Here is a 57,671-nt window from a genome sequence, read left to right as displayed (position 1 = left end):
TTTGCAAGTAAGTAAAAGCAAAAAATTAAAAAAATATAAATTTCCTCTTGCAAAATAAAAACAAGTATGGTATTATAATTTTCGCTGAGGTCAGTAAAAATGATTACAGCGAAAAATAAGGCTCCATGGTCAAGCGGTTAAGACACCGCCCTTTCACGGCGGTAACAGGGGTTCAAATCCCCTTGGAGTCATTTGAAAATAAAAAATGAGATTTTCTTTGACTTGATTCCGACATTTGGTGTATAATAATTTTTGTAAGTATTACGCGCCGATGTGGCTCAATTGGCAGAGCAGCTGATTTGTAATCAGCAGGTTATCGGTTCGAGTCCGATCATCGGCTTTTTGGACCTTTAGCTCAGTTGGTTAGAGCAACCGGCTCATAACCGGTCGGTCCTGGGTTCGAGTCCCCGAAGGTCCATTTTTGTTTTTTGGCCCAGTGGCTCAGTTGGTTAGAGCGCCGCCCTGTCACGGCGGAGGTCGAGAGTTCGAGTCTCTTCTGGGTCGTTATATGGGGTCTTAGCTCAGCTGGGAGAGCATCTGCCTTACAAGCAGAGGGTCATAGGTTCGAGCCCTATAGGCCCCATATCTTTTTTTATATAACATGCCGCAGTGGCGGAACAGGCAGACGCCCGGGACTTAAAATCCCGTGGGTAGTGATACCCGTACCGGTTCGATTCCGGTCTGCGGCATTGATGAAAAGTGGGAGAAACGTTGAATTTACAGCGTTTCTCTTTTTTTAGCTATTTTATATATAATTCTGTTAGTTGTAAAAAATTATAAATTGAGCTATACTGTTCACCAGTATATTGGGAGAAAACAGAGAAATAATGAACGAGAAAGGATGTTTCAAATGAACGATAACAAAAGTTTTCTGGGAACAGAGCCAATTGGAAAGCTTTTGATGAAGCTGGCGCTTCCTACAGTAGCGGCTCAGCTGATCAATATGCTTTATAATATTGTAGACCGTATTTACATAGGCCATATTCCCGGGGACGGAGCGCTGGCTCTGACCGGTGTGGGCGTCTGTATGCCCATTATCATGATCGTGTCTGCTTTTGCAGCGCTGGTAGGCAACGGAGGTGCGCCCAGAGCTACCATTTATATGGGGAAAAAGGATACTGACACTGCTGAAAAAATTTTAGGAAACTGTTTTACCGCACAGATTATAATTTCAGCTGTCCTTACGATGGTTCTTCTGATCTGGAACAGGGATCTCCTCCTTGCTTTTGGCGCAAGTGAAAATACCATTGATTATGCAGTGGCATATATGAATATCTATGCTTTTGGAACTATTTTTGTACAGATCACATTGGGAATGAATCTGTTTATCACTGCTCAGGGATTTGCAAAAACGGGAATGCTTTCCGTACTTCTTGGAGCAGTGACAAATATTATCCTGGATCCGGTATTTATTTTTGGGTTCCATATGGGAGTAAGAGGCGCTGCACTTGCAACGATCCTTTCTCAGGCTCTTTCCTGTATCTGGGTACTTTGCTTTCTGTTTGGAAAAAAGACGATCCTGCGACTGAAAAAAAGATATATGACAGTGAAAAAGGAGATTCTTCTTCCATGTCTGGCGCTTGGTTCTTCTGTGTTTATCATGCAGTCCAGCGAAAGCGTGATCTCTGTATGCTTCAATTCTTCACTTCTGAAATATGGAGGAGATATTGCCGTAGGAGCTATGACCATCCTTACCAGTGTTATGCAGTTTGCCATGCTTCCTCTTCAGGGACTTGGACAGGGCGCTCAGCCTATCATAAGTTACAATTACGGGGCAGGAAATAAAGAACGTGTGAAAGGAGCTTTCTGGCTGCTTTTAAAGTGCAGTATGTTTTATTCCGTACTGTTCTGGGCAGTGGTCATGCTGTTCCCGCAGATGTTTGTGGGAATGTTTACTTCAGATGCAACGCTTGCAGCTTTCACCCGGGATGCGCTTAAAATTTATATGGCAGTGGTGGGACTGTTTGGTATTCAGATGGCATGTCAGATTACATTTGGAGCGCTGGGAAATGCAAAAGCCTCTATTCTTGTGGCTGTTATGAGAAAATTTGTGCTGCTGATTCCGCTGATCTATATTATGCCTGCGATTTTTACGGCAGACAAAGCAAGGGCGGTTTATATGGCAGAGCCGGTTGCAGATACACTGGCAATTACCTTTACCGGATTTTTGTTCTTTTTCCAGTTCCGTAAAGTCCTGAGAGAGATGAACAAAAATACAGACCAATAAAATGTAAATTGGACAGAAATATATAAAACTCTCAGATTTTGGGAAATATTTTCCGAATTCTGAGAGTTTTTTGTCAGTCAGTTGTCTTGCGGCGGATCAGAACAGGAGTGATCTGCTTATGAACAGGAGTTTTTAAAGGAGAAGGCTTCCTTTTTTTCATTTCATCCATTTGGGAGACCAGCAGCTCCAAAGCAGTTTCAGCAATTTTGTCGATCTGCTGACCGATGGTGGTAATGGGCACGATAGCTTCATTTGCGATAGGAGAGTTATCAAAGCCCACAAGACGGTACTGCTCTGGCAGATGTCCATATTTCTGGATGATAAGATTCAGAAATATATTTGCATAAGTATCGTTGGCGAAAAAAATTCCTTTTTTTCTGTCAGGATATTTTTCTTCGATAGTTTCAAAAGTTTCTTTTATCCGGTCAAAGGTTGTTTCATAAGTGGAGCCAAGATCGCCCAGCATGAGTTCGTATGGCACATGATACTTCTGACAGGTATCTTCAAAAGCAGTGATACGGTTATGAGCCGGAACATTTTCGGGTACGGGAACATTGATGTGGATCAGGATATCGCAGTGGTTTCGTATCAGAAGACTGGTTGCCTGCAGTCCGCCCATATAGTTGTCAGTATCCACACTGCAGATATGTTCGGCTTCCCGCTCAATAGCCACAATGGGAATATTGCATTTTGCCAGTTCTGCCGAGGAAAAAGTGTGGCTCAGAATGATCAGACCCTCAATTTTATAAGCCAGAAGCTCATTGATATACTGCTGCTCCCGTTCTCTTCCGTCATTGCTGACAAAGACAAGAAATTTATAGCCGAATTTTGAGTAACTGGACAAAAGCTGATTTAAGATTTCTGAATAATAATGGAGATAGAGATTGGGGATGATGATCCCGACAAATTCGCTTTTTCCGTTGGCAAGGACTTTGGCCAGTTTGTTTTCCTGATATCCCAGTTCTTCCAGAGCTGCGGCTATTTTTTCCTGATTTTCAAGGGTCAGTGAATCCGGGTTATTAAAATATCTGGAGATCGTTGTTTTTGAAAAATTTGTGTAAGCTGCTATATCAGCAAATGTCACTTTTTTTTTCGCCATGATTCTGTACTCCCTGTATTTATATGGTAATTATGTTATGTCAGACACGTTTTTATATGGATATTTACAAGTATAACAAGGCAGATATAAAAAATCAATCTAAAAATAACTGGTTAAGTAACCGGTTATTTTTTAGTTCCAATCTATTGACAGACAGAAAAAAGTGATGTATTATCAAAATAAAGTAACCGGTTACTTAACCGGTTATAAGATCGAAAAAGAAAACGGAGGGAAATGGAGTGAACATTTTAGCGAAAAAGAAAACGTCACCTGTCAAGCGAACGGCAAAGGATAAGCTGATGTATGTAAAAAAGAACTGGCAGCTTTACCTGTTTTTTCTTATGCCGGCACTGCTTCTTACTATCATTTTCAAGTATCTTCCCATGGGCGGAGTGCTGATCGCTTTTGAAGATTATAACGTCATTGACGGCATTCTGGGAAGCGAATGGGTGGGACTGGAATACTTCAAAAGATTCCTGTCATCGCCGGATTTTATGGAATACCTGATGAATACTCTGAAGCTCAGTGCATTTGGTCTGCTTTGGGGATTTCCGATTCCCATTATCCTGGCTTTATTGTTAAATCGTATAAGACGTGAGGGAATACGAAAAAAGATTCAGCTGCTGATCTATGCGCCGAACTTTATATCTGTCATCGTTCTTTGCGGTATGGTTCGTATGTTTCTCTCGCCGGTAGGCCCTATTAATTCCCTCCTCGGGATTGATACAAACTGGATGACAATGCCTTCAGCTTTCCGTACGATTTATATTGCCAGCGGAATCTGGCAGACAGCCGGATGGTCATCGATTATGTATACGGCTGCTCTTGCAAATGCCAGCAAAGATCTGGAAGAGGCGGCAATCGTAGATGGAGCAAATATCTTCCAGCAGATACGATATGTAGAGCTTCCGGCGATTAAAAACATCATTGTGATCCAGTTCATCCTGCAGGCAGGAAACATTATGAGTATCGGATTTGAAAAAGCTTTTGCATTACAGACGGACATGAATCTTCCGGCATCTGAAATCCTTTCAACATATGTGTATCGAATGGGTCTTCTTAATGGAGATTACGGATATTCTACAGCAGTAGGTTTATTTAACGCTATTATCAATGTTATTTTACTGATCGCAGTCAACTGGGTTGTGAAAAAGTTAAATGATGGCGAAGGTTTATAAAGAGGAGGAAAGAAATGGAAACAAGAAGAAAAATGAAACTCGGAACATCTGATAAAGTGATTCTGGGAATCGGCTATACTGTTCTTGGCATTTTTGTTTTATCAATACTGATCCCTCTTGTATATATTCTAATGGCTTCCTTTATGGATCCAAATGTACTGAACAGTCGGGGAATCAGCCTGAATTTTAAAGACTGGACGCTGGATGCCTACAGACGAGTTCTGGAGAACGATATGATCTGGCGTGGATTTTTCAATTCATTTTTTTATTCAGCGGCATTTACTGTGATTTCTGTGTTTATCACGCTGCTGGCAGCTTATCCTATGTCAAAGAAAGAATTTGTAGGAAGAAAATTTTTTAATACAATCTTTCTTATTACAATGTTTTTTGGCGGAGGAATGATTCCTACTTTTATTTTAATTAATCAGTTACATATGGTAAATACCATCTGGGCGATTCTTCTTCCGGGAGCATTCAACGTATGGAATATGATACTGGCAAGAACCTATTATCAGTCTATTCCCAAGGAACTGCGGGAAGCATCTTCTATTGACGGTGCAAATGAGATCCAGCATTTCTTCAAGGTAATGCTTCCTGTCTGCAAGCCCATTATTGCAGTTCTGGCATTATGGTCATTTGTAGGAATGTGGAACAGCTATTTTGACGCAATGATCTATTTAAACGACGCAGAGCTCCAGCCTCTGCAGCTTGTATTAAGATCGATCCTGGTCCAGAACACGCCTCAGCCGGGAATGATAGCGGATATCCAGAGCACGGCGGAGATGGCAAAGGTTGCAGAACTTCTGAAATATGCTACTATCGTAGTATCCAGCCTGCCGCTTCTGATTATGTATCCGTTCTTCCAGAAGTATTTTGATAAAGGAATCATGGTTGGTTCTGTAAAAGGTTAAGGGGGATGTAAAGCATGAAAAAAAGAATAAAAATGCTGATAGCGGCAGGTCTTTCCGTTGTGATGCTTGCTTCTGCTGCAGGATGTGGAAAAAGAGAGCGTATGGAAGCAGAGATCAATCCGGATACTCCTGTATCAGAGGTTTCGTTTCCTTTGAAGGAGCAGGCGGAGTTGTCCTTTATTACAAATGCACCGGCAACATCAACACAGGATCCGAATGAAAGGGTTATTTTCCAGAGAATGGAAGAGCAGACAAATGTGCATATTGACTGGACCTGCTTTGTTGCAGATCAGTTTGCAGACAAAAAGAACCTGGCTCTGGCACAGTTTGGAAACCTTCCGGATGGTCTGTTCAATGCAGGAATGAATGATTATGATCTTCTGAGATATGCAAAACAGGGAATTATCATTCCCCTGGAAAATCTCATTGACAAATATATGCCTAATCTTCAGAGGGTATTCGAACAGTATCCGGAATACAGGACAATGTGTACAGCGCCGGACGGACATATTTACTCATTCCCATGGATTGAACAGCTGGGGGCAGGAAAAGAGGCTATTCAGGCAATTGGAAATATTCCCTATATCAACAAAAAATGGCTGGATTATCTGAAGCTGGAAGTACCGTCTACGGTGGATGAACTGAAGGAAACACTGATTGCCTTTCGCGATCACGCCGCAGAACTGGAAGAGGAATTTGAGATTGAGGGCGGAGTGATTCCTATGTCCTTTATTATAAACAACGGAGATCAGGATCCGTCCATCCTGATTAACGGATTTGGAGAGGGCTATGGTGATACGGGGGATCATTTTGCAGTGACAGACCAGGGCGAAGTGATCTACACCACTGTACAGGAAGGGTATAAGGAAGGAATCCAGTGGCTTCACCAGCTGGTAGAAGAAAAGCTGGTAGATCCGGAAGCCTTTACTCAGGAGTGGTCTACATATGTGGCAAAAGGTAAAAATCACCGTTATGGTCTTTGCTTTACCTGGGATATTTCGAATATTGATAATTATCAGGATTATGTGATGCTTCCGGCTCTTGCCGGTCCGGAGGGTCTTGTTAATGTCACAAGGCAGAACAACAGTGAGACCAGCGGTTTTGACAGAGGACGCTGTGTGCTTACCACCAGCTGCAGAAATACAGCTCTGGCAGCAGCCTGGATCGATCAGATGTATGCACCTCTCCAGTCTCCTCAGAATAACTGGGGAACTTATGGAGAAGAGGATTCCTTTAATATTTTTGAGATGGCAACAAATAAAGATGGAGAGCCTATGCTGAAGCATATGGATCTGGGAGATCAGTCCCCGGTAGAGGTAAGGGAGGCTCAGTCAGTAAACGGACCTCTTGCCATACTGAATGAATATTATGACGTATATGTGACACAGCCAGATGATGCCAAATGGCGTCTGGATAACATGCATGAGGTATATTTGAAGGATATGAACAGTAAATACGTTTATCCAAATGTATTTATGAGCATTGAGGACACTAACAAGATATCCCAGTATGATACAGATATTAAGAAATATGCAGAACAGAAAAAAGCGGACTGGATCCTGAATGGCGGGATTGAAAAAGAGTGGGACAGCTATCTTGAAAAAATGGAACAGTATGGATTATCAGATTATCTGGCCATCAAACAGAAGTATTTTGATCAATATCAGGAAAGTCTGATGGAAAATCAGGGAGATACAAAGTAAAAAATATATAGCGATACAGGAGTTTGAAATGAGCGAAAAATTAACAAAAGCAACTCGATTTCAATATGAACAGATGAATCAGATGCCGGAAGGAGAGAAACCTGTTTTTCATGTTTCTGCTCCTGCAGGCTGGATCAATGATCCCAACGGGTTCTCTGTATATAAAGGAAAGGTGCATCTGTTTTATCAGTATCATCCATATTCCATCTGCTGGGGTCCTATGCACTGGGGACACAGCGTAACGGATGATATGATAAAATGGAAGACAGAGCCGGTGGCTCTGGCGCCGGATCAGGAATATGACAAAAAAGGATGCTTTTCCGGAAGCGCTGTTCAGGCAGGAGACAGACATGTGCTTATCTATACCGGAGTTACAGATGAGGAAAAATCTGACGGAAGCCGGGAAGAAAGACAAAACCAGTGCATTGCCTTTGGCGACGGAGTAACCTATGAAAAATCACCGCAGAATCCGGTAATCACCGGGGACATGCTGCCGCAGGGATGCAGTCAGATTGATTTTCGTGATCCGAAGATCTGGGAAGAAGATGGGAAATATTATCTGATCGTGGGAAATAAAAGCGAAAAATATAAAGGGCAGGTGGTACTGTTTTCCAGCTCAGACCTGGAAAAATGGAAATTTGAAACCATTCTGGCTGAAAACACATCAGGAAAAATCGGATGCATGTGGGAATGTCCGGACTTTTTTGAACTGAATGGAACCCATATTCTGATATGTTCTCCACAGAATATGACAGCAGAGGGACTTGAGTTTCATAATGGACACAATTCTCTGTATTTTTCTGGAAAGTATGAGAAACAAAGCCACACCTTTATAAAAGATGAACCCAGATCACTGGATTACGGACTGGATTTCTATGCGCCTCAGACAACCTGTCTTCCGGATGGAAGAAGAGTCATGATCGCCTGGATGAAGTCATGGGATTCCTGTGTGATTCCTGACGGACAAAGCTGGCAGGGAATGATGACGCTGCCAAGAGAACTGGAATATGTAAACGGAATTCTTTTCCAGAAACCGGTAAGGGAGTTGGAGAAATATCACAAAAATCCTGTTTACTATAAAGAAGCGGAAATCAAGGATAAAACAGAACTTCCGGGAATCCGGGGCAGAATACTGGATATGACAGTGGAGATCCCCGAGGGAGACTATGAAGAGTTCCGGATCGATCTTGCACATAATGAGTCTTATACAACCAGTTATACATACTACAGGAAGCAGGGAATACTGGAAACAGACAGAACCTATTGTGGAATCAACAAAGATGTAGTGTGCCAGAGAAAAATGAAGATACGTGGTACGGAAAAAGCTCTGAAACTTCGCTTCATACTGGACCGTCAGTCCATAGAGTTGTTTGTAAACGAGGGACGGCAGGTAAGTACAACGGCAATCTGTACGCCGCAGGAAGCAGAACGGATTGTATTTTCATGCGACAGAAGTATAAAAGTAAATATCCAGATGTACGAAATAGCATAATAAATATAAAAATCTCAGATTTCAGGGAAAAGGCATCCTGGAATCTGAGATTTTTTATTATTATGGAACAAGGTGTGTTTTATGTGTTCAGGCATCCTCCGCCAGTATAGTTCCGCCGCCAAGTACCGTATCCCCGTCATAAAAGACTGCAGCCTGACCGGGAGTAACGGCTCTCTGAGGCTCCTGGAAGGTAACGCGGATCCGGTTTTCGCCGATCTGTTCGATGGTGGCTGGCTGTTCCGGCTGACGGTAACGGGTTTTTACCTTACACTGGACAGGGCCATCCAGATGATCCCAGGGAATCAGATTAATATCCCCCACCAGACAGGAGGAGGACATAAGATCATCCTTCCCGCCAAGGATCACCTGATTGTCTTTCAGGGATTTTGCGCAGACGTAAAGAGATTCCGGCGCAGAAATGCCCAGACCTCTTCTCTGACCAATTGTGTAATGGATGTGTCCTTTATGGGTTCCCAGAACTTTCCCTTCTTTGTTGACAAAATCTCCGGGTACGGAGGTCCGTCCGGTATATTCCTCGATAAAGGAAGCGTAATCGCCGTCAGGGACAAAACAGATATCCTGACTGTCCGGCTTATCTGCGTTGATAAAGCCCTGTTCCTGGGCTATCTGACGGATTTCTGCCTTGGTATAGGTTCCCAGGGGGAAAAGTGTATGGGCAAGCTGATCCTGAGTCATGGAATAAAGTACATAGCTCTGATCCTTGGTATGATCCAGTCCTTTTTTCAGAAGATAACGGCCGGTGTCCGGATCCTGTTGGATTTGTGCGTAATGACCGCTGACAATATAATCTGCACCCAGTTCCTGGGCTTTTTTGATCAGGGCATCGAATTTAAGGAAGCGATTGCAGTCGATGCAGGGATTTGGAGTACCTCCGTTTAAATAGGTGGATGCAAATTTATCAATGACGTGGTGGCGGAATTCCTCATGCATGGGAAATACATAATAAAGGATTCCAAGTCTTGCTGCTACATTTCTCGCATCCTCTGTATCAGAGGGAGTGCAGCAGGAACGGTCGCCTGGCTGGCTGCACTGAGGTTTATCATAAAGCTTCATGGTAGCTCCGGCGCAGTCATATCCTGCCTGGATCATCAGGTAAGCAGCTACACTGGAGTCAACACCGCCGCTCATGGCAATGATTGCTTTTTTCTGCATGGAATCTTCTCCTTTTTCTTTTGCTGTGGCTATGGTATCATTATCAACCTATGATGTCAATATGTAAATTGTCATGTATAAAATGGATATATAAATTTTTAGATGCGAAAGAAGAACTTCTGACAGAATGCGGAAGATATAGACGAAAATACAGGAAAATTATGGTTTCTTTATAGATTTTATAATTATATTAGAAATTATACAAACTCTTATCACAATTATGTTGTATGCTATAAGTGTCTTAAAGGTAATCCCCTTTAAGAACAGGCAGCACTTCAATGCCGGAAGAGCTGCCGAACTCTTTCCTTTCCCTAAAAAAATAAAAGAAAACAATGACAGCCGCCCACCCGGCAAGATCGTCGGGAGAGCGGCAGTTTTCTTGTTTATGCGGAATATGACTGCCCATGACAGTCTGCATCTGGCGCGCAAAGCGGAATTTGTCTGCTTTGTTCTTCTTTTTGTTATGGCCTTCGATAACGATTAAAACAGGAGTAGATTTCCTGGGCTCTTGGAGAAGCATAACCGCAGGAGATATAAGAATTATTACTGAAAAATCCCAATCCTTTCCGATCAAGTTCTTTGATCAGATATTCCACAATTTCCGGAAGCGTCCGTTTACCGTCAATGAGATGTTCCACAGCATATTTCAGCAGTATACTTAAAGAAGCTGTCTGCTCCGTATCCACAATCTGTTCAATATAGCGCAGATCCACATCCTGTCTGCCTATGGAAAATCCATCCTTTCCATGTGTTTTTGTTTTCAGTCTGTCCGGACGGTCAGAATCTCTGCGAGGGGATCTGGGAGCTGCGGAAGCAGCTTTTGTCATGATCCGGCAGCTTTTGGGAAAGTGGAATCCCGGCACAGAGATTTCAGGAAGCGGATACTGGCTGCAGAGAGTTTTTACCATGTGGGTAATGTCCAGCGGATAATAGCTGTCCATCTGGATCACTGTGTCTGCAATATGAAAAAAGGCACCGGAGCTTCCGGCAACCAGAATGGTGGAGATTCCAGCTTTGTGGTACAGATCTCCTGCCCGTTCCAGAAACGGAGTGATAGGCTCCTTTTCTCTGGCAATCACTTTCTGCATAAAAGAATCCCGTACCATAAAGTTGGTGGCAGAGGTATCTTCATCCAGAAGAAATACCTTACTGCCGGCTTCTATTCCTTCAATGATACCGGCAGCCTGTGAGGTACTTCCGCTGGCATCTTCTGTAGAGAAACAGGAGGTGTCTTTTTTATTTGGAAGATCATTGATAAAAAGAGAAATATCTACGTCTTTGATAAAACGACCGTCCTCAGAACGCAGCTTCAGAGCCGTATCATTTGTGACCACATACTCTCTTCCGTCACCCGGAACATGGTTATAAACGCCAAGTTCCAGCGCATTGAGCAGAGTGGATTTACCATGATATCCACCGCCTACAATCAGGGTGATTCCCTCCGGGATGCCCATTCCGGTTATCTTTCCTTTATGCGGAAGCGTCATGGTGACCCGAAGAGTATCCGGAGACTGGAAGGGGATGGAATCCTTCATGGGATGGGAGGATATCCCGCTTTCTCTGGGCAGAATGGCGCCGTCTGCCACAAATGCAGCCAGAGCTTCTTTTTTCAGCTGTTCCCGGATATAGGCCTGATCTTCTGCGAGAAAGATGGCTTCTTCCAGTTTTTTTGCATCCAGATTTTTATAAAGAAAGGCTTTTTGTACACAGATTGGCAGAAAATCAAACAGGATCTTTTCCAGCTCAACGGAATTAACAGTGCGTCCGTTGGCAGGAAAGCCGATAAAGAAACGGGCGGTGATTCCCTGGTCTGTGATCTCACAGGCAGTTCGTTTAAGTACCTCCTGACCGCAGTGGCTGACAGAGATCAGGCCGCTTTTTCCCGAACCCTTTGCCCGGAAGGAAAAACGGTTGATCTGCTGTTCAAACTGACGGGTCAGATAATCACAGAGAGTAATTTTTGTAACAGGATTTTGCAGATATTCTTCCGGAAAACCGGCAGTTTTATGAGAAACCCGGATGCTGATATGAGAGGGAGAGGCAAAAGGATCTCCCTGAACATGGTCAACAGATAAAATGTAATGACCGAACTGATACGCTCCTTTCAGAGATTTATATGCAGGATAGCTTTTTCTGTGAATGGAGTGAAGCATGTTCTGCAGGTCTGTAGATTGCTGCATAATAAAGTTGCCTCCTTGATAAACTAATAAATGGCAGGACTGCCTTTCTGTTCATTTTAGTAAATCAGAGGCAATAAGGCAATGATTTTTGGAAAAGAAAATACCCGGGAAAACATAAAAATTTCCGGAGGCTCTTTCTTAAATCTTCTTTAAGATTTGTCAAAATGTGTAGAATTTTAGACATAATTGGATTATAATGTACAGGAATTGTGTATTGATTCAGGCAGGAGCAGGGCTTTTGCAGAAACAATGAAACCCGACGTTATACTCCGGAAACGGGGTATTAAATACGAATTATATTAAGGAAAGGTGGAACTAATATGGAACGAAGAAACGCATGGCTCAGCTATGGAGAAAATGAAGAAAAAGAGATGGAGCAGATTGCAAAAAGCTACAAAAGCTTTCTGGATGCAGGAAAAACAGAAAGAGAATGTGTAACAGAGCTGATCAGACAGGCAGAGGCTGCCGGCTATGTTTCCATGGAGAAGAAGCTTGCATCAGGAGAAAAGATCCAGGCAGGAGACAGAGTTTACTCTGTGGCTATGAATAAGATCCTGGCATTTTTCCACATCGGACAGGAGCCTCTGGAAAAAGGAATGAATATCCTGGGAGCGCATATTGACTCTCCCCGTATTGATATTAAACAGAATCCTCTTTATGAAGAGGCTGATATGGCATATCTGGATACCCATTACTACGGCGGTGTAAAAAAATATCAGTGGGTTGCGCTTCCTCTTGCCATCCATGGTGTGATCGCCAAAAAAGACGGTACAGTTGTAAACGTGACAGTGGGAGAAGATGAAAATGATCCTGTTGTTTATATTACAGATCTTCTGATTCATCTGGCAGGAAAACAGCTTCAGAAAAAAGCAGCTGAGGTCATTGAGGGTGAAAATCTTGATATTCTCATTGGAAGCAGACCGCTGAAAGATCTTGATGACGACAAAAAGAAAGAGGCTGTAAAAGAAAATATCCTCAGAATCCTGAAAGAAAAATATGATGTAGAGGAAGAGGACTTCCTTTCTGCAGAGCTTGAGGTAGTTCCGGCAGGAAAAGCAAGAGACTGCGGACTGGACAGAAGCATGGTTACGGGCTATGGACAGGACGACCGCGTATGCGCATACACTTCCTTCCTGGCAATGCTGGAAATGAAGGATCCGAAGCGTACAGCCTGCTGTCTTCTTACAGATAAAGAAGAGATCGGCAGCGTAGGAGCAACAGGAATGCAGTCCAGATTTTTTGAAAACAGTGTGGCAGAACTTCTGGAAGGAATGGGATGCTATTCTGATCTGACACTGCGCAGAGTTCTCAGAAACTGCAGCATGCTGTCCTCAGATGTAAGCGCAGGCTTTGATCCTGCATATGCAGAAGCATTTGAAAGAAAAAATGCGGCATTTCTGGGAAGAGGAATTGTTCTGAACAAGTTTACAGGAGCCAGAGGAAAATCCGGTTCTAATGATGCAAATGCAGAATATGTTGCAAGAGTACGGAAGATTTTTGACGATCATGAGATCGCATTCCAGACTGCAGAGCTTGGAAAGGTAGATGTAGGCGGAGGCGGAACCATTGCCTATATTGCGGCTCTTTATGGAATGGAAGTCATTGACAGCGGTGTGGCTGTGCTGAGTATGCACGCTCCATGGGAAGTAACCAGCAAAGCCGATATTTATGAAGCAAAAAAAGCATACAAAGCATTTTTACTTGACGCATAAAAGCTGTTTTGGGCAAAAATAATAATTTAATGCCAGAATTTTGAAGTTTTGAAAAGTCTTTTTTCGTTTTATAAGTGAACGAATAAATTGTATCCGCTTATAAAGGCGTGGAAAAGAGAGTATAAAAGGAGAAATCATGGGGGATACATTAATCAAGGTAGAAGACCTGTGTAAAATTTACAATCCTGGAGAAAACGAGGTCCGCGCTCTGGATCATGTGAACCTTGAAATTAAAACCGGAGAGTTTGTGGCTATCATCGGCCAGTCCGGCTCTGGTAAATCTACGTTTATGAATATGCTGGGCTGTCTGGATGTGCCTACTTCCGGGAAATATTATCTGAATGGAACGGACGTATCCACCATGAAGGACAATGAACTGTCAGTGGTTCGAAACCGCGAGATCGGATTTATTTTTCAGGGCTTTAATCTGATTGCAAATCTGAATGCCATCGAGAATGTGGAGCTTCCTCTGATATATCGGGGCATTGACAGGAAAACAAGGCATAAGCTGGCTATTGAGTCGCTGAAAATGGTAGGGCTTGAGAAACGAATGCAGCATAAGCCAAGCGAGATGTCAGGAGGACAGCAGCAGAGAGTGGCAATCGCCAGAGCCATTGCGGCAAAACCGCCGGTTATCCTGGCAGATGAACCTACAGGAAATCTGGATTCTGCATCCAGCAGAGAAATTCTCGGAATCCTGAAGCAAATGCATCAGTCCGGAAAGACCGTGATTCTTATCACACATGACAACGGGATTGCCGATCAGGCAAGACGGGTGGTAAGGATCATGGATGGAAAGATAGAATCAGACACCATAAATCAGGATTTTGGTAAAGGAGAGGAAGTATTATGAAAAAGCCAAAGAAGAAGCTGGTGATCGGAGTTGGAGCAGTAGCAGTGGTGGCAGCCGGAGCAATTGCAGTTTTAGGAAATCCCGGAAAAGAAGGGGAAACACTTCCGAAGGTGGAGGTTGTGGAAGCTGTAACCGGAGATGTGCAGCAGACTGTAGAGGCCAGCGGAACTGTTGTAAGTGAGGAAGAAAAAACGTATTTTTCACCGGCAAATGCAAAGGTTGATGAAGTTTCCTTTAAAGAGGGAGAAACCGTAAAGGCTGGAACAAAGCTTGTAGAATTTAATATGAAGGATCTTGAGAGAGAAGAGAAAAAGGCTGAACTGAATGTGAAATCAGGAAAGCTTGACATGCAGAATACTCTCAATAAATCTGACAAAGCGGTAAAGAAACAAAAGGATGCCCAGGGAAATGTAGCTTCTCTGGAGCAGCAGGTGGCAGCGCAGAAAAATTATGTGGCAAGCCTGAAATCACAGCTGGCTCAGGTAACAGCAGACGCTCAGGCTCAGGCGGCAGCAGAGGCAGCCAGAAAGGCGGAAGAGGCAAGAAAAGCTCAGGAGAAAAAACAGCAGGAAATTCAGCGTCAGTATGAGGAGGCAGTGAGAATTTATGAAAGCGAGACGCTTCCCGCATACCAGAACAGACTGAATGAGCTGAACTCAGCAGCAAATCAGGCGCTTACCGTGTACAATCAGGCTGAAAATACATATCAGATGGCATTTACTGCCTGGTCAGCAGATCAGAGTCCGGAAAATACAGAAGCCCTTTCTCAGGCAGAGGCAGACAGAAGCAATGCTCAGGTAGAATACCAGAATGCTCAGGCTGTTTATGAGGATTACAAAACTCAGATGCCTCCGGCTCCTCTTTTATCTGATTTTACAGGCGCTTCTGATCTGGTGACAGACGGAACCGGCAGTGATTTCAGCGATACGCCTTCCGGGGATATTTCCGGAGGAACTGTGTCAGTGGATACTTCCGGAATTGAAATAGCGCTTGAACAGGCAAGCAGCGATCTGGCAGAGCTTCAGTCAGAGCTTGCGTCCCAGGAGGCAATTGCCGAGGCAGATCCCAATGCAGTAACAAAAGAAGAAAAGGAAAAGATGAAGATCACAAATAATCTTTCCGAACTTGAAAAAATGTCTGCCAAAGAGCTGGTAGAGTCTGCAAAAAAGGGAGTAACTGCAGATTTTAACGGGGTTATTTCAAAGGTAACGGTGGTAGAGGGCTCTACAGTAACCCAGGGAACGGAACTTTTTACTTTGCAGAATACAGACAAAGTAGATGTGGATGTCAATATTTCCAAATATGACTATGACAAGATCCAGGAAAATCAGAAGGCAGAGATCACTCTTGCAGGAAAAAAATATGAGGGAACTGTAACATCTGTCAGTCATATTGCAACACAGAATGAAAAGGGAGCTTCTCTGATTTCCGCAAGAGTAAGAATTGATGATCCGGATGAAAACGTATTTCTTGGGGTAGATGCAAAGGTTACCATTCAGGCAGATAAGGCAGAAGATGTTCTTGTTCTTCCGGCAGAGGTTGTGAATATCGGTAAACAGGGATCTTTCTGTTACGTTCTTGAGGACGGAGTGATCGCCAAAAAGAATATTGAAACCGGGCTGAGCTCCGATGACTACATAGAGGTCACCGAAGGCATTGAAGAGGGAGACACTGTGATCAGGGATATTGGAACACTTCAGGAAGGAATGCCTGCAGAGGCTATGGCGTCCGGTGATGCCGCAGTGACGGGAGAAGGTGCCTGATGAATGGATTTTATGAATATGTAAAAATGGCTGTTCAGAACATCCGCGCAAATAAAGGCCGGTCTTTTCTGACAATGCTTGGTATCATTATCGGAATTGCTTCTGTTATTGCAATTGTTTCCATTGGTGAGGGAACAAAGAACCAGATGAATTCAGAGATCAGTGATATCGGAGGCGGCCAGGTTTACATTTATGTCAGCAATGATGCAATCACAGAACAGGAATGGATCACACCTGAAGACATTAATGCAGTCCGTGAGCTGGAAAGTGTGGAAGGGGTAAGTGTTGCTGAAAGCTATGACGGTGAAACAGTTACCGGAAAGGGAAACTTTAATCTTATGGTAACTGCAGAAGGACCGGACCCCAAAATGGTAAATAATGCGGACATGAAATATGGAAATTATTTCGGTGAACGGGAAGTGGAAGAGGCCAAACCTGTATGTGTGATCTCTGATGCCGATGCCAGACGTCTGTTCGGCACAGATGATGTAGTGGGCATGAGTCTTGACATTACCTGCTATGATGTGACGAAAAGCTTTCGTATTGCAGGTGTAACCACACAGAAGGAAAATGGAACCTTTGTCAGCTATACATATGAAGGCATGCCTGTAACTGTAAACATTCCTTATTCTGCAATGAATGAGCTGGTAGGAGATGTGGACTATTTTTATTCCATGACTGTTCAGGTGGATACAAGTCTGGACTCTCAGAAGGTTGCCAATGAGATCGTTCATCTGCTGGAGAAGAACCACCAGAGTGCAGGAGATGATTATTTCCAGATCCAGAATTTCCAGGATGTTATGAAATCCATGAACCAGATGCTTGGCATGGTAACTGCATTCATTTCCTTTGTAGCAGGAATTTCCCTGCTGGTAGGAGGAATCGGCGTTATGAATATCATGCTTGTTTCTGTAACGGAAAGAACAAGGGAGATCGGTATCCGAAAATCTCTTGGAGCAAAAACCTCTTCCATTATGATGCAGTTTCTGGCAGAAGCAGCCATTCTTACTGTGATTGGAGGAGTGATCGGAATTATTCTGGGAATTATCGGAGCGTATGGAATCTGCAGCGTTATAAGCGCAAGTATGCAGATGGTGATCAGCCCCGGAATCAGTCTCAGTACAATTATGTTTGCAACTCTGTTTTCCTGTGCAGTTGGTGTATTCTTTGGAATTTACCCTGCGAGAAAGGCAGCGAAGCTCAGTCCTATTGAAGCGCTGAGAAGAAACTGAGATGATATAAGGGTTTTCCTGTGGGAGAGAACTGGCAGGGAGTCAGGACAAAGCCTCCCCGGGAAGCCCTTTTTTGTATACAGAACCGCAAATTAAGCTGCAAAAACGAAAGCAAAATTCTATACCGGAAAACTTCTGGAAAAAAATAATTATTTTTCAAAAAAGTGTTGACAAAAAACACGTTATCATGTAGAATACTCTTTGTTGCGAGGGAAGTCGCAAGGATGTGCGTTTAGCTCAGCTGGATAGAGCGTTTGGCTACGGACCAAAAGGTCGGGGGTTCGAATCCTCTAACGCACGCTAACAGTTATGAGAGCCTTGATTTTTCAAGGCTCTTTTGTTTTTGTTAGTATATTATTTTTTGACAAATACTTGACAAAATAAGTTTGATTTAATATAATGAACGATGTTCAAATTAAATTGATTACTTATGAGAAAGGAAATCTGGGAATGAAAAAAATATTAAATACTTCTATGATTTATTTTATTCTTGCTGCGGCAGCAGGAGTGTTTTACAGAGAGTTTACGAAATTTAACGGATATACAGGAGAAACGGCGCTGAGCTATGTCCATACTCATTTATTTGTGCTTGGAATGTTCGCGTTTCTTGTTATAGCGCTGTTTGGATGTCAGAAGCCGGAATTATTTAAACAGAGTACATTTAAGAAATTTTTTATCCTTTATAATATTTCCCTGCCGTTTATGGCAGTTATGCTTCTTGTAAGAGGCGTTGTTCAGGTTCAGGGGGCAGAGCTTACAAAGGCGGCAGACGCCATGATTTCAGGCTTTGCGGGAATTTCCCATATTTTAATTGGAATTGCTGTTCTGGTACTGTTCCGGTCCCTGAAGAAATGTTTTGAGTGACGAGAACAGAAGAATGGAACAGGCTATCAGCGTAAGAGGAAAAAACATAATCAGATGCTGAGGTAAAACATTAAAGATAATATGAACACTGTGTTCAACAGTGATTGACAACAGGCAGAATCTATGACGATTCTGTCTATTTTATTTTTGCATATTGATTTTAAAAAGTTACCTGTGATACAGTACAAATAACAGAAAATAGTGAGCGGATATTTGGAAAAATAAAAATATTTTAAAGAAACTTATGGGAAAGAAGCAAAAATTTAAAAGAGCCCGGGATTCGGAAGAGGAGTTTATGGACGAAATAGATTGAACAGTCCGTCTATAGTGGCTGAGAATCTAAAGGGCGGAAAGGGAGGATACTATGAAAGCTGCATTTAACGAGGATGAGCTGAGGGTAATTGGAAAGCATACCCAGTTCGGTATTTACGGGGGAGAGGATACAGAAGCAGTAAGCTATAATTATCCCATTACTCCGAAAGAGAATATGCTTCGTATGCTGCGGGGAGAAAAACCTTTATGGGTTCCAAATCAGACGCTGGAAAATAATGCTCTGCAGCCTCTTGTAATGGACGATGCCCGGGCCAGGAATTTTGGAGGAAAAGACTGGTTTGGCATTGAATGGGAGTATGAGCCTCTGACAAGAGCGGCTATGGTGAAGCCGGGAACCCGGAGGCTGGATGACATTACTAACTGGAGATCTCTGGAATTTCCGGATCTGCGCGCCATAGACTGGAAAAAGGATTACAAAGAAAGATATGAAGGAAAAATATCCCAGGACAGGCTGACTTATTTTATCATTGTAAATGGATTTTTTGAGAGAACGGCAGATCTTACAAGCTTTGAGGATGCGTTCTGTTATCTTCTGGAGGAACCGGAAGCCCTTACAGAGTTCTATGACCGTCTGGCAGAATGGCACATTGAACTGATCAAGATTGCAAAGGAATATTATCATACAGATATGATTCTCTTCCATGATGATATGGGAACTCAGATCAGTACCTTCTTTTCACCGCAGATTTATAAGGAACTGTTTTTGCCTCAGTACAAAAAGGTCACAAAGGCAGCTCATGACATGGGAATGTATATCTGTCTTCATTCCTGCGGATGTATCGGTTCTCTGATGCCTCTGATCATTGAAGCCGGTTTTGACGCATGGGAGGGACAGGATTCCTCCAATGACAAAAAGGCTATTATGGATCAATACGGAAAAGAACTGGCCCAGTGTACGTTATTTGTGATCCCGGCTGATATGAGTGATGAGGAAGCTGTTGCAGAGGTTCACAAAAGAGTGGATGAGCTGGGAGTCAGCGGACGTTTTGCCTGCCGCCTGAAGGATGAAAAGCCTGACCGGAAAGTAGATCTTGCTCAGGAGCTTTACAGATACAGCCGTATCAGACTTGCAGAAACGAAATAGAAAAGGAGAGGGGGATTTCTCTATGAAGGAGCAAAAACAGGAAAAAAAGGGACTCAGCGGCGCGCTGAAAAAGTTTTATGGTGTGGGGGACTGTGGATTTACTCTGATGTCAAATATTGAAAGCTATTATTTCAGCTTCTTTCTCACAAACCTTGCCAAGTTCAGCCTTCCAATGGTTACGTTTATCACCACAACGGCAAGCGCTGTGGATGCGCTGCTTTCCTGGATTTACGGGGCCATTCTGAACAGCATCAAACCTATGAAGTGGGGACGCTACCGTTCCTGGCTGATCGCTATTCCATGGCTGGTTCCATTTCTTTATGCATTTCAGTTTGTAAAGATCGGCGACGGAATGGTTTCGGCTGTGATCATCATTATAGCTGCCATTGCCAGCCATGTGGCGTGGAACTTTGCGTATGTTGCCAATGTTTCTATGATCTCAGTGGCAGGCAAAACGCCGGAGGAAAGATCGCAGCTTTCTGCTACAAGAGCAGCCTGGGCCAATTTTTCAAAGGTTATTTTTTCTTACGTAGGTCCCGGACTTGCAGCAGTAATGGCAGGGATCATCGGAGAAGTGAACCAGTACGGCGCAGCTGCGTTTGTGCTTGGATGTATTATGGCAGTGCTGTATTACGCGCACTTTAAAATGTTTGACGGTTATGAGAGTGTGCAGCCTGCAGAGAACGCAGGGAAAAAAGCGGCAAAGGATAAAACCGGCGGCATGGATCTGATCCGGGCGCTTTTGCAGAACCCTCCGCTGATCGCGCTTCTGATCGCTGACCTTGCCAAGTTTATGTTTAACTTTGTACTGATGGGAGTGGCAGCTTATTACTTTACATATATCGCAGGCGATGAGGGAATGCTTTCCACTTATATTCTGGTTACTAATATTTTCTGTGTGATCGGAGCTTATTTAAGTAAGACGTTAAGCATTAAATTTACCACAAGGACAACAACCATTGGAGTTATGGCAATCCAGGCTGTGCTTCTGATCATCTCATTCCTGATGTATGATAACGTAATGGTTGTCATTGTTCTGATGAGTATCGCAATGTTCGGATATGGCATTACTTATGCTTGCACACCTGCCCTGTATGGTGATACCATTGTATATAGTGAATGGAAAACGGGAAAAAATGCAGCAGGCTGGATCAGCGGACTTCAGAACGTACCTCTGAAGGTTTCTATTATGACAAGAGGAATTATCATTTCCGCATGTCTGGCAATGGGAAATTTCAGCCCGGATATTGATCCGGCGGCAGCCTCTGAGGAACTGAAGCGTGCCATAAGTCTTGGATTTATGATTATTCCGGCAGCGGCTCTTATTATTGCAGTTGTTGCTCTGGTATTTGGATTTAAGCTTACCAAGGATAAGGTTGATCAGTACGCACAGGAGATCGCATCCCGTTCATAAACAGATAAAGGACGGTCAGGCAGGATGGAGAACAGGGATATCAGATTTCTTTTAAATCTGCAGATGCTGGCAGATGGAATAAGGAAAAGCTTTCCGGAACTGGAATTTTATCAGGGAGAGGACGAAGCATGTCTGGAAGGAGTGCGTTTTTTCCAGAAAGGAAAGAAGCTGGATTCCCGTTATGTGTATATTGCAGATGTAGATCAGCTGAAGTCTGAGATCCCTCCGGATACCCGCTGCTCTCTGATACTGGCAGACAGAGAGAAGATTTCAGATAAAAGAAATATCTGTCTGAACCGGAATGATAAAGGCAGCCGTAATGCATGTGCTCCGGATCCTCTGAACAAAGAGTACTGTTATCAGAGCCAGAGTAACGAAAATTATCCGGACAATGGTAAATTATCTGTTCAGGATCCTCTGGCTGAACAGAATAAATGTGAGAAGTGGAACAACGGCAGAAACAGCATTATCCGGATATCAGGGGAAGCGGAGCTTACAGAGCTTTTTAATGGGTGCCAGGAGATTTTCCGGTATCACTGTTCCTGGGCAGACACTTTAAAAAATATAGTGATCTGCCAGGGAAGCGTGGATGATCTGTGTAAAGTAAGCTGTGAATACTTCCATAATCCTGTTTTTGTGCATGATTCCAGACTGAATGTGATTTCCTGTCCGGTATGGAGAGAGGGAATGATCAACTGGCAGAGGGATGAAAGTACAGGACTTCTGATCACTCCGCTGGAAGAGCTGAATGAGTTCAAAACAGACAGAGAGTATCTGAAAACACTTACCACTACAAAAGCAGATATTTTTTCTGCAGATCTGAGAGGCTACAGGGATATTTATGTGAATATCTGGGGCAGCTACGGAGGATATGAAGGAAGACTGGTCATCTGTGAAATTGACAGCTCTCTGGAACCGGGACAGCTTGTATCCGCAGAATATCTGGCGGAAATGGTACGTTTTGTTCTGGAAAAACGGGGCCATATGGAAAACACTTATAAGCGGGCCCTGGAAGTAATGCTGGTGGGAATGATACAGGGAAAGAAATTTTCTGATTCAGAGATTGCAAGCCGGATTGAACAGTGCGGTTGGAAAACAGAAGACTCCTATGTATGCATCCGCCTGGACGCAGAGGAGCAGGAGGGAAATCCGGGATCCTCAGCAGCCAGTCTCTGTAATTATGTGGAAGCCAGAGTTCAGGGAAGCAAGGCTGTAAGCATGCATAACCGGGTCTGTATTATTATTAACCGGAACCTGAACAGACATTATACTTCAGATATTGCAGGCATTTTAAGAGACGGGCTGTTTAAGGCAGGATTCAGCAATGTGTTTCATAATCTGACTAATCTGGAAAGCTGTTACAGGCAGGCATCTACAGCCCTGAAGTACTGCCGGAAGAAAAATGATATGATGTGGTCCTATACATTTGGAGATATTGTAATGGACTATATCGGAGACCTTTGCAGCAGTGAATTTGAGCCGGAAGAGCTTTGTGCATATGAATTAAAAAAGCTGAAGGAATATGATGCTGAGAACCGGACAGAGCTGTACAAAACACTGATGACTTATATTTTAAATGAAAGAAATACCGTAGCCACAGCTTCAGACCTTTATGTGGGACGAAGTACTTTGTTTTACAGGCTGCGAAAAATAAAGGAGATCACAGGGCTTGATAATGAACATCTTGCCAGGCCCATAAAAAATCTATATTTAAGACTCTCGATTTTTCTTATGGAGAGAGGATAACAGGAGAAGGGAGATGGCTTTTATGCTGACACCAAAACAGAATTTGCTGGAAACACTGAAAAAAGACGGAAAACCGGAATGTCTCTGTAATTCCTTTACCATGTTTCGGGGAATCCCCGGAGATCCCTGCTTTAAGCTGATACGCGGAAATCGCATCAGAGGAACAAATTCCTATGACCAGTGGGGAACTCTGATTCTGTTTCCGGAGGATGCTCCGGCGGCAATTCCCTATGTTACAGAAGAGAATCAGGTGATAAAGGATGTGGCGGAATGGCAGAAGTATGTGAAGGTTCCTGACCTGACAGGAAAATGCTCCGAAGGCTGGGAAGAAGCTCTGGAAGCAAAAAGTAAGATCGACCAGGAGAAATACCTTACCATGGTAGTAATGGGAACCGGGATTTTTGAGCAGCTTCACATGCTGATGACCTTTGAGGACACTCTGATGAATTTTTTGCTGGAGCCGGAGGCAATGCATGAGCTGATCGATGTGATCTGTGAATACCGTCTTACCTATATGAAGCTTGTTGTGGAGCATCTGCATCCGGACTGTATTGTTTCCCATGATGACTGGGGAGCAAAAGACAGCCTGTTTATGTCGCCGGAGGTATGGAGAGAGTTCTTTAAGGAGCCGTACAGAAGACTTTATGATTATCTTCATTCACAGGGAGTAATTGTAATGCATCATGCAGATTCCTATCTGGAGCCTATTGTTGAGGATATGGCAGAGATCGGCGTAGATATCTGGCAGGGAGTTCTGAACACCAACAATATTGCAGCGATTTCCCAGAAGGTAGGGGACAGAATGCTTCTGATGGGCGGAATTGATTCTGTCATAGACCGGGAGGATGCCACGGAGGAGGAAATCAGAAAAGAGACAAGGCGTGCCTGTCAAGAGTATGGAAACCTGAAAGGCTACTGGCCGGGGATCACTTACGGCGGACCGGGAACGATTTATCCTCATGTAGAAGAAATTGTGATCGATGAGATCAACCGATATAATGAAGAACGATTTGGAGTTTCTGTTTCATAAAAAATGTCCCGGAGATGTACTGCCGGGTACTGCAGATAAAAATATCAGCATCAGGAAATGGAGGAGAGAATATGACTGCAAAAGAAATTTTTCTGGAAACAATTAAAAAGGACGGAAAACCGGAACGGCTTTTAAAACAGTATGAGGGACTTGGATTTTATCCTCCCAATCCGGCATCCACTTATATCCGGGGAAATCGCCACCGTGGTATGGAGCCAATGAAAGACAGGTTTGGTACAGAGATCCTCTGGCCGGCAGATCAGCTTGCGGCAATGCCTCATGTAACAGAAAGCAATAAGGTGATCAGTGATATCTGTGAATGGAAGGAGCAGTTGAAAATGCCGGAGCTTCTGGAAAACTGTTCGGATCCGGCTCTCTGGGAGCCATTTAAGGAAAAAGCTCAGGAAATCCGGGAAAGCGGAAAGCTTTTTATGGCATTTATGCCAACAGGAGTGTTTGAACGGCTTCACTTTCTTATGGGATTTGAGGATATGCTGATGAATTTTCTTCTGGAGCCGGAAGATATGATGGATCTCTGTAATGCTATTGGAGAGTATCGCTATCAGTATATGAAACTGATCGTAGATAATCTTCATCCGGATGTGCTGCTTTCTCATGATGACTGGGGCTCCAAAAATCAGCTTTTTGTAAGCCCGGAAACATGGAGAGAGTTTATTAAGCCTCAGTATGCAAAAACCTATGGATATATGAAAGAAAAAGGAGTCATCATCATCCATCATGGGGATTCCTTTATGGAACCTGTCGTAGAGGATATGGTGGAGCTTGGCGTTGACGTGTGGCAGGGAGTTCTTCCTCAGAATGATATTCCGAAGCTTCAGAAACAGCTTGCAGGAAGGATGACACTGATGGGAGGAATCGACGCATCCATTGTGGACAGAGCAGATTCCACAGAGGAGGAGATACGCAGGGAAGTAAGAAGAGCCTGTGAGGAATATGCTCCGGGAGGACATTTTATCCCATGTATTACTTATGGCGGACCGGGATGTCTTTTCCCTCATGTTGACCCGATTATTGACGATGAAATTGACAGATATAACAGAACAGAAAAGTGAAGACAAGATGAAATATAAAATTACCTTTGAAGATGAACAGTTTACCTGCCTGGCAGAGGCAGGAACCACGGTTTTGGAGGCGCAGATTGCAGCAGGAATGACTCCGGATGCTTTTTGCGGAGGAAATGGAAAATGCGGAAAGTGCAAAGTGGTGATCGACGGAAAAGAAGTGCTGGCATGTAAGACGGCAGTAGACAGAGATATGACAGTGTATACAGGAAATAAAAAAGGGGAGCGGGCTCAGATCCTTGCACAGGGAAGCGGCAGACAGGCAGAATTTTCCCCCGGAAATCTTCCGGAAGGCACGGATACACCGCTTCTCAGCGCTGTGGATATTGGTTCTACCTCTGTAGTGGCGTATCTTCTGGACGGAACAAACGGAGAGCTGATTGGAACAAAAAGTATTCTGAATCCTCAGAGACAGTTTGGAGCAGATGTGGTCAGCAGATGCAGCTATGCGCTGAATAACGGCGGAGAGGCTTTAAGCGGCTGTATCCGAAACGCAGTAAACATACTGTTAAGAGAGCTGGCAAAAGGGGCGGGAAGGAACCCGGAGGATATTGTGAGAATTGTTATGGTGGGAAATTCCTGTATGCATCACCTGTTTCTGGGGATTCCAACTGATACGCTGGCTCTGGCGCCCTATACGCCTAAAGTTACCGAAGCGCAGGAGCTTATGGCTGCCCGGTATGACATTCATGTACATCCCCGGGCGCAGCTTTGGTGGCTTCCCAATATCGGCGGTTTTGTAGGCGCAGATACTGTGGGATGTCTGGTGGCATCTGATCTGGATACCTGTGAAGAAATGACGCTGCTGGTGGACATTGGAACAAACGGAGAGCTGGTTCTGGGAAACAGAGACGGGCTGATCGCCTGTTCTACAGCGGCAGGACCAGCCTTTGAAGGAGCGAAGATCACCTGTGGTATGCGGGGCAGCAAAGGCGCCATTGACCATGTAACTGTAAAAGATGGGGAAACAATCTGCCATGTGATCGGAGAAACCGAGGCAGTGGGAATCTGCGGCTCCGGTCTTCTGGATGGGGCTGCCTGTCTTTTGAAACTGGGAAAAATTGATGAGACAGGAAGACTGGAGAAGGAGTATCATTTTACTGACCGGGTATTTCTGAATCAAAAGGATATCCGGGAGCTTCAGCTGGCAAAGGCTGCCATTGCGGCAGGTATCCGAAGTCTTTGCGAGAAGAAGGGGATTAAGGTCAGTGATATCAGCCGTGTTCTGATAGCCGGAGCCTTTGGCAATTATCTTGATCCTGCCAGCGCCTGTGCCATTGGAATGATTCCTCCTGAACTTCAGACAAGGATCACCTCCATAGGAAATGCTGCCGGGGAGGGAGCCTGTATGGCTGCTGTGAATCGGGAACAGTTTGAGCGGAGCCGGATTCTGGCACAAAAGGCTGAGTTTGTGGAGCTTGCTCTTGATATGGGATTTCAGGAGATTTATGTAGAAGAAATGGAGTTTCCGGGGGAATCAGAACATGAATGAGCTTGACAGAATAATGGAAATCATAGAGGCAGCCGGTTTTTCCCATACAGGAAAAATCAGTATGGATACGGTAGAACTCAGGGATGAGGTACGGGATATGTGCCGCAATGGAAACTGTGGAAAATATGACAGGAACTGGTCCTGCCCTCCCGGCTGCGGAACTCTTGATCAGTGCAGGCAGCAGCTTCTCAGCTATAAGACCGGAATTCTTGTGCAGACTGTTGGAGAAATAGAGGACAGTATGGACTGGGAAGGCATGAAAGATACAGAAGAGCGCCACAAAAAAACTTTTCTTGAAACAGCGGAAAAGCTCCGTAAAATAGCTCCCGGATTTCTTCCTCTGGGAGCAGGAACCTGTACCTTGTGCAGAGAGTGTACATACCCGGACAGTCCTTGCAGGCAGCCGGAGCGGAGAATTTCTTCTATGGAGGCCTACGGGATCCTGGTCAGTGATATCTGTTCCGGAAACCAGGTAAAATATTATTACGGTCCAAAAACGATCGCCTATACCTCCTGCTATTTCTTTGATTTTTCTTCCTGATCCATCAGATAAAAGGACAGCATCAGGTAAAGCAGCTCATCCGGGTCCGTGAGATCGGATTTTAAGGCTGCCTCAATTTTTTCAATACGGTAAAGAAGCGTGCTGCGGTGAATATAAAGTGCCGCAGCCGTTTTTGTTGCACTCTGATGATTCTGCAGATAAACCCTCAGAGTCTCATAAAGCTGAGTGCCGGTGCTTTCATCCTGATATTTCAAATGGAGAAGCTTTTCATGGCAGATCATGTAGGCTGGAAGCTTTCCTGTGATCTGTTCCAGAATATAAGGCAGTGCAACATCATTAAAATGATGGATCCAGGAGGTTGGATTTTTGCGGGAGCCTGTCTGAATGGAAATAGAAGCCTGTACATACTGCCTCTGAAAATTAAAATGTCCCAGCATCACTCTGCTGTAACCGGCGATCAACAGACTGTCCCGGATAAAACCGGCAAGCTTCTGAGAAATTTCATCCAGTGTAAAGTCGCACAAATCCAGATTAATATATACAACTACATTTCCTCTGTGCTCCACTGCACAGGCAGCCGGAATAAAATTTTCCACATAACTGCAAATGGATTTTAGGGTCAGATTTTTCCAGTCCAGAATTCCTGTTTTAATCAGAATGCACTGATAGGAATGGGAGGACAGCCAGCCGTTTTCTGTAAGCTGGTGACTGACCTCCACATAGTCTGCTTTGGAATTGGTAAGGAGATTATGAAAAATCCGGTGGAGAGGGTACAGGGTATCGTGTTCTGCCACAGACTTTGTGGACAGCACATAAGAAATAAGAGATGCCAGATGTTCTGCCACAAAGCCAAAGGTGTCATCCAGTGGAAGCTCTCCGGGGCGAATCAGAAGGCGGTATCCGGTTTTTCCGGAACGTCTGATATTGACGCACAGAGCCGGAGGTGCAGTATGGTTTCCGGGATAATAAAAATAACCGGTACGGTACTGAGCCTCTTCGTAATTACTGTCCTGCTTCAGAGAGTTGACAACATTCTGAGTTTCTTCTGTGGAGCCAAAGATTCCGTCTTTCAGTTGAGAGTCAGGCTGATTTCCGGTTGCGATCACTGTGAAGTCAAGACCTATCACTGTCATGGGATTGGGAATGACAGAAGTACTGAGGTCAATCAGCTTCTGGACAGAGGGCTGGTTCAGGATCAGGTCAAACAGACCTTGATTCCACTCTTCGTATTTCCGGAAAATTTCCTGTAGAAATGAAAGCACGGAAACAGCAGAAACGGTTTCCTGCAAAATGCACAAATTTGGATAGTCATCCTCTTCCAGATACCGGGATTTGCCGGTGAGGATCACCAGGGTTTCAGACAGGTGATGGGAGGGAACCAAAAAGTCAGGGTCATCACTGATATATATTTTTCCTCCGGCCAGAGGCCCGGGAGACTGATAGATCACAGGATATTCCAAGTGAGGCTCTGAAGACAGCCAGGAAGAGGCTGCTGCAGAAAAATGCTGACGAAGATGATATATAATAAGCTGGGCGCTGAGTTTCATAAAAAATTCCTTTCTGACGGGACTGCCGTGTCATTTAAAGCAGTTTTTTTTATTATATCCTATATGGTTTCCAGGCTCAATAGCTGCATTCAGATACTTCATACAAATTGTAGGAAAATGAATAAGAAAATAGACGATTTTGAAAATAGAGATTATCTGTATCCTCTGTTATACTGAAAACAGTTAAAGTGTAGGAGGGATTTACGCATGATAATTATTGGGGAAAAAATCAATGGTTCCATTCCTGCTGTGGCAGATGCCATTGCCCGCCGTGACGGGGAATTTATTAAAGAAAGGGCCAGAATGCAGGACGAGGCAGGAGCTACGTATATTGACTGCTGCGCTTCTGTTCCAGAGGAACAAGAGGCAGAAACCCTGAAGTGGATGATTGACTGTATTCAGGAGGTCAGCGATCTTCCGATTTCTGTGGACAGTCCAAGCGCGGAGGTGCTTGCGCAGGTGTTTCCATACTGTAAAAGACCGGGGCTTATCAATTCTGTTTCTGGTGAGGGAAATAAGATGGACGTACTGTTTCCTCTGATCGCGGATACGAAATGGGAAGTGATCTGTCTGCTTTCTGATGATACAGGTATTCCGAAATGTGCTGCAGACCGTCTGAGAGTTTTTGACAATATTATGGCAAAGGCAAAGGAGTACGGAATCAGTCCGGACAGAATGCACATTGATCCGCTTGTGGAAATGCTCTGTACCTCAGAAGATGGAATTGCCATGAATGTGGAAGTGATCAGTACCATTCGGGAAAAATATCCGGACATTCACATTACAGCTGCAGTCAGCAATATTTCCTTTAATCTTCCGGTTCGTAAGATGGTGAATCTGGGCTTTACGGTTCTTGCAATGAACGCAGGGTTGGACAGCGCGATCCTTGATCCCACCAACAGAGATATGATGGGCGTGATTTATGCTACAGAAGCGCTTCTGGGACGGGATGATTACTGTATGGAATACATCAGCGCATACCGGGAAGGGATTTTCGGACCGAAAAAATAACAGTTATTAATTTTAATATAAAAATGAGGAGGTAGTTTCAAATGGCAGGTATTCAGGAAGTTTACGTTTTAGTAGAAAAAGGAAAAGCAAAGGTAATCGCAAATGCAGTTCAGGAAGCACTTGATGCAGGCTGTGATCCGACAGAAATTCTGAATGACGGAATGATCAAGGCAATGGATGCTGTAGGTGAAAAGTTTAAAAACGGTGAAATTTTTGTACCGGAAATGCTGGTAGCTGCAAGAGCCATGAAAAAAGGTGTTGAGGTTCTGAAACCTCATCTTGCAACAGGCGCAGCAGGGGCAGCGGGAAAGGTAATTATCGGAACCGTAGCAGGCGACCTTCATGATATTGGCAAAAATCTGGTAAGTATGATGCTGGAATCTGCAGGCTTTGAGGTGATCGATCTCGGTGTTGATGTTCCGAAAGAAAAATTTGTGGAGGCATATGAGGCAAATCCGGATACAAAGATCATCTGCTGTTCAGCGCTTCTTACCACAACCATGCCTGCACTGAAGGATGCGGTAGCGCTTATTAATGAGGCTTCTTTCCGCCCGAATGTAAAAGTAATGGTTGGCGGAGCGCCTATTACTCAGGCTTTTGCAGATGAGATCGGAGCAGACGCGTACACAGAGGATGCGGCTTCCTGCGCAAAGAAGGCAAGAGAGCTTGCTGCATAATAACTGCGGTTTAAAAGAAAATTTACATAAAATGGCTGTATGAGAATGAACGAGCGGAACAGGGAGTTGTGATATGCTTGAAGAATCCTTTGAGCAGCTGGATCAGGAGCAGTGCGCTGCTTATCTGAAAAGGCTGAAACTTCCACAGGAAGAGTGTACTTTGGAGTTTCTGGACAGGCTGATCAGGAGACATCTGGAAGAAATTCCTTTTGAAAATCTGGATCTGGTACGTACCCATGAGCTGATCTCAACTGATCTGGATACGGTTTATAAAAAAATTATTCAGGGCAAAAGAGGTGGCTACTGTTTTGAGCTGAATGCATTATTTCTGGGCTTGCTGAGGGGACTTGGATATCAGGCGTATCCTGTTGCCTGCCGGGTTCTCAGGCGTCCGGGACTTCGGATGCCTACACACAGGGCCAGCGTGGTCTGCGCTGACGGTAAAAAATATTTCTGCGATGTGGGTTATGGAGGCTTTGCCTGCGTCCGCGCCGCTCTTATGGAGCCGGGCGTTGTTACGCATACTGATTTTGGCAGCTTTTATTTTGAAAGAGAATGTGCAGGATGGCTGAATTTCTGGCATAAGGGAGAAAAAAACAGGGAAAAATCAGGCATAAAAATATTTATGGTGGCAGAATTTCCCAGCGCTCCTGTTGATTTTGCTCCGGCAAATCAGGCAATGTGCAGTCCTGGAGCCATGTTTTATGACAAGGTAGTGGTGCACAGAATGACAGAGTACGGCCCTCTTTCTGTAGAAGGAAATCAGGTTACACTTCGCGAAAAGGAAGGCAAGAAGATCGTTACCCTTTCTTCAGGAGAGGAACTGAGAGAAGTACTGAAAAAAGAATTTAAAATCGAAGTCATCTGACAGGTAAAACGGTTTCCGTAAATAAAGCGGAAGCCGTTTTTATCTGGCAGGAAAAAATATATTCTGTACGACCACTGGAAGGTAAAACGGTGAATGATAAAAGATAAAAACTCTCCCTAGGGCTGCGGTCATGTCTGGAAATTTTATATTCTATGTGCTAGACTGATTGGGACAGAAAGCTCAGAGATTCAGCCTTGTACTATGAAGTATTCTAACATTATACAACATGGAAGATCATACATAAATGCTGAGTATTCCGGCAAATCAAAACAGAAAAATTCGTATTTTAATTTGTACTGAAGTTACTGTGCAGGAGGCATTTGACCAGGTTACTGTGAATGGAGTGAGCAGTAATATACTGAATCTTGACGCAGGATTAAAAGCAGGGAGGATATCATGAAAACCAGAATGGCAGAGAATGCGAATATAAAAGAAAATGAAATTCAGAAAGGGATTAAAAAAGAGACAGGGGAGGAACAGAAGATGCTGAAAAACGAGTATCTTTCAGAAATAAACCTGGATGACAGATTTGAACTGAGAGAGATCAGACTAGGAGAAGCCGTAGAAGCAGCAGGGGTTGAAAAAGCTTGTTTTCCTCCAAGTGAGGCCTGCTCTGAAAAAATGATGGTAGAACGTGCTACAAAGGCGCCGGAGTATTTTCTTGTGGCAGTTGACAGACAAACAGGAAAAATCGCAGGGATTTTAAATGGTCTTGCTACAGATGAGACAACGTTCAGGGATGAATTTTTTACAAACGCAGAGCTTCATGTCCCGGAAGGAAAAACAGTCATGCTTCTTGGACTGGCAGTTCTTCCGGAATATCGGGGAGAGGGGCTTGCCAGAGCGCTTATGTATCGGTATCTTTGCAGAATGGTGCAAAAAGAAAAAGACATGGTACTTCTCACCTGTCTGGATTCCAGAGTACCTATGTATGAAAAAATGGGATTTCAGGATAAGGGAGCTGCCAATTCTACATGGGGAGGCGAAGAATGGCATGAAATGAATTACCCTGTGGGAATCGGCAAATTGCCTTGAAAACTGTCGGAGAAACCCGTATAATGTAAATCAGTGAAAGAAAGAATGAGGGCACAGGACTATTTTGCTCCACAGGTTTCACAGACATGGGGGAATGTTATGAACAAAACAAAAACCATTTGTTTTACAAATAATAAGGGCGGCAGCGGCAAGTCTACCACCTGTTCCAATATTGGCGCGGCAATGGCCCGGGCCGGAAAAAAGGTTCTGATGATTGACGGAGATATGCAGTTAAATCTGTCACTGGCTTTTTTTTCCGAGGACTGGGTGCTGGAACAGGCAGCAGGCGACAAGAATCTTTATCATGCAATAAGAGAGCAGAAGGATCTGGCAGATTATATTGTGCATACGGATTATGAGAACCTGGATCTGATTCCTTCTTCTACTCTGATGAGTTCTATTGAGTATGAGCTGTTTACAAAATGGCAGAGAGAATTTATCTTAAAAAAATGTATTCAGAACATAAAAGATTCGGGCGTTTATGATTATATTCTGATCGATGCGCCGCCTACGCTGGGAGGCTGGGTCATGAATATCCTGTGTGCATCGGATCAGGTGGTTGTTCCTGTGGAGGCAAGTCCCTGGGGAATGTTCGGTCTGGCAAATATGTTTGATTTCCTGAACGAGGTAAAGCAGATTGCGCCGGAACTGAAGGTTGCGGGAATTGCAGTTACAAAAGTGGATACCCGTAAAAACTATTTTAAACAGACAATGGAAACTTTACACGAGCTGGAAGAAATCTATGTGTTTGATTCCTTTATCAGGGTGGACAGTTCTGTAGAATGGGCGCAGGACAACAGCGCTCCGGTAGTGGAGTACAAAAAATCCAGCAGAAGTGCAAAAGAATATACAGCGTTGGCAGAGGAGGTAATGAGACGTGTCAGTAGGTAAGGAAAGCATTAAGCGCGCGGCAAGCGCAGGGGCAAAGAAAACTGCAGCAGCAAAGACAGCAGAAGCAGACGTTAAAAAGACGACGGAGGCAAAGGCGGCAACTGTAAAAGCAGCAGAGACAAAGGTTTCATCCGCAGAAAAAACAGCGGGAACTGCTAAAAAGACAACATCAGGAAAAACATCTGTAACCAAGGCGGCAGCAGCTAAAAAGACAGCAGCCAAAAAGACAACAGCGAGAAAAACTACAGCGGCAAAGACTGCAAAAAGTGTAAAGACTTCTGTACTTACTCCTGCCAATTCAGAAGAGATTCAGGCAAAATTTATCTCTGATAAGGCGAAACAGCCGGAAAGTGTCAATGGCCCGGTGCATGTAACAGAAGAACTTCCGATATATCTTCTTTAAAAAATAAGAAATAAAAAGCTGTCACGGGATCACAGGAAAGTATTTTTCACATAAAGATGAGAAAATACTTTCCGGGAAATTGATTTTGCGGCAGTTTTTATTTGGTAAAAATATGGATGGGAGATGGAAAGTGTGGAAAAAGTCAGGCATCAGACATCAGAAACATTTCGGCTCAGTGCGCTTCTGGCATTGTCAGGAGGCTTCCAGGACGCCTATACTTATAATGTAAGAGACAGAGTTTTTTCCAATGCGCAGACAGGAAATGTGGTGCTTATGAGCCAGCATCTTATGATGGGAAAGTGGGCGGAAGCCCTGCATTATCTTTTTCCTGTAATTGCTTTTGCCATGGGGGTATTTGTGGCGGAAAGAGTTCAGCAGAAATATAAATACAGGAGCTGTATCCACTGGCGTCAGATTATTGTTGCCCTGGAAATTGCGATTCTTTTTCTGGTGGGATTTATTCCTGCACAGTTTAATATGGCTGCCACTATGCTGGTATCTTTTTCCTGCGCCATGCAGGTTCAGACCTTCCGAAAAGTACACGGTTATGGTTATGCCAGTACCATGTGCATCGGAAATTTACGGGCGGGAACAGAGAGTTTGTCTGTTTATCTGAGGGACAAAAAGCCCGGAGCTTTGAAAAAAGCTGTACATTATTATGGGATTATTCTGATTTTTGCAGTGGGCGCAGGACTGGGCGGAGTGATGTCTCTTCATATTGGACTGAGAGCTATCTGGATATCTCCGGTTCTTCTTACAGCAGCCTGTCTGTTGATGAATTACGAAAAAATATAACCGCTGATATGTTAAAACACAGATGGATTTATGATAAAATAAATGCAGATATTTTGAAAAACGGCAGGTGAGAGTATGGAGTTTCAGCACGAACTGATCATTCCCAATGAAGGGCTGCCCTTCAAGATTTTTCTTTTTGAGGGGAGCAGGGGGAACTATATAAGAGAAAAGCACTGGCATACCTCTATAGAGATTTTTGCTGTTATGGAGGGAGAGCTGCTTTTCTATATTAATCATGAGAAATATCCCCTTCATGCAGGAGAACTTCTCATAGTGAATGCCAATGAAATTCATTCAGTTCATGCATTAAAGACGAATAAAACCGCAGTGATCCAGATTCCTCTCAGGCAGTTTGAAGGGTATTTTACAGCCCAGCAGTTTATCCGGTTTGAGGGCGGTGTGCGCGGTGGAAAGGACAGCGGCAATCCGTCAGATAAGCGGCTGATCTCTCTGGTGCAGAGACTTTATAATGTGTATGCAGAAAAGCGGAATGGATACGATTTTCGCACGATTTCTCTGTATTATGAGCTTCTTTATCTGTTGGTTACTCAGTATCGGGTAACAGAGGTTGAGGAGAAGGAGCTTCGGCATAACCGGCATTTGAATGCTCTTTCCAGAATTACCACTTATATGAGAGAACACTACAGAGAAGAGCTAAAGCTTTCAGATCTGGCAGAAATGTTCGGATATTCAGACGCTTATCTGTCAAGAATGTTCAGGGAGTATGCAAAAGTCAATTTTAAGACTTATCTTCAGGATATCCGTACCTCTTATGCCTATCGGGATATTCTGAATACAGATCATACAATCGGTCAGATTGCGCTGGATAACGGGTTTTGCAGCAGCCGTGGACTGTCCAAGGATTTCAGAAAGCGATACGGGGTGCTTCCAAGTGAGGTGAAGCGCGAAAAAAAGCATAAAGCAGCTGAACAGGAAACTGACAGCTTAAAATAAAAATGTCAAAAAAGCGCTATAAATCAGATAAAAAAAGCGGCGAAAAGTATACCGGACTGTGGTATGCTTTTTTCAATGAATGAGAGCACCGGAGAGCAATGGGACTTTCATGGAATTTGTAAGGAGGAATTACAATGAAAATTCAGAATGTAACAGATGATTCTTTCCGAAAATACGGAAAAGTTCTGGAGGGATATGACTTCACCGGTCTTTTAAAAGAAATGAAGCATATGCCAGTACCGGAAGATGTGATTTACGTTCCTTCTGTAGATGAGCTGGAGGCATTGGATGTGGCAAAAGAGCTTCAGAACAGAGCCTACGGCGGACTGCCGATTCAGATCGGATACTGCAACGGACACAACAAAAAACTGAATGCAGTAGAATATCACAGAAATTCTGAGATCAATGTTGCAGCCACAGATCTGGTTCTTCTGATCGGAGAACAGAAGGATATTGAGGATGATTTTACATACGATACATCAAAAATCGAAGCTTTTCTTGTACCGGCAGGCACAGCCATTGAGGTGTATGCCACAACACTGCATTATGCGCCCTGCAATGTAAAAGAAAGCGGATTCCAGTGCGTGGTTGTTCTGCCGAAGGGAACCAATACGGAGATTAATTTCCAGTTGGAAAAAACAGGAGAGGACGCACTTATTACTGCAAAAAATAAATGGCTGATCGCTCATGAGGAAGCTGGAATTGAGGGAGCTTTTAATGGGCTGAAAGGTGAAAATATCACAATTGAATAAGGATGCAGCATCAGAAAAATCAGAAGATTTATAAAAAGAAAATTATAAAGAGATATTTATAAAACTTATACGCAGTCGTATAAAAACAACTATAAACCAATAAATAACAGAAAAAATGGAGGAAAAAATCATGAATAACATGCCAGAAGTAAAAGTTGGAATCGTTGCAGTCAGCAGAGACTGTTTCCCGGAAAGCCTTTCTGTAAACAGAAGAAAAGCTCTTGTTGAGGCCTACACAAAGAAATATGACGCAAAGGATATTTATGAATGTCCAATCTGTATTGTAGAGAGCGAGATTCATATGGTTCAAGCTCTTGAAGACATCAAAAAAGCAGGCTGCAACGCTCTTTGTGTATACCTTGGAAACTTTGGTCCGGAGATCTCCGAGACACTTCTTGCAAAGCATTTCGACGGACCGAAAATGTTTATCGCAGCAGCAGAGGAGACACAGAATGATCTCTGTCAGGGACGTGGAGACGCATATTGCGGTATGCTGAACGCAAGCTATAACCTGCAGCTTCGCAACGTAAAAGCTTACATTCCGGAATATCCTGTTGGAGACGCAGAGGACTGCGCGGATATGATTCATGAGTTCCTGCCGATCGCAAGAGCAATCGAAGGACTGAATAATCTGAAGATCATCAGCTTTGGACCGCGTCCGCTGAACTTCCTTGCATGTAACGCACCGATCAAACAGCTTTATAACATTGGCGTTGAAATTGAAGAGAACTCTGAGCTTGACCTGTTTGAGGCATTTAACAAACACGCAGGTGACGAGCGTATTCCAGCAGTTGTAAAAGAGATGGAGGAAGAGCTTGGCGAAGGTAATAAGAAACCTGAAATCCTTGCAAAGCTTGCACAGTATGAGCTGACATTAAAGGACTGGGTTGAGGAGCACAGAGGATACCGCAAATATGTTGCCATTGCAGGAAAATGCTGGCCAGCATTCCAGACACAGTTTGGCTTTGTTCCATGTTATGTAAACAGCCGCCTTACCGCACAGGGAATTCCGGTTTCCTGCGAGGTTGATATTTATGGTACTTTAAGTGAGTTTATCGGAACTGTTGTAAGCCAGGATGCAGTTACACTTCTGGATATCAACAACACTGTTCCAAAGGATATGTATAAAGAGTCCATTGAGGGCAAATATAACTACACTCTGAAAGATACTTTCATGGGATTCCACTGCGGAAATACTGCTTCCGGCAAACTTGTTTCCTGTGAGATGAAATACCAGATGATCATGGCAAGAGCTCTTCCGGAAGAAGTAACACAGGGTACTCTGGAAGGCGATATCCAGCCTGGAGACATCACCTTCTATCGTCTGCAGAGCACTGCTGACAACAAGCTCCGCGCTTATATTGCACATGGTGAAGTGCTTCCGGTTGCTACAAGATCCTTTGGCTCTATCGGCGTATTTGCGATTCCGGAAATGGGACGTTTCTACCGTCACGTTCTTATTGAGGGAGGCTATCCGCATCACGGCGCAGTTGCTTTCGGACATTATGGAAAAGCTCTGTTTGAGGTATTCAAATACATTGGCGTTCCGGTAGAAGAGATCGGTTACAATCAGCCGGCAGGCGTAAGATATCCTACAGAAAATCCATGGGGATAAGATCATTCTCCAGATGATAAAATTCTGAAATATACAGGCTGAAAATCCATTGCCGCAGGCCGGAGGGAATAAAAATCAGCTTTGTGAACAATAAAAGATACACGTCCCGGGGAAACCCGGGATGTGTAGTTTAAAAATAAAAACCGTACTGAAAATCGGACTGAAATAAAAGAAAGGACGGAAAATATGTACTATATTGGAATTGATCTGGGAACCTCTGCTGTAAAGCTTCTGCTTATGGAGGAATCCGGAAAAATCTGTAATATTGTATCAAAGGAATATCCATTATTTTTCCCTCATCCGGGCTGGTCGGAACAGAATCCGCAGGACTGGTTTGCTCAGAGCATGGAGGGAATGAAGGAGCTGACAAAGGATATTGACCGCAAAGAAGTTGCCGGAATCGGCTTTGGAGGTCAGATGCACGGCCTTGTAACTCTGGATGAAAATGATCAGGTGATCCGCCCTGCTATCCTCTGGAATGACGGACGTACCCAGGAGGAAACAGAGTATCTGAATAACGAAATCGGCAAGAATAAGCTGTCTGAATACACCGCAAACATTGCCTTTGCAGGCTTTACTGCCCCGAAGATTCTGTGGATGAAAAAGAATGAGCCGGACAAATTTGCCCGCATCGCAAAGATCATGCTGCCAAAGGATTACCTTGCATATTGTCTGTCAGGTTCTTTCTGCACAGACGTTTCCGATGCTTCCGGAATGCTTCTTCTGGATGTTAAGAACCGCTGCTGGTCAAAGGAAATGATGGAGATCTGTGGTGTAAAAGAAGAACAGCTTCCAAAGCTTTATGAGAGCTGGCAGGTTGTGGGAACTCTCAAAAAATCCATTGCAGACGAGCTTGGATTCTCGGAAAATGTAAAGGTTGTTGCAGGCGCAGGAGACAATGCTGCCGCTGCTGTTGGAACAGGAACAGTGGGAGACGGACAGTGCAACATCTCTCTTGGAACCTCAGGAACAATCTTTATTTCCAGTAAAGATTTTGGCGTTGATGAAAACAATGCTCTTCATTCCTTCTGTCACGCAGACGGAAGCTATCATCTGATGGGATGCATGTTAAGCGCTGCCTCCTGCAATAAGTGGTGGGCAGAAGAAATCCTTCAGACAAAGGATTTTGCGGCAGAGCAGGCGCCTATCAATAAGCTTGGAGAGAACCGTGTATTCTTCCTTCCGTATCTGATGGGAGAGCGGTCTCCTCACAATAATCCGGATGCCAGAGGCGTGTTCTTTGGCATGTCCATGGACTCTACGAGAGCAGATATGACTCAGGCTGTTCTGGAGGGCGTTGCCTTTGGTCTTCGCGATTCCCTTGAGGTTGCCAGAAGCCTTGGAATTAAGATTGAACGTACCAAGATCTGCGGCGGGGGAGCAAAGAGCCCTCTGTGGAAAAAAATCATTGCCAACGTCATGAACCTGAAGGTTGATGTACTTGAGGTTGAGGAAGGACCGTCCATGGGAGGCGCCATGCTGGCGGCTGTTGGCTGCGACGCATACCCGGATGTGGAAACCATCGGAAAGAAAATGGCTCATGTAGTGGATACGGTTGAGCCGGAACCGGAGCTGGTGGCGAAATATGAGGAACGCTACCAGAAGTTCAGAAAGCTTTATCCTGCAATGAAAGACCTGTTTTAAATTCTGTAAAAGATAATAAGGGGGCTGTAAATCCGTGTATGCGGAGTGCAGCCTTCTTTTTTACAAAAATATTAAAAGCTATAGTAATAACCGAATGGATGTGCTACACTAAAATTAATTATACGGCTACTGTTGTTACACACAGCTTATAAAGAAGGGGAGAGAACGGAATGTCAGACGATCGTCATAAAAAAGCACTGGATCAGGCTGTACAGAAACTTCGTACACAATTTTCCAATTATGTAACAGCAATATACTGTTATGGAAGCTATGCCAGAGGAGAACAGAAATTCTGGTCAGATGTGGATGTTCTGGTTAAGGTATCGGATGATACTTCTCCCAGAATTATGAGACAAATGAGAGCCGAAGTAATACCTGAACAGTATGATCTTCCTGAAGTGGATCTGAAATTTTCCTCAGGAGAAGAATTCAGTACCAGCTACCGATTTAATGAAAATATAAAAAAGGAGGGGAAGCTGATATGGAAAAAGGACTGAGTTATTTTGACCTGGCAGAAAATGACTATCAGTTTCTTCTAAAAGATAAAAAAGAAGGCCGTGTAGGCAATATTATGTGTTCTGCCGCACAGAACATCTGCGAGAGATATCTGAAACATATGATAGATACCTATGTGCTGGATTGTGATACAACCCGAATCCTTCAGACATATTCACTGAGATTTCTGAGAAGGTTCATACAGGAGCAGATTCCGGAATTTGAAGGAAACTGGAAAGTGATACTGCAGGCAGATGGCTATTATTTTTCTACAAGATATCCCGGAGACGGTGCGTTTATTGTTGGAAAAGAAGATGTAGAAGAGTGTTGGGAGGCAGTAGAAGAAACCAGGGAAGCGGTAAGGAAATATCTGGAAAGTCAGAAATAGAAAAATGGATTTTAGATGACAGTTTATGGGAGAGCGAATAGGAAAACGCTCTCCCATACTTGTCAGTACCTGTATTTTTTTCTGTATTTCATAAGCATCCATGCAGCCAGAATTACTGCCAGCAGTTCAGCGGCAGGATTGGCAAGCCAGATTCCGGTAACACCTAAAAGGGCAGGAAGGGCCAGAAGGCAGACGATCATAAAAACAAAGGATCTGGTGAAAGCAAGTACTGCAGATACTATTCCGTTATTCAAAGCAGTAAACATCCCGCTGGAAAAAATATTAAATCCAATAAATAAAAGAGCAGTTGTGCAGATCCGGTTTCCGGTAACAGCAAGCTGATAAACCGGGGATGCCGGTTTGGTAAAAACAGACACCAGAGGTTCAGTAATCAGCAGGGAGATCAGGGCAGCGCTTATAGAGATTCCTGTAATGATCTTCAGGCTCAGGCGCACCAGCTTTTTCAGTTTAAGATGGTTCTGAGCGCCGTAATAATAGCTGATCATAGGTGCAGCTCCATAGGAATATCCGCTGAAAAGGGAGCTGACAAACATCAGTACATACATGATGATGGTAATGGCAGCAACACCGTCTTCGCCAACATATTTCAGCATGGTCCAGTTAAAAATCAGAGTCGTGATTCCTGTTACCAGAGCAGTTGCCATTTCAGAGCAGCCGTTGGTTACTGTTTTTTTCAGTACAGAGAAACGATATACAGGTTTTACAAAGTGAAGCATGTTTTTTCTTTGCGAGAATACAATAAATCCGACTGCTGTAGTAACAGAATAGCCTATTCCGGTTGCCACGGCAGCGCCGCCGATTCCCATTCCAAGTATCTGTATAAAGACATAATCAAGGATAATATTTGCAATTCCTCCTGCAACAGAACAGATAAAGGACAGGGAAGATTTGCCGGAGGCAATCAGGTAAAGAGAAAAATTATTCATTAAAAGGATCGGGATAGTAAAAATCAGGTAATGACCAAGATAATCCCGGCAATAGCCCATGACTTCCAGAGAAAGCTTCATATTGGAAAAAATCATGTTCATGGCAAAGTATCCAATCGTACCCATAATAAGACCGACCAGGACATTTACAAGTATCAGACTGGTAAAATTCCTGCCGGGCTTCTTTTTCTTTCTTTTCCCCCATTTTTTTCATGATAACAGCGCTGCCACCGGTAGCCAGCATGGTAGAAACAGCAGTAACCAGAGAAATAACAGGGGCAGTGAGATTAATAGCTGAAAGAGCATTCGTTCCGATGAGCCTTGATACAAAAAGCCCGTCTACCATGGTATAAAAGGACATAAACAGAGACATGGCTATGGTTGGCAGTGTAAAGAGTATGATATTTTTGAAAGTGACTGGTTTCTGATAGGCATTCAGAGATTTGTCTTTTGTCTGATTCATAAAATTCCTCCTTGTATTTTTGTTGTGCATGAGATATCATAAACTTTACAGTAAGTGTAAAGTCAAGAGGGAAATATGAAAAATCAGGAAATAAATTTAACAACAGCCCAGTTTGCAGCTATTCATGAGGTAAATCCCAGAACTCTGCATTATTATGATTCCGTAGGACTGTTTTCCCCGGAAAGAAAAGGGGAGAATCAGTACCGTTATTATACCAGCCGTCAGAGTATTGATTTTGAATATATCCGTATGCTGAAAGAGCTGAATATGAGCATTCGGGAAATCCGTTCTTATGTCCAGGAGCCCGGACCGGATAAATTTATGGAACTGGCAAATGAAAAAATAAATGAGATAAACAGAGAAATACAAAGGCTGGAAAAGACAAAAGAGATTCTGAAAGTCAGGAAAGAGCAGCTTGCAGTATGCAGTCGTGTGGATGATATGTTTATAGAGTTGAAGCTGCTTCCGGAGGAGCGTTTCCGGGTAATTCCCTTTGATATTAAAGAAGAAAATTTAAAGGATCTGTTTTCCTGTGCAAAGGATTGCTGGGGAATTGAACAGTGCAGAATGGGAATCGGTAGCTATATTTCTGTGGATAAGGTGAGAAAAAAGAGGTTTGAAAAGTATGACGGAGTTTTTTCTCCTGCGCTGAAAACAGAAAAAGGCGGAGAGATTCTGATAAGGAAAAAGGGACTTTGTCTTTGCGGATACCAGAGAGGAATATGGGAAAGGCTGCCTGAGCTTTATGAAAAAATGCTGGTATTTGCAGAGAGGAAGAATCTTAAGTTAAAAGGTTTTGCATTTGAATCAGGTATGAATGATTTTGCCATAACAGATGAAAATGATTACGTCACAAAAGTGGAGATTGCTGTAGAAGAGTCCCTGTGAAAGGGCAGATATCCGGGGATTGATAAAAAATTTTATTGAAATTTGTGACAGAAAATGTATTTCTATTAACTTTTATTGCATTAAATTTGCGGCAGATATTTAAAATAGAAAACCGTCCGGAGAGGTTCGCTTCCGGACGGTTTTCTGTATATTACTTATAGAGTATCTATGAGTGACCGTGATTAGAACAGACCTGTGATCTTACCTGTCTCGTCAACGTCAATCTTCTCAGCTGCCGGTACTTTTGGAAGTCCTGGCATTGTCATGATTTCGCCGGTAAGGGCTACGATAAAGCCTGCACCTGCAGAAATCTTCAGGTTACGTACAGTTACCTCAAAGTCTGTAGGAGCGCCCAGTTTTGTCTGGTCATCTGTCAGGCTGTACTGTGTTTTTGCAACACAGATCGGGCAGTTGCCAAAGCCAAGATCTTCAAGCTGTTTTGCCTGTTTCTGAGCGTTAGCTGTAAGGACAACTCTCTTGCCGCCGTAGATTTTCTGAACGATCTGGTTCAGTTTGTCCTCAATGGAGCCTTCCAGCTCATAGGAGTAGGAGAAGTCATCATTTGGCTCTTCGCAGAGACGGATTACTTCTTCTGCAAGCTTCAGACCGCCTTCGCCACCTTTTGCCCATACTTCAGAAAGAGCTACGTTTACGCCCATTTCTTTACATTTTGCCTCTACAAGATCAAGCTCTGCCTTGGTATCTGTTGGGAAAGCATTGATAGCAACTACACATGGAAGTTTGTATACATTTGTAATATTGCTTACATGTTTCAGAAGGTTCGGGAGACCTTTTTCAAGAGCCTCAAGGTTCTCGTTGTTCAGGTCAGCTTTTGCAACGCCGCCATTGTATTTCAGAGCACGAACAGTTGCAACAACAACAACAGCGTTTGGTTTCAGACCTGCCATACGGCATTTGATGTCAAGGAATTTCTCAGCACCAAGGTCAGCGCCGAAGCCAGCCTCTGTAATTGTGTAATCAGCCAGTTTCAGAGACATTTTTGTAGCTGTTACAGAGTTACAGCCATGAGCGATATTAGCGAATGGTCCGCCGTGTACGATTGCAGGAACATGCTCAAGAGTCTGAACAAGGTTTGGTTTCAGAGCGTCTTTCAGAAGTGCTGTCATAGCGCCCTCAGCGTGAAGATCGCCTGCTGTTACCGGTTTCTGCTCAGAAACTTTACCGTATGTATATCCGATGATGATTCTGGAAAGACGTTCTTTCAGGTCTTTGATATCGCTTGCAAGACACAGAACTGCCATGATCTCAGAAGCAACAGTAATGTCGTAGCCGTCTTCACGAGGCATACCGTTTGTCTTTCCGCCAAGGCCGTCTACTACATTACGAAGCTGACGGTCATTCATATCCACACATCTTCTCCATGTGATCTTTCTTGGGTCAATGTTAAGAGCGTTGCCCTGGAAAATATGGTTGTCGATCATTGCTGCAAGAAGGTTGTTTGCTGCGCCGATTGCATGGAAGTCACCTGTAAAATGAAGGTTGATATCTTCCATAGGAACAACCTGTGCATAGCCGCCGCCTGCTGCGCCGCCTTTTACACCGAATACCGGTCCGAGAGATGGCTCACGAAGAGCTACCATAACGTTTTTGCCAAGCTTCTGCATACCGTCAGCAAGACCTACAGTTGTAGTTGTTTTTCCCTCGCCTGCCGGTGTAGGGTTGATAGCTGTAACAAGGATCAGCTTGCCGTCCTGTTTGTCGGTTTCTTTCAGAAGATTGTAGTCGATTTTTGCTTTGTACTTTCCGTACTGCTCCAGATATTTGTCATCAATACCTGCTTTTGCAGCGATCTCAGTAATTGGTTTCATTTCGCATTCCTGTGCGATTTCGATGTCACTCTTGAATCCCATAAGTTTTGTCTCCTTTCATAAACGGAAGCCTGAACCCGGACAGAAAAAATATCCTGTCTGAGTAAAAAAGGGCAGTATCTGAAAGTGTCAAATACTGCCCAGACGGTCGGCTTCACAAATCTCTGACTCCCCTGTGGTTATCCACGTCTCCGCCAGTTGTCAGAGATGTTTTAAATTGATGATGAAATGGTAACATATTAATTATGGTTTGTCAATAGTTTGTCAAAAAAATATCAAAATATTATGTTGTATTTGTATATCTGATATAAAAATACTGGATGAACTTTATATACATTGCACAAGTAAAGTGTGATGCAACTGTGTTTGTAAATCGGAAACCGTCAGAGAATTACCTGGAAGTTCCGGTGAGCTTTTTCAGGATCCTGCAGCCGTGGCTGTACAGGGAAATGTGGCTCTTGTGAAGGTCAAAGAAATACCCTGTTCCTGTAAGGATGTCAACCACAACTGAAAGAAAGGTTGCGTTCAGATGAGGATCAATCACAGTTTCTGCAATAGCACTGTTGGTGGAGATATCCTTCAGGGCTGTTCTGGTATCTTCTGTTACCCCGTTCTGATACATAATAATGATCAGACAGGCATTTTGCCCGTTACAGTCAGAATTATTAAAATTATCAATTTCACGGTCAAGTGTTCCGGACAGATCGGTAGCATCTGTCAGTTTTATATAATAGCGAACTGAATCTTTCCAGAAAGAGAATTTTTTGCGGTAATAATAACCGTTTTCATACTGGAATTTGTTTTCGCTCAGAGCCTGCTGTAAAGTCGTTTTGCCCATGGCAGGAAGAGAAGTAAGTTCCTGACCGTTCAGTTTTTTCTCCTTACGGTCTGCTTCCCACAGCAGAGCATAGCCGATATTTTTCACAATAAGAAAAACTGCTGCGATACCAAAGATAACAAAGCCGCCTATAGCAATTGCATCGCCGTTTTTTACATTATACTTCTGGAAAAATATTCCGGCGATAATAAAGCCAAAGGCTATAAGGCAGCAGACAAGCCCGGAAAAATACAGCCGGAGCCCTCTTTTTTCAGAGCGGAGCTCTTCCTGCTCGTCAAAAGTGTCAGGTACCTGGGTGTTTTCATCTTTCATAGACGATTCCTCCTGAGATGTAAATATAATATAATAATTTTATCACGGAAAATTTTGAAAAGAAAGGATAATACTGCATTTTGGGAAAATATTAAAAATAACAGTGTGACAGGCGGATGTTCCTACTGCAATACCACATGGCGGCATAAATGTGAAATAAACAGATATCAATAAAAGCGTAATGGATATATATAACAGTAACCAATAATATTAAATTTGCATAATTGTGAATACCTTGACATTTTTGAAGGACCATGATATAAAGAAACAGGATTAAGTGTTGATTTTGCAGTTATCCTGGGATAGTTGCAATAATCAGTGAAAAGGGAAACGGGTGAGAGTCCCGTGCGGTGCCGCCGCTGTAAGCGCATAAAAGCAGTTTTGTTTCACTGCATTCCATACAGGAATGTGGGAAGGAACAGAACATGAATGCTGCGCAAAGCCAGAAGACCTGCTTAGTTCTTTTTGCATCCACGGGCCATGGTAATGCAAAAAACATAGGGATACTGTACCCATATAAGTAAAACAGATGCACTGCAGGCCATAGGACTGCAGTGTTTTTTTGTGTACAGGATAAGTAAGGAGAGGCCATATTATATTTTCAGGAGGAAAAACAATGTGTAGCAAAAAAATGTTCAGTATGATGATGGCTGCGGTTATGACAGTGGGAGTGAGTGCAGGGACGGTATCAGCAGAGACTGATTATGAACCAGTAACTATTACTTTGAATTTACAGCGTTCAGGTCTGGGAGAGAATGTAGAGTATACATTTACAGAAAAGCCATCTGCGGTAGTAGCATCCGGGGAACAAATGGCGGATCTTTTCTTTGATCTGGGGCTGGAGGGTCAGATGGCAGGCTATACAAAAGGAAACTGCTGGAGCACAAAATCAGAATTTCCGGCAAGCGAGAAAGTTCCTCAGCTTCTGGAACCGGGACAGGCTCTTTCTAATATGTCAAAAGAAAAACTTCTGGAAACTGGCTGTGATTTTCTGATTGGCTGGGATTCTGTATTTGCAGATAAAAGCTTTAATAAAGACTTCTGCGAGGAAAATGGTATTGCAATGTATTTCCCGTATGTATGTTCAGATCAGGCCACCTTTGAAGATCTTTATAAAGATTACGAAACTCTTGGAAAGATTTTTCAGGCAGAGGATGTGGCAGCAGAAAAAGTACAGGCTATGAAGGACAAGATTCAGTCAGTGAAGGAAACCATTGGCGAGGATGCTTATAAAGATCCGGTAGAAGTGTTTGTTTATGATTCCGGTGAGGATGCACCTTTTACTGCATGCCAGGGAATGCCGGGAGATATCCTGAAGCTTGCAGGCGGTATTTCCATTTTTGATGATATTGAAAAAGGCTGGGCAACTCCTTCCTGGGAAGAAGTGGTTGAACGTGATCCGGAAGCTATTGTAATTCTGGATTATACAGGTAAGGATGATATTGCTGCCAAAAAAGAATTTCTGGAAACCAGCGAGTATACAAAAGATCTCACAGCAGTAAAAGAAGGCAGAATTTATTCCGCAAGCTGCAGTGACATGCAGGGGTCAGCAGGAAGCGCGGCTACAGTGGAGCAGATTGCACAGCAGCTTTATCCGGATATGTTTAAATAAGAGGATGTTATGAAAAAGAGATCAACAGCAGGCGGGAGGAGGCATTTTGCCGTCCTTCTGCTTTTTATATTAGGGATGATCGCTGTTTTTACCTGTATTTCTGTGACTATGGGGGCAGTAGAAATATCACCGGTAAATATTGTGAAGATCATTATTAATAAAAGTTTTGGGCGTGAAATTTTTGATGCAGCATGGGAGACAAAAACAGAAAATATTATCTGGAATATCCGTTTCCCGAGAGTTCTGCTGGCATTTATTGTAGGAGCCGGACTGTCGCTGTGCGGAGTTCTGATGCAGGCTCTCACAAAAAATTCCCTGGCGGATCCTTATGTGCTTGGAATTTCTTCAGGAGCATCGGCAGGAGCGGTCTGCGCCATGGTACTTGGAATGTTCAGCATTTTTGGCGGCTATTCTGTGATTGTGGGAGCGACAGCCGGAGCGGCGCTTTCGATTATTATGTCCATGAAGATCGCTTCTGTTCGGGGACGTATCACATCCACCCAGCTGGTATTGGCAGGAATAGCCACTTCGGCTCTGTTTTCAGCCGTAACAAATTTAATAGTGTATGGCGGGGGCGCTTCTGATAAGACAAAGACAGCGCTTTACTGGATGGTAGGGTCTCTGAGCGGAGCTACCTGGTCCCGGCTGCATTATGTGGCAGTGGTATTTATTATTGCAGTGGCAGTGATTTTTCTGTTTGCAAAAGAGCTGGATGTACTTCTTTTGGGAGATGATGCGGCAGAAAATCTGGGAGTGGATACTCGGAAGTTAAAATGGGTTATTATTGCTGCTTCTACAGTACTTACAGGAGTGGTGGTATCGGTCAGCGGAGTAATCGGATTTATCGGTCTTGTTGTGCCTCATATGATGAGGGGAGTTGCCGGTTCAGCACATAGAAGACTGATTCCGCTGGCACTTCTGGGAGGCGGACTGTTTGCTGTGATCGCAGATCTTCTTTCCAGAGTGCTGATTGCTCCGGAAGAATTGCCGGTGGGAGTGATATCGGCTTTTTTTGGAGCGCCTTTTTTCCTGTATCTGATCCGGAAAGGGAGCAGAGAAAAGATGTGAGGGAGGTTATGAGACAGTGAGTTTAGAGGTAAAAACTTTGGATTATGAGATCCGGGGAAAAGAAATTTTAAAGGATATTTCTCTTGAAATTCATACGAAAGAATTCGTAGGGCTGGTAGGACCAAATGGCTGTGGCAAATCCACTCTTCTGAAAAATATTTACCGAACTCTTCGTCCAAAGTATAATACAGTATTTATTGACGGAAATGATATTTTAAAACTGTCTTCCAGAAAAATGGCCCGGGAGCTTGCAGTAATGGCTCAGGAAAATAATATGGAATTTGATTTTAAGGTTCAGGATATGGTAATGTTCGGACGTTATTCTCATAAAAAATTTCTTCAGGGAGATACGTCCCGGGACAGGGAATTATGTGCGGAATATCTTGCGGAAGTGGGACTGGAGGGATATGAAGACAGATCTTATCTCAGTCTGTCAGGAGGCGAAAAACAGAGAGTGCTTTTGGCCAGAGTGCTGATTCAGGAAAGTCGGTACATTATTCTGGATGAGCCGACCAATCACCTGGATATCAGTTATCAGTATCAGATTATGGATATTTTGAAAAAACAGGAGGCAACAGTATTTTCTTCTGTTCATGATCTGAATCTGGCAGCTCTTTACTGTGACAGGATTCTTTTTATGTATCAGGGGAAGATCGTGGACGACGGAACTCCGGAAGAGGTTCTCACTTCAGAGAACCTCTGGAAATATTTTCAGATCAGGGCTCAGATTTCCCGGAATCCGGCAACTGGAAAACTTCAGATTTATTATCTTCCAGATTGGATATAAAGAACATTTTTATCAGCGCCTTTTCCGGAACTGAGAAACCAGAAACAGGACTACGCCCACCACCAGGATAACAGGCAGCAGAAAGCTGAGTACCATAAACAGAAGCGCAAGAACAGCTGCCGCCGCCGCGATCACGATCAGTTTGCCGTACCAGGTAGAAAGATCCAGATGGTAGTGCCGGTGTTTGGGCTGGCCGTATTCACTGTCCGACTGATTTCCATAACCTGTGTTTTCGGTATGGTAAATATCCTGTCCTGAATAATCCGAGGTATTGGTTCCGGAAAAAACAGAAGGCTCTGCATCGGTATCGATCAGGGTTTTGGCAATCAGTCTGGGATCGCCCAGTGAATCCAGAACCTGTTTTTCCTTCTGGCCATTTTTCAGGGCATCTTGTATATAATCGTGGTAATATTGCGTGTGCGCGGAGGCTTTTGCCTCCGGCATCTGGTCTGAAAGCTGCTCGTATAAAATATTAAGAAATTCTTTTTTTGTCATGTTTATCTCCCGAAATCGTTATGAACGTTATTTTATTTTTGTGCAGACTTCCTCTGTATATCAGAAGAAAGTTTTATTCTATAAGCAAACATATTTTTTAAAGCTGAATAAGGATTTTGAAAATCTGTGTTTATTATGGGGAACATGGAAGGATTCTTCCTTTATGCCTGTCTGACACAGAGCTTTCTGCTTAATATCTGATAAATGTGTATGCATAGAATTACTGATATTTTATCATACAGAAAGAAATCATAATAGTTTTTGAAATATTAAATTTCCATAAAACAATTCAGAAGGTCCGGTAAATTTCATGGAAACAGAAGGATGATTTTTTAGGGCTGTTCCGTAAAAATAGCTTGTATACATTCTTTCCAGGTTATAAAATAAAAAACAGATGGTCTGATCATGTTTTTATGAAAAGGGAAACCAGTACAAAAAGGCAGGAGGCAGGAAACATGTTACGAACTTTTCTTGTGGAAGATGAAATTGTTGTCAGGGAGACCATAAAAAAGATGATTCCCTGGGAGCAGTATGGATATGAGCTGGTTGGCGAGGCTCCGGACGGGGAAGTGGCTCTTCCAATGATAAAAAATCTGAAGCCGGATCTTCTGATCACGGATATTAAAATGCCGTTTATGGACGGGCTGACCCTGTGCCGTATGGTGAGAAAGGATTTTCCTGAGATGAAAATAGTGATTCTCAGCGGATATGACGATTTTAATTATGCAAAGCAGGCGATAGCCATAGGGGTAGAAGATTATCTTTTAAAGCCCATTACAAAAAATGCATTTCTGGAGCGTCTGACAGAAATACGGGAACGCTGGGAGAGAGAAAAAGGACAGCGGGACTATTATGAAAAGTTCCGCAGGGAGATTCAGGAATACGAAAGAAATGCAAGCAGAGATTTTTTTGAAGCTCTTGTCAGCGGAAAAATGGATGTGGGAGAAATCTACAGACAGGCAGAGCGGCTAGGGCTTGATATTGTTGCAGAAGTCTACAATATCATTCTTTTTACAATGGACACCGGAACGGAAAGCTATGATATTTCTGAAGCGTACTCTGAGTGTGAAGCTCAGAGAAGAGAAAAAATGGAAGCTTTTTTTGTGGACAATGCAAATGCCATGCTCTTCCGTAACAATGCGTTCAGCTATGGTGTTCTTGTAAAGGAAAAGAGAGACGCGCTTTCTGAAAATACAGAAAAATGTGTGGAGTTTTTTAAGGGGATTATGAAGGGCGAAAGGGAGCAGGACTGGTTTCTGGCAGTGGGACAGCCGGTAGAAAGACTGAGCAGTATCAAATCCAGTTATTATACAGCTTCCAAAACCTTTGCAAGGCGTTATCTTTATGACGGCTCTGTTCTCTATTATAAGGATCTGAAACAGGAAGATACCAAAAGGGATAACAGCCCTTTTCTGAAAAAAATTGACATCAATGCCCTGAATCCGGCCACTCTGGAACGATTTCTGGGAAGTGGGCTTCTGGATGAGACAGAGGACTTTGTAAGAGATTATTTTCAGGCTATCGGCCATGAGGCAATGGAATCTCTGGTGTTCCGCAATTATGTGATATTGAATGTAAGGTTTTCTGTTCTGGGATTTTTGCAGAAATTAGGCTGCGAACCGGGCAGACTGGAAGGACAGGATACAGAGCAGGAGCTGATGGAAAGGGCTCAATCCATGGAAACTGCCAAAAAATACGCTCAGGATATTATCCGGAAGGCAATTATGCTTCGGGATGAGAACTCGGGAAACAGAAACCGGAGTATCCTGAAATCAGCCATTGAATATATTGATACTCATTATATGGATGAAAGTCTTTCTCTGAATACTGCCGCTCAGGTGGCAAACATCAGCGCCAATCATTTCAGTGCCCTGTTCAGTCAGAATATGGGACAGACATTTATAGAATATCTGACAGCTCTCAGAATGGAGCATGCAAGGGAGCTGCTCCGGTGTACCGGAAAACGTTCCAGTGAGATCGCAGCAGAGGTTGGATATAAAGACGCCCATTATTTCAGCTATCTATTTAAGAAGACACAGGGAATGACGCCAAGTGAATACCGTAAAACCAGGGAGGACAGAGGATGAAGAAGATTCGGCTGGAAACAAAAATAAAAAGAATCCTTCTCGGTACGCTGGTGCCCATGGTGGTATTAATGCTTCTGCTTCTGGCTATTGTTTCCAGGTATATTTCACAGTATGACAGACTTCTTGAGAATCTTGCTATCAGCAGTGAATTTAATCTTCATTTTAAGGATGATGTTGATCTTGGCATGTACTCTATTGCTGTAGGAACAGAGGAAAACAGCTATTTGCCTGAAGTGATGAAAAGTGTCAGGGATGCGGAAAAAATCTTGAACAAGCTGAAAGAAAATACATCCAGCAGTGAGAGCCGTAAAAATCTGAAGCATCTGGAAAGTTATCTGAAAAACCTTGAAAAAAGAATGGTGGAATTGACAGAGATCACTGAGTATGACCAGAAAATGGCTTCCATGGACAACAATATCCGGATTCTGACCCGTCTTATTGTAGAGGAAATGCAGAATTTTATTTATAACGAATCCATGTATCTGGTTCATATGGAGTCTCTTATGACACAAAGAGTCTATATGCTGGTGGGAGGAGTTGTGGTTCTGTTTGTGATTACAGTAGGTATTATGCTGCGCCGTTCTTTTCGGTTTTCAAGAAGCATTACAAGACCTGTGACAGAAATCCTTGGAAATGTCAGGGAAGTAGGACGGGGAAATTTTGAGATTTCTGAAGTCAATACTGACAGTATGGAAATTGAGGAGCTGGATGGAGGAATCCGCAGGATGGCAGAAAAGATCGAGCAGCTGCTGCAGAGTGTAAAAAAGGAAGAAGAAATGCAGCATCTGACACAGCTTCAGCTTCTTCAGGCTCAGGTGAACCCTCACTTTCTCTATAATACGCTGGACACCATCATCTGGTTGATCGAAGGGGGACAGAATGACGATGCTGTGGAAATGATCTCCAATCTGTCTGTATTTTTCAGGACCTCACTTTCAAAGGGAAATGATGTGATCACTCTTTCTGAGGAAAAAAGACATACAGTCAGTTATCTGGAGATCCAGCAGTCCAGATACCGGGATATTCTGGAATTTGAGATTCATATTCCGGAAGAGTTTAATGAAGTTATGGTTCCAAAGCTGACGCTGCAGCCTTTGGCTGAAAACGCTCTGTATCATGGAATAAAAAATAAAAGGGGCGGAGGAAAAATACTGATCGAGGGAGAAAAAAGCGGGGACGATCTGATCCTGAGGGTAACGGATAATGGACAGGGAATGAAAAAAGAGCGCCTTCTGGAAATTCAGCATGCGATCCGCACAGGAGAGCGGGCCGGCTTTGGACTTTCGGCAGTGGCAGAGCGGCTGAGACTTTATTATGGGGCCGGATATGGAATGGAAATTCATTCAGAGGAAGGCAAAGGTACTGTGATCGAAATCCGTATTGGTAAAAAAATTAATCTCTCATCATAAATAATTCAACTTTAATCGTAAAAAAATCAATTTGTTAAATTGAAAACAAAAAATTGATAAAAGACCATACATTTTTCCGAAAATATTCTATGGAGTTTTTGGAGGTTTTCGCTATAATAAAGACATCTTAAAAAACACCGAACCAAAAAGTAAAGGGAGGAAATGGAACATGAAGAAAAAAATTATGGCAGCAGTTATGACAGCAGCAATGGTAGCAGGACTTGCTTCTACCTCAACTGTTTTTGCAGCAGAGGACACACTTACAGTTGGATTTTCACAGGTTGGTGCAGAATCTGACTGGCGTACAGCAAATACTGAGTCCATGAAATCTACATTCTCTGAGGAGAACGGATATGAGCTGATCTTTGACGACGCACAGCAGAAACAGGAAAATCAGCTGACAGCAATCCGTAACTTTATTCAGCAGGAGGTTGATTACATTCTTCTTGCTCCTGTAACTGAAACCGGTTGGGATACTGTTCTTCAGGAAGCAAAGGATGCAGGAATCCCGGTTATCATCGTTGACCGTATGGTAGATGTTTCTGATGACAGCCTCTATACATCTTGGATCGGAACAGACGCTCTTCTGGAGGGCCGTAAAGCAGCAGAATGGCTGAACGCATACGCAACAGCAAAAGAGATCAAACCAGAGGATCTTCATATTGTAGATATTCAGGGAACAATCGGTTCCACAGCTCAGATCGGACGTACACAGGGTCTTGAGGAAGGCGTAGAGAAATATGGCTGGGATCTTCTCGAGCAGCAGTCCGGTGAGTTTACTCAGGCAAAAGGACAGGAAGTTATGGAGTCCATGCTGAAGAAATATGACAATATCAATGTTGTATACTGCGAGAACGACAACGAAGCATTTGGCGCAATCGACGCTATTGAGGCAGCCGGCAAAACTGTAGGAAGTGACATTGCAAACGGTGAAATCCTGGTTATTTCCTTTGATACAACAAACGCTGGTCTTACAGACACTCTGAACGGAAAAATTGCCTGTGATGTAGAGTGCAACCCACTTCATGGCCCACGTGCAGAAGAACTGATCAAAGCTCTTGAAGCTGGCGAAGAAGTTGAGAAACTGAACTATGTAGACGAGGAAATCTTTGCAGCTGACGATACTGTTGCTTCTGTAACAGCAGTAAACAGCCTTGAAGAAGAAGGCGAATATGCAGTAACACCGATCACACAGGAAATCATTGACGGACGTGCATATTAATTACAGAACAGACTGACAACAAAAGTGGAAGCAGATAGGAAAGTCTGAGAAACAGGAAGTGAATCCGGAGCGTGGTACATAATTCGGAGAACCCGGATCAGTGGATCACGCTCCTTTTGCGCTCAAAATCAGAGAAGAAGATCTGTTTTTGGCATATTTTATATGATTTTACAGATAATTATAAAAATTTAGGGAAAGCAGGTGGAAAGAATATGGAACAGAATGTTGTGCTGGAAATGCGTGATATCAGTAAAAATTTCACCGGTGTCCGTGCTCTTTCCCATGTGGATTTCACTTTGCGTAAAGGCGAGATCCATGCGTTAATGGGAGAAAACGGTGCAGGAAAATCTACGTTGATCAAGGTTCTGACAGGCGTTCATGAATTTGAAAGCGGAAGCATCCGCATGGCTGACAAAGAAAAAAATATCATCAATCATTCCCCGCAGGAGGCGCAGGAAAACGGAATCAGTACCGTATATCAGGAGGTCAATCTGTGCCCGAACCTGACTGTGGCTGAGAATCTTTTTATTGGACGTGAACCCCGTAAAATGGGAATGATCAACTGGAAAGAAATGAATAACCGTTCTGAAAAGCTTCTGGAAAGTCTTGATATTCACGTACCGCCTACCCAGATGCTGGATGAGTGTTCAGTGGCTATTCAGCAGATGATCGCCATTGCCCGTGCAGTGGATATGAAATGTCAGGTACTGATCCTGGATGAGCCGACCTCTTCGCTGGATGATGACGAGGTTGAAAAGCTGTTTGTCCTTATGAGAAGACTTCGGGATGAGGGAGTTGGAATTATCTTTGTTACTCATTTCCTGGAACAGGTTTATGCAGTTTGCGACAGGATCACAGTTCTTCGTAACGGCGAGCTGGTAGGGGAGTATGAGACAAAGGATCTGCCGAGAGTCATGCTGGTAGCCAAGATGATGGGCAAGGATTTTGACGACCTTGCTGATATTAAGAGTGCTCATGAAGGAAAGAAAGCAGAGGGTTCCGTTCCGGTAATTGAAGCAGAGGGACTTGGACATAAGGGAACTATTAAACCATTTAATATTAAGATCAATAAAGGCGAGGTAATCGGCCTTACCGGTCTTCTGGGCTCCGGCCGTTCCGAGCTTGTCCGCGCCATCTACGGTGCAGATAAGGCAGACTGCGGAAAGCTGAAGGTCAATGGAAAAGAAGTAAAGATCAACAGCCCTCTGGAGGCTATGAAGCTTGGTATGGCATATCTTCCTGAAGACCGTAAAGCAGAAGGCATTATCGCAGACCTTTCTGTAAGAGAAAATATTATTATTGCCCTTCAGGCGAAAAAAGGTATGTTCCATCCATTAAGCAGAAAGGAAATGGAAGAAGCTGCAGACAAATACATTGATATGCTTCAGATCAAGACTGCAAGCCGTGAGACACCGATTAAGAGTCTTTCCGGCGGTAATCAGCAGAAGGTGATCCTTGGCAGATGGCTTCTGACGAATCCGGAATATCTGATTCTGGATGAGCCTACAAGAGGTATTGACATTGGTACAAAGACAGAGATCCAGAAAATTGTCCTTGACCTTGCAGATCAGGGAATGGCAGTGACCTTTATTTCCTCAGAGGTAGAGGAAATGCTCCGTACCTGCTCCCGTATGGCAGTGCTCCGTGACGGAGAAAAGGTGGGCGAGCTGGAAGAGCATGAACTTTCTCAGAGCAGTATTATGAAAGCCATTGCAGGAGGTGACGATAAAGATGAATAAAAGCAAATTAAAACAGATCACAGGCGCAAGGCTTTTTCTCCCGATCGTATGCCTGATCGCCGTGCTTCTGCTCAATGTGATAAAAACACCGGACTTTTTTAATGTATCTATCAGGAACGGTGTCCTTTACGGATACATTATTGATGTTATCAACCGTGCTTCCGAGCTGGTTATCCTGGCAGTGGGCATGACTCTCGTAACAGCTGCTTCCGGCGGACAGGATATCAGTGTAGGTGCGGTAATGGCAGTGGCGGCAGCGGTTTGCTGTCAGGTACTTTCCGGCGGACAGGTTTCAGTTACTGAGTATCAGAACTCCATTATCCTTGCAGTTGTGGCAGCTCTTCTGGCATCAGCTCTCTGCGGCGCGTTCAATGGATTCCTGGTAGCCAGGCTGCGTATCCAGCCCATGGTTGCAACGTTGATCCTGTATACTGCAGGACGTGGTATTGCACAGCTTATCACAGCAGGTCAGATTACCTACATCCGTGTGGATTCCTTTAAAATGGCAGGCGGATATATCGGAAAATGTCCGATTCCAACCCCGATTTTCTTTGCAGTGATCACAGTTGTGATCGTTGCCCTGATCCTGAAAAAAACAGCCCTTGGTCTTTATATAGAAAGTGTTGGCATTAACGGAAAAGCAGCCCGTCTGGTAGGCCTGAATTCTACTATGATCAAGTTTCTGACCTATGTGATCTGCGGTGTTCTTGCAGGTATTGCCGGAATCGTTGCCTCCAGCCGTATCTATTCTGCAGATGCAAACAATATCGGTCTGAATCTTGAGATGGATGCGATCCTTGCAGTTGCTCTTGGCGGAAACTTCCTTGGCGGCGGTAAATTCAGCCTGGTAGGTTCTGTAATCGGCGCCTATACCATTCAGGCTCTTACAACAACTCTTTACGCAATGAATGTAAAGGCGGATCAGCTTCCGGTATACAAAGCTATTGTAGTTATTATCATCGTAACTCTTCAGAGTGAGGTATTTAAGAAATTCATCGCCGGACTGAAAAGCAGAAAAGCATCCGGCGCAGTAGCAGAAGGAGGGCAGAAATAATGAAACAGAAAAAGAAAATGACAAGCTCAGGATTCCTTTTGCTGATCACAATTGTTCTGTTCTTCGTAATGTACGCTGCAGGCATGGTGATTTTTGCAGACAAAGGTTTTGCGAAACCTCAGATGTTTTTGAACCTGTTTGTATCCAATGCAGGACTCCTTGTTATTTCCTGCGGACTTACCATTGTTATGATAACAGGAGGAATTGATATTTCTGTAGGCTCTGTAACGGCCCTTGTGTGCATGGTAATGGCAGACCTTATGGAAAACAAAGGTGCAAGCGCTTATGTTGCAGTTGCAGTTGCTCTTGGCATCGGACTTCTGTTTGGTATTGTACAGGGCTTTCTTGTAACCTATATGGGCATCCAGCCCTTTATCGTAACACTGGCAGGAATGTTCTTCGGACGAGGCCTTACTGCTATCATCAGCACAGATATGATCGCTATTAAAAACAAGGTATTTCTCAGCTGGGCAAACTACCGTTTTTATATGCCTTTTGGTTCCACCAACAAAAAAGGTAAATTTATTCCGGCATACATACCGCCTACAGTTATTATTGCGCTGATCGTAGTGGTTCTCTGTGCAATCCTTTTGAAATACCGTAAATTCGGACGTAAGCTATACGCTATCGGCGGAAATAAGCAGAGCGCTCTGATGATGGGACTTGATGTGAAAAAAACAATGTTCAAGGCTTATGTTCTTGACGGATTTCTGGCAGGTCTGGGCGGTTTCTTATTCTGCCTGAACAGCTGCGCAGGCTTTGTAGAGCAGGCAAAA

49 protein-coding genes, 7 tRNA genes, 1 pseudogene and 2 riboswitches (1 of these 59 cut by a window edge) are annotated in these 57,671 nt (G+C 43.6%); of the genes and pseudogenes, 47 read left to right on the top strand and 10 right to left on the bottom strand.

The window, feature by feature from the left end:
- Positions 1–119 precede the first annotated feature (119 nt).
- The 7 genes from NSA57_RS03640 to NSA57_RS03610 all read left to right on the top strand — a co-directional run bounded on the left by NSA57_RS03640 (position 120) and on the right by NSA57_RS03610 (position 2,227).
- Positions 120–191 (top strand) — tRNA-Glu (locus tag NSA57_RS03640).
- 76 nt (positions 192–267) lie between these two features.
- A tRNA-Thr gene (locus NSA57_RS03635) sits at positions 268–340 on the top strand.
- A 4-nt stretch (positions 341–344) separates the two neighbouring features.
- A tRNA-Ile gene (locus tag NSA57_RS03630) sits at positions 345–418 on the top strand.
- A 12-nt stretch (positions 419–430) separates the two neighbouring features.
- Positions 431–504: transfer RNA gene (locus NSA57_RS03625), tRNA-Asp, on the top strand.
- Between the two features lie 6 nt (positions 505–510).
- Positions 511–583: transfer RNA gene (locus NSA57_RS03620), tRNA-Val, on the top strand.
- Between the two features lie 20 nt (positions 584–603).
- Positions 604–689 (top strand) — tRNA-Leu (locus tag NSA57_RS03615).
- Positions 690–850: 161 nt separating this feature from the next.
- Complete coding sequence (locus NSA57_RS03610; protein ID WP_257464047.1) at positions 851–2,227, top strand: MATE family efflux transporter; 1,377 nt, start codon at positions 851–853, stop codon at positions 2,225–2,227.
- Positions 2,228–2,300: 73 nt separating this feature from the next.
- Here the strand turns inward: NSA57_RS03610 and NSA57_RS03605 are convergent, their stop codons facing one another.
- Positions 2,301–3,326, bottom strand: coding sequence for a LacI family DNA-binding transcriptional regulator (locus NSA57_RS03605; RefSeq protein ID WP_257464046.1), 1,026 nt, complete (start codon positions 3,324–3,326; stop codon positions 2,301–2,303).
- Positions 3,327–3,625: 299 nt separating this feature from the next.
- Here NSA57_RS03605 and NSA57_RS03600 point away from each other — a divergent pair, with 299 nt between their 5' ends.
- Genes NSA57_RS03600 through NSA57_RS03585 form a run of 4 tightly spaced genes read left to right on the top strand, consistent with a single transcriptional unit; the run spans position 3,626 to position 8,610 of the window.
- Entirely contained in the window at positions 3,626–4,504 is an 879-nt protein-coding gene (locus NSA57_RS03600) for an ABC transporter permease (RefSeq protein WP_147598627.1), read from the top strand.
- Positions 4,505–4,518: 14 nt separating this feature from the next.
- Positions 4,519–5,415: a carbohydrate ABC transporter permease gene (locus NSA57_RS03595; protein WP_022067573.1), complete on the top strand. Its 897-nt coding sequence runs from the start codon at positions 4,519–4,521 to the stop codon at positions 5,413–5,415.
- Between the two features lie 14 nt (positions 5,416–5,429).
- Entirely contained in the window at positions 5,430–7,118 is a 1,689-nt protein-coding gene (locus NSA57_RS03590) for a type 2 periplasmic-binding domain-containing protein (RefSeq protein ID WP_257464045.1), read from the top strand.
- 28 nt (positions 7,119–7,146) lie between these two features.
- A complete protein-coding gene (locus tag NSA57_RS03585) occupies positions 7,147–8,610 on the top strand; it encodes a glycoside hydrolase family 32 protein (RefSeq protein ID WP_147598474.1) in 1,464 nt (487 codons plus the stop codon).
- An 87-nt stretch (positions 8,611–8,697) separates the two neighbouring features.
- Here NSA57_RS03585 and mnmA read toward each other — a convergent pair whose 3' ends face one another.
- The 3 genes from mnmA to NSA57_RS03570 form a co-directional block, all read right to left on the bottom strand.
- On the bottom strand, positions 8,698–9,783 hold the full coding sequence (gene mnmA, locus NSA57_RS03580; RefSeq protein WP_257464044.1) for a tRNA 2-thiouridine(34) synthase MnmA: 1,086 nt from the start codon (positions 9,781–9,783) through the stop codon (positions 8,698–8,700).
- A 241-nt stretch (positions 9,784–10,024) separates the two neighbouring features.
- Positions 10,025–10,189, bottom strand: coding sequence for a hypothetical protein (locus NSA57_RS03575; RefSeq protein ID WP_178709247.1), 165 nt, complete (start codon positions 10,187–10,189; stop codon positions 10,025–10,027).
- 55 nt (positions 10,190–10,244) lie between these two features.
- Positions 10,245–11,963 (bottom strand): ABC-ATPase domain-containing protein, encoded by a 1,719-nt coding sequence (locus NSA57_RS03570; RefSeq protein WP_257464043.1) that lies wholly within the window; start codon positions 11,961–11,963, stop codon positions 10,245–10,247.
- A gap of 320 nt (positions 11,964–12,283) precedes the next feature.
- Between NSA57_RS03570 and NSA57_RS03565 the strand changes: the two genes are divergently transcribed.
- The 13 genes from NSA57_RS03565 to NSA57_RS03505 all read left to right on the top strand — a co-directional run bounded on the left by NSA57_RS03565 (position 12,284) and on the right by NSA57_RS03505 (position 27,109).
- Positions 12,284–13,675: an aminopeptidase gene (locus tag NSA57_RS03565; protein ID WP_257464042.1), complete on the top strand. Its 1,392-nt coding sequence runs from the start codon at positions 12,284–12,286 to the stop codon at positions 13,673–13,675.
- Between the two features lie 136 nt (positions 13,676–13,811).
- A complete protein-coding gene (locus NSA57_RS03560) occupies positions 13,812–14,528 on the top strand; it encodes an ABC transporter ATP-binding protein (protein ID WP_138271083.1) in 717 nt (238 codons plus the stop codon).
- Positions 14,525–16,291: an efflux RND transporter periplasmic adaptor subunit gene (locus tag NSA57_RS03555; RefSeq protein ID WP_257464041.1), complete on the top strand. Its 1,767-nt coding sequence runs from the start codon at positions 14,525–14,527 to the stop codon at positions 16,289–16,291. The genes NSA57_RS03560 and NSA57_RS03555 overlap by 4 nt, the downstream gene beginning before the upstream one ends.
- Complete coding sequence (locus NSA57_RS03550) at positions 16,291–17,523, top strand: ABC transporter permease (RefSeq protein ID WP_257464040.1); 1,233 nt, start codon at positions 16,291–16,293, stop codon at positions 17,521–17,523. Before NSA57_RS03555 ends, NSA57_RS03550 begins: the two co-directional genes overlap by 1 nt.
- A gap of 226 nt (positions 17,524–17,749) precedes the next feature.
- A tRNA-Arg gene (locus NSA57_RS03545) sits at positions 17,750–17,823 on the top strand.
- Between the two features lie 150 nt (positions 17,824–17,973).
- On the top strand, positions 17,974–18,387 hold the full coding sequence (locus NSA57_RS03540) for a DUF2871 domain-containing protein (RefSeq protein WP_147598468.1): 414 nt from the start codon (positions 17,974–17,976) through the stop codon (positions 18,385–18,387).
- 364 nt (positions 18,388–18,751) lie between these two features.
- Positions 18,752–19,804, top strand: coding sequence for a uroporphyrinogen decarboxylase family protein (locus NSA57_RS03535; RefSeq protein ID WP_257464039.1), 1,053 nt, complete (start codon positions 18,752–18,754; stop codon positions 19,802–19,804).
- 22 nt (positions 19,805–19,826) lie between these two features.
- Entirely contained in the window at positions 19,827–21,218 is a 1,392-nt protein-coding gene (locus NSA57_RS03530; RefSeq protein WP_147598466.1) for an MFS transporter, read from the top strand.
- A 24-nt stretch (positions 21,219–21,242) separates the two neighbouring features.
- A complete protein-coding gene (locus NSA57_RS03525) occupies positions 21,243–22,964 on the top strand; it encodes a PucR family transcriptional regulator (protein WP_257464038.1) in 1,722 nt (573 codons plus the stop codon).
- Between the two features lie 22 nt (positions 22,965–22,986).
- Entirely contained in the window at positions 22,987–23,994 is a 1,008-nt protein-coding gene (locus tag NSA57_RS03520) for a uroporphyrinogen decarboxylase family protein (protein WP_257464037.1), read from the top strand.
- A 71-nt stretch (positions 23,995–24,065) separates the two neighbouring features.
- A complete protein-coding gene (locus NSA57_RS03515) occupies positions 24,066–25,067 on the top strand; it encodes a uroporphyrinogen decarboxylase family protein (protein ID WP_257464036.1) in 1,002 nt (333 codons plus the stop codon).
- A 7-nt stretch (positions 25,068–25,074) separates the two neighbouring features.
- Positions 25,075–26,568, top strand: coding sequence for an ASKHA domain-containing protein (locus NSA57_RS03510; RefSeq protein WP_257464035.1), 1,494 nt, complete (start codon positions 25,075–25,077; stop codon positions 26,566–26,568).
- Positions 26,561–27,109 carry a DUF2284 domain-containing protein gene (locus tag NSA57_RS03505; RefSeq protein WP_022068392.1) on the top strand — a complete coding sequence of 183 codons (549 nt, stop codon included), beginning with the start codon at positions 26,561–26,563 and terminating at the stop codon, positions 27,107–27,109. Before NSA57_RS03510 ends, NSA57_RS03505 begins: the two co-directional genes overlap by 8 nt.
- Here NSA57_RS03505 and NSA57_RS03500 read toward each other — a convergent pair.
- Entirely contained in the window at positions 27,085–28,617 is a 1,533-nt protein-coding gene (locus NSA57_RS03500) for a PucR family transcriptional regulator (protein WP_257464034.1), read from the bottom strand. The two genes, NSA57_RS03505 and NSA57_RS03500, sit on opposite strands and share 25 nt — an antisense overlap.
- 207 nt (positions 28,618–28,824) lie before the next feature.
- On the opposite strand from NSA57_RS03500, the gene NSA57_RS03495 reads away from it, so the two are divergent.
- From NSA57_RS03495 to NSA57_RS03435, 13 genes are all read left to right on the top strand, one after another.
- Positions 28,825–29,628, top strand: a complete 804-nt coding sequence (locus tag NSA57_RS03495; protein WP_147598459.1) for a methyltetrahydrofolate cobalamin methyltransferase — start codon at positions 28,825–28,827, stop codon at positions 29,626–29,628.
- Between the two features lie 41 nt (positions 29,629–29,669).
- On the top strand, positions 29,670–30,305 hold the full coding sequence (locus NSA57_RS03490; RefSeq protein ID WP_257464033.1) for a cobalamin B12-binding domain-containing protein: 636 nt from the start codon (positions 29,670–29,672) through the stop codon (positions 30,303–30,305).
- A gap of 73 nt (positions 30,306–30,378) precedes the next feature.
- Positions 30,379–31,173: an arylamine N-acetyltransferase family protein gene (locus NSA57_RS03485; protein ID WP_257464032.1), complete on the top strand. Its 795-nt coding sequence runs from the start codon at positions 30,379–30,381 to the stop codon at positions 31,171–31,173.
- A 396-nt stretch (positions 31,174–31,569) separates the two neighbouring features.
- A complete protein-coding gene (locus NSA57_RS03480) occupies positions 31,570–32,208 on the top strand; it encodes a GNAT family N-acetyltransferase (RefSeq protein ID WP_306814022.1) in 639 nt (212 codons plus the stop codon).
- Between the two features lie 99 nt (positions 32,209–32,307).
- On the top strand, positions 32,308–33,099 hold the full coding sequence (locus NSA57_RS03475) for a ParA family protein (RefSeq protein WP_257464031.1): 792 nt from the start codon (positions 32,308–32,310) through the stop codon (positions 33,097–33,099).
- Positions 33,086–33,502, top strand: coding sequence for a hypothetical protein (locus NSA57_RS03470; protein ID WP_147598455.1), 417 nt, complete (start codon positions 33,086–33,088; stop codon positions 33,500–33,502). The genes NSA57_RS03475 and NSA57_RS03470 overlap by 14 nt, the downstream gene beginning before the upstream one ends.
- Positions 33,503–33,625: 123 nt before the next feature.
- A complete protein-coding gene (locus NSA57_RS03465) occupies positions 33,626–34,297 on the top strand; it encodes a YoaK family protein (RefSeq protein WP_178709282.1) in 672 nt (223 codons plus the stop codon).
- 75 nt (positions 34,298–34,372) lie between these two features.
- The gene (locus NSA57_RS03460; protein WP_257464030.1) at positions 34,373–35,251 is read left to right on the top strand and encodes a helix-turn-helix transcriptional regulator; all 879 of its coding nucleotides are present in this window, start codon (positions 34,373–34,375) and stop codon (positions 35,249–35,251) included.
- Between the two features lie 134 nt (positions 35,252–35,385).
- Positions 35,386–36,003, top strand: coding sequence for a DUF4867 family protein (locus tag NSA57_RS03455; RefSeq protein WP_173751888.1), 618 nt, complete (start codon positions 35,386–35,388; stop codon positions 36,001–36,003).
- A gap of 130 nt (positions 36,004–36,133) precedes the next feature.
- Positions 36,134–37,618 carry an L-fucose/L-arabinose isomerase family protein gene (locus tag NSA57_RS03450; RefSeq protein ID WP_022068381.1) on the top strand — a complete coding sequence of 495 codons (1,485 nt, stop codon included), beginning with the start codon at positions 36,134–36,136 and terminating at the stop codon, positions 37,616–37,618.
- Between the two features lie 186 nt (positions 37,619–37,804).
- Complete coding sequence (gene xylB, locus NSA57_RS03445; protein WP_257464029.1) at positions 37,805–39,262, top strand: xylulokinase; 1,458 nt, start codon at positions 37,805–37,807, stop codon at positions 39,260–39,262.
- Positions 39,263–39,432: 170 nt separating this feature from the next.
- Positions 39,433–39,759, top strand: coding sequence for a nucleotidyltransferase family protein (locus tag NSA57_RS03440; protein WP_147598450.1), 327 nt, complete (start codon positions 39,433–39,435; stop codon positions 39,757–39,759).
- Positions 39,744–40,145 (top strand): HEPN domain-containing protein, encoded by a 402-nt coding sequence (locus NSA57_RS03435; RefSeq protein ID WP_173751887.1) that lies wholly within the window; start codon positions 39,744–39,746, stop codon positions 40,143–40,145. The genes NSA57_RS03440 and NSA57_RS03435 overlap by 16 nt, the downstream gene beginning before the upstream one ends.
- Before the next feature lie 62 nt (positions 40,146–40,207).
- Here NSA57_RS03435 and NSA57_RS03430 read toward each other — a convergent pair whose 3' ends face one another.
- Both NSA57_RS03430 and NSA57_RS19480 read right to left on the bottom strand, forming a co-directional pair.
- The gene (locus NSA57_RS03430; RefSeq protein WP_330671292.1) at positions 40,208–41,248 is read right to left on the bottom strand and encodes an MATE family efflux transporter; all 1,041 of its coding nucleotides are present in this window, start codon (positions 41,246–41,248) and stop codon (positions 40,208–40,210) included.
- 109 nt (positions 41,249–41,357) lie between these two features.
- Positions 41,358–41,438 (bottom strand): annotated as a pseudogene (locus tag NSA57_RS19480) (hypothetical protein); the annotation flags it as partial.
- A gap of 192 nt (positions 41,439–41,630) precedes the next feature.
- Between NSA57_RS19480 and NSA57_RS03425 the strand changes: the two are divergent.
- Entirely contained in the window at positions 41,631–42,443 is an 813-nt protein-coding gene (locus NSA57_RS03425) for a MerR family transcriptional regulator (protein WP_173751885.1), read from the top strand.
- Between the two features lie 182 nt (positions 42,444–42,625).
- Here NSA57_RS03425 and NSA57_RS03420 read toward each other — a convergent pair whose 3' ends face one another.
- Positions 42,626–44,314, bottom strand: coding sequence for a formate--tetrahydrofolate ligase (locus tag NSA57_RS03420; protein ID WP_022068376.1), 1,689 nt, complete (start codon positions 44,312–44,314; stop codon positions 42,626–42,628).
- A gap of 89 nt (positions 44,315–44,403) precedes the next feature.
- Positions 44,404–44,484: riboswitch (ZMP/ZTP riboswitch) on the bottom strand.
- Between the two features lie 179 nt (positions 44,485–44,663).
- Positions 44,664–45,422 carry a hypothetical protein gene (locus NSA57_RS03415; RefSeq protein WP_257464028.1) on the bottom strand — a complete coding sequence of 253 codons (759 nt, stop codon included), beginning with the start codon at positions 45,420–45,422 and terminating at the stop codon, positions 44,664–44,666.
- A 272-nt stretch (positions 45,423–45,694) separates the two neighbouring features.
- A riboswitch (cobalamin riboswitch) is annotated at positions 45,695–45,882 on the top strand.
- Between the two features lie 156 nt (positions 45,883–46,038).
- Here NSA57_RS03415 and NSA57_RS03410 point away from each other — a divergent pair.
- The 3 genes from NSA57_RS03410 to NSA57_RS03400 are packed head-to-tail and all read left to right on the top strand — an operon-like array spanning position 46,039 to position 48,889.
- Positions 46,039–47,034 carry an ABC transporter substrate-binding protein gene (locus NSA57_RS03410; RefSeq protein ID WP_257464027.1) on the top strand — a complete coding sequence of 332 codons (996 nt, stop codon included), beginning with the start codon at positions 46,039–46,041 and terminating at the stop codon, positions 47,032–47,034.
- A 9-nt stretch (positions 47,035–47,043) separates the two neighbouring features.
- Entirely contained in the window at positions 47,044–48,102 is a 1,059-nt protein-coding gene (locus tag NSA57_RS03405; RefSeq protein ID WP_257464026.1) for a FecCD family ABC transporter permease, read from the top strand.
- Between the two features lie 16 nt (positions 48,103–48,118).
- On the top strand, positions 48,119–48,889 hold the full coding sequence (locus tag NSA57_RS03400) for an ABC transporter ATP-binding protein (RefSeq protein ID WP_257464025.1): 771 nt from the start codon (positions 48,119–48,121) through the stop codon (positions 48,887–48,889).
- Between the two features lie 12 nt (positions 48,890–48,901).
- On the opposite strand, the gene NSA57_RS03395 is transcribed toward NSA57_RS03400, so the two are convergent.
- Complete coding sequence (locus NSA57_RS03395; RefSeq protein ID WP_257464024.1) at positions 48,902–49,384, bottom strand: DUF1700 domain-containing protein; 483 nt, start codon at positions 49,382–49,384, stop codon at positions 48,902–48,904.
- Between the two features lie 455 nt (positions 49,385–49,839).
- Here NSA57_RS03395 and NSA57_RS03390 point away from each other — a divergent pair, with 455 nt between their 5' ends.
- From NSA57_RS03390 to NSA57_RS03365, 6 genes are all read left to right on the top strand, one after another.
- On the top strand, positions 49,840–51,471 hold the full coding sequence (locus NSA57_RS03390) for a response regulator transcription factor (protein ID WP_257464023.1): 1,632 nt from the start codon (positions 49,840–49,842) through the stop codon (positions 51,469–51,471).
- Positions 51,468–52,880 (top strand): sensor histidine kinase, encoded by a 1,413-nt coding sequence (locus tag NSA57_RS03385; RefSeq protein WP_257464022.1) that lies wholly within the window; start codon positions 51,468–51,470, stop codon positions 52,878–52,880. The genes NSA57_RS03390 and NSA57_RS03385 overlap by 4 nt, the downstream gene beginning before the upstream one ends.
- A gap of 169 nt (positions 52,881–53,049) precedes the next feature.
- Positions 53,050–54,102 carry an ABC transporter substrate-binding protein gene (locus NSA57_RS03380; protein ID WP_257464021.1) on the top strand — a complete coding sequence of 351 codons (1,053 nt, stop codon included), beginning with the start codon at positions 53,050–53,052 and terminating at the stop codon, positions 54,100–54,102.
- Positions 54,103–54,314: 212 nt separating this feature from the next.
- Complete coding sequence (locus tag NSA57_RS03375) at positions 54,315–55,841, top strand: sugar ABC transporter ATP-binding protein (protein ID WP_173751884.1); 1,527 nt, start codon at positions 54,315–54,317, stop codon at positions 55,839–55,841.
- On the top strand, positions 55,834–56,895 hold the full coding sequence (locus tag NSA57_RS03370) for an ABC transporter permease (protein ID WP_147598441.1): 1,062 nt from the start codon (positions 55,834–55,836) through the stop codon (positions 56,893–56,895). Before NSA57_RS03375 ends, NSA57_RS03370 begins: the two co-directional genes overlap by 8 nt.
- Positions 56,895–57,671 carry the 5' portion of an ABC transporter permease subunit gene (locus tag NSA57_RS03365; protein ID WP_147598440.1) on the top strand. 234 nt of this gene lie beyond the right edge of the window, so only the first 777 of its 1,011 coding nucleotides appear in the window; its start codon is at positions 56,895–56,897; its stop codon lies off the right edge, out of view. Before NSA57_RS03370 ends, NSA57_RS03365 begins: the two co-directional genes overlap by 1 nt.

It is taken from the genome of Blautia caecimuris, from assembly GCF_024622975.1.
Taxonomy (GTDB): Bacteria; Bacillota; Clostridia; order Lachnospirales; family Lachnospiraceae; genus Blautia_A; species Blautia_A caecimuris.
Note: the sequence above shows the minus strand (reverse complement) of the source record. Positions and strands in the feature narration are given on the sequence as shown.

Excerpts from the sequence above, each read along its gene's own strand:
- NSA57_RS03510 (WP_257464035.1), top strand. The coding sequence starts at position 25,075 with ATGAAATATAAAATTACCTTTGAAGATGAACAGTTTACCTGCCTGGCA.
- NSA57_RS03450 (WP_022068381.1), top strand. The coding sequence starts at position 36,134 with ATGAATAACATGCCAGAAGTAAAAGTTGGAATCGTTGCAGTCAGCAGA.
- NSA57_RS03380 (WP_257464021.1), top strand. The coding sequence starts at position 53,050 with ATGAAGAAAAAAATTATGGCAGCAGTTATGACAGCAGCAATGGTAGCA.
- NSA57_RS03480 (WP_306814022.1), top strand. The coding sequence starts at position 31,570 with ATGAAAACCAGAATGGCAGAGAATGCGAATATAAAAGAAAATGAAATT.
- NSA57_RS03405 (WP_257464026.1), top strand. The coding sequence starts at position 47,044 with ATGAAAAAGAGATCAACAGCAGGCGGGAGGAGGCATTTTGCCGTCCTT.
- NSA57_RS03505 (WP_022068392.1), top strand. The coding sequence starts at position 26,561 with ATGAATGAGCTTGACAGAATAATGGAAATCATAGAGGCAGCCGGTTTT.
- NSA57_RS03490 (WP_257464033.1), top strand. The coding sequence starts at position 29,670 with ATGGCAGGTATTCAGGAAGTTTACGTTTTAGTAGAAAAAGGAAAAGCA.
- NSA57_RS03425 (WP_173751885.1), top strand. The coding sequence starts at position 41,631 with ATGAAAAATCAGGAAATAAATTTAACAACAGCCCAGTTTGCAGCTATT.
- NSA57_RS03460 (WP_257464030.1), top strand. The coding sequence starts at position 34,373 with ATGGAGTTTCAGCACGAACTGATCATTCCCAATGAAGGGCTGCCCTTC.
- NSA57_RS03560 (WP_138271083.1), top strand. The coding sequence starts at position 13,812 with ATGGGGGATACATTAATCAAGGTAGAAGACCTGTGTAAAATTTACAAT.
- NSA57_RS03440 (WP_147598450.1), top strand. The coding sequence starts at position 39,433 with ATGTCAGACGATCGTCATAAAAAAGCACTGGATCAGGCTGTACAGAAA.
- NSA57_RS03395 (WP_257464024.1), bottom strand. The coding sequence starts at position 49,384 with ATGACAAAAAAAGAATTTCTTAATATTTTATACGAGCAGCTTTCAGAC.
- NSA57_RS03495 (WP_147598459.1), top strand. The coding sequence starts at position 28,825 with ATGATAATTATTGGGGAAAAAATCAATGGTTCCATTCCTGCTGTGGCA.
- NSA57_RS03420 (WP_022068376.1), bottom strand. The coding sequence starts at position 44,314 with ATGGGATTCAAGAGTGACATCGAAATCGCACAGGAATGCGAAATGAAA.
- NSA57_RS03540 (WP_147598468.1), top strand. The coding sequence starts at position 17,974 with ATGAAAAAAATATTAAATACTTCTATGATTTATTTTATTCTTGCTGCG.
- xylB (WP_257464029.1), top strand. The coding sequence starts at position 37,805 with ATGTACTATATTGGAATTGATCTGGGAACCTCTGCTGTAAAGCTTCTG.
- NSA57_RS03530 (WP_147598466.1), top strand. The coding sequence starts at position 19,827 with ATGAAGGAGCAAAAACAGGAAAAAAAGGGACTCAGCGGCGCGCTGAAA.
- NSA57_RS03500 (WP_257464034.1), bottom strand. The coding sequence starts at position 28,617 with ATGAAACTCAGCGCCCAGCTTATTATATATCATCTTCGTCAGCATTTT.
- NSA57_RS03385 (WP_257464022.1), top strand. The coding sequence starts at position 51,468 with ATGAAGAAGATTCGGCTGGAAACAAAAATAAAAAGAATCCTTCTCGGT.
- NSA57_RS03570 (WP_257464043.1), bottom strand. The coding sequence starts at position 11,963 with ATGCAGCAATCTACAGACCTGCAGAACATGCTTCACTCCATTCACAGA.
- NSA57_RS03465 (WP_178709282.1), top strand. The coding sequence starts at position 33,626 with ATGGAAAGTGTGGAAAAAGTCAGGCATCAGACATCAGAAACATTTCGG.
- NSA57_RS03525 (WP_257464038.1), top strand. The coding sequence starts at position 21,243 with ATGGAGAACAGGGATATCAGATTTCTTTTAAATCTGCAGATGCTGGCA.
- NSA57_RS03370 (WP_147598441.1), top strand. The coding sequence starts at position 55,834 with ATGAATAAAAGCAAATTAAAACAGATCACAGGCGCAAGGCTTTTTCTC.
- NSA57_RS03475 (WP_257464031.1), top strand. The coding sequence starts at position 32,308 with ATGAACAAAACAAAAACCATTTGTTTTACAAATAATAAGGGCGGCAGC.
- NSA57_RS03390 (WP_257464023.1), top strand. The coding sequence starts at position 49,840 with ATGTTACGAACTTTTCTTGTGGAAGATGAAATTGTTGTCAGGGAGACC.
- NSA57_RS03550 (WP_257464040.1), top strand. The coding sequence starts at position 16,291 with ATGAATGGATTTTATGAATATGTAAAAATGGCTGTTCAGAACATCCGC.
- NSA57_RS03485 (WP_257464032.1), top strand. The coding sequence starts at position 30,379 with ATGCTTGAAGAATCCTTTGAGCAGCTGGATCAGGAGCAGTGCGCTGCT.
- NSA57_RS03600 (WP_147598627.1), top strand. The coding sequence starts at position 3,626 with ATGTATGTAAAAAAGAACTGGCAGCTTTACCTGTTTTTTCTTATGCCG.
- NSA57_RS03610 (WP_257464047.1), top strand. The coding sequence starts at position 851 with ATGAACGATAACAAAAGTTTTCTGGGAACAGAGCCAATTGGAAAGCTT.
- NSA57_RS03595 (WP_022067573.1), top strand. The coding sequence starts at position 4,519 with ATGGAAACAAGAAGAAAAATGAAACTCGGAACATCTGATAAAGTGATT.
- NSA57_RS03535 (WP_257464039.1), top strand. The coding sequence starts at position 18,752 with ATGAAAGCTGCATTTAACGAGGATGAGCTGAGGGTAATTGGAAAGCAT.
- NSA57_RS03435 (WP_173751887.1), top strand. The coding sequence starts at position 39,744 with ATGGAAAAAGGACTGAGTTATTTTGACCTGGCAGAAAATGACTATCAG.
- NSA57_RS03575 (WP_178709247.1), bottom strand. The coding sequence starts at position 10,189 with ATGGGCAGTCATATTCCGCATAAACAAGAAAACTGCCGCTCTCCCGAC.
- mnmA (WP_257464044.1), bottom strand. The coding sequence starts at position 9,783 with ATGCAGAAAAAAGCAATCATTGCCATGAGCGGCGGTGTTGACTCCAGT.
- NSA57_RS03520 (WP_257464037.1), top strand. The coding sequence starts at position 22,987 with ATGCTGACACCAAAACAGAATTTGCTGGAAACACTGAAAAAAGACGGA.
- NSA57_RS03590 (WP_257464045.1), top strand. The coding sequence starts at position 5,430 with ATGAAAAAAAGAATAAAAATGCTGATAGCGGCAGGTCTTTCCGTTGTG.
- NSA57_RS03410 (WP_257464027.1), top strand. The coding sequence starts at position 46,039 with ATGTGTAGCAAAAAAATGTTCAGTATGATGATGGCTGCGGTTATGACA.
- NSA57_RS03565 (WP_257464042.1), top strand. The coding sequence starts at position 12,284 with ATGGAACGAAGAAACGCATGGCTCAGCTATGGAGAAAATGAAGAAAAA.
- NSA57_RS03605 (WP_257464046.1), bottom strand. The coding sequence starts at position 3,326 with ATGGCGAAAAAAAAAGTGACATTTGCTGATATAGCAGCTTACACAAAT.
- NSA57_RS03415 (WP_257464028.1), bottom strand. The coding sequence starts at position 45,422 with ATGAAAGATGAAAACACCCAGGTACCTGACACTTTTGACGAGCAGGAA.
- NSA57_RS03515 (WP_257464036.1), top strand. The coding sequence starts at position 24,066 with ATGACTGCAAAAGAAATTTTTCTGGAAACAATTAAAAAGGACGGAAAA.
- NSA57_RS03585 (WP_147598474.1), top strand. The coding sequence starts at position 7,147 with ATGAGCGAAAAATTAACAAAAGCAACTCGATTTCAATATGAACAGATG.
- NSA57_RS03555 (WP_257464041.1), top strand. The coding sequence starts at position 14,525 with ATGAAAAAGCCAAAGAAGAAGCTGGTGATCGGAGTTGGAGCAGTAGCA.
- NSA57_RS03455 (WP_173751888.1), top strand. The coding sequence starts at position 35,386 with ATGAAAATTCAGAATGTAACAGATGATTCTTTCCGAAAATACGGAAAA.
- NSA57_RS03375 (WP_173751884.1), top strand. The coding sequence starts at position 54,315 with ATGGAACAGAATGTTGTGCTGGAAATGCGTGATATCAGTAAAAATTTC.